The organism is Streptomyces sp. sk2.1 (assembly GCF_008120935.1).
Taxonomy (GTDB): Bacteria; Actinomycetota; Actinomycetes; order Streptomycetales; family Streptomycetaceae; genus Streptomyces.
This window is the reverse complement of record NZ_RDBO01000052.1, coordinates 1-48,359: the sequence shown is the minus strand read 5'-3', so window position 1 is coordinate 48,359 and position 48,359 is coordinate 1. Positions and strand designations below refer to the sequence as shown.

Sequence of the window (48,359 nt, the reverse complement as noted above, 5' to 3'; positions counted from 1 at the left end):
GGACTGTGGGGGGTGGGGGGATGTGCGCGCGACAGTTCCCCCAGCATCCTTGCGTGCCCATGACAGGCGCAAGGCCCGAAAGCCCAGACTTACCGCGCGGCGCCGGGCGGTGTCGGCCACCCCGCCGGTCCTGCCGCCTCCCCGCGCCCGCAACTGCGCAGCAGCGCACGCCCCTCCGCGGTCGCGACGTGCAACGACCGCCCGTCCCTGCGGACCGTGGTCACCAGACCGGCCGCGCGCAGCACCTTCATGTGCTGACTGATCGCCGGATGCGTCACCCCGAGGAGCCGGGCCAGGCCGACCGTGGAGGCGCCGGTGCGAACGGCCCGGAGGACCGCGGCGCGCGTGTGTCCGAGCAGCGCCCCCAGCGCGTCGCCGCCGGTCCGTTCCGGGGGCGCGGGCCGGACCCAGTCCATCGCGTGGTCGATCGGGTACACCAGGACGGGGGGAAGATCCCCGTCGGCGAGCGTGATGGGCGTGGGCCAGCAGAAGAACGAGGGCTGCAGAGTGAGCCCGCGGCCGTCGAGATGGAGGTGGTGGTCCACGGGATAGTCGGCCTCCAGCACCGGCGGCCGCCAGCGGAGCCGCGGTCCGAGAGCGGCCAGCAGGCCTTCCGTCCCGCCGTCCAGGAGGCTGTGCAGCCGGACGATGCGGTCCGCGTCGATGTGGGCGTGGATGCGCGGCCAGAACGGTGCCAGTGCCTCCTGGTGGTACGTGCGCAGGGCGTGCCCCAGCCGCAGGAGGGTGTCGCCGTCCCCGCCCGCCAGCGCGTCCGTCCAGCCGGGAAGGCGGCGCGAGGCGGCCACCCGCGCCAGATCCCTGCGCAGTCGCGGACCGGGGGTGCGCACCAGGGTGTCGACCGCCGCCTGGAACGTCTCGCCGTCGCCGCGGGTGGGCGTGAGGAAGTCCGGGGAACAGCCGTGGGGCGGCAGCAGCGGCGACAGGAATCTGCAACTGTCCGAGAGGCGCGGCCGCACCCACCGGCGCCATTCGCCGAACACCCCTTCCCCGTCGCGCCGTTGGAGGGTCTGCACGCTGTTGCTGATCTCCCACAGATGGTCCGGACCCGAGGCGACGCGCACCCGCCCCAGGTCCTCGGACGTGAAGTGCACCCGCAGCACGGCCAGTCGACCCCCGTTACCCGACTCCATGGACGAACTCCGTACCGGGACGGAGCGGAGCCCCAGCCGATCCCCGTCCGGCGGCCCCTGTCAAGACGCCCGACCGCCCCCGTCGGCGGGAGGCGACGGACGGGGGCGGCCGTCTCCTGCCAGTGGTGCACGGCAGACTTCCGGTCATGTTCACGGGGATCGACGACGTCGACCGGGCGTCCATGAACCATGCGTACGGCGATGCCTCCGACGTGCCGGAGCTGCCGCGGGGCCGGCGTCCGCCGATCCGGACGAACGGGAGGCCGCGCTCGACGGAATGCACGGCGCGGTGCACCACCAGGGGGACGTGTACGACAGCACGGTCGCGTGCATCCCGTTCCTGTTCGAGCCGGTCGCGACGGCCGGTCTGCCGGGGCGGGGCGGGATCGTCGACCTGCTCCGCAGTATCGACGGCGACGGCCGCGACGGCCCGGGAGGCACTGCCGGAGCTGCGGGAACCGGCCCGGGACGAGGACCCGGGCCACCGCGTCGACATGGCCGCGGCGCTGTGGTCGGCCGGGGGCGAGCAGGACCTCGTGCTGTCCGTGCTGTCCGAGGGCCTCGCGGGCGAGCGCCGGTTCCAGCGGTACGACGCGCTGCGGACGATCGCCCGCACGGGCACCGGGGCGGCCGGGCTGCTGCCCGCCCTGCGCGGGCTGCGCCAGTCGCCCGAGAAGAGCGGCGGCTGGGTCGCGGGCACCCTCACGGTGGCGCTGTGGCAGGTGGGAAGGGATCCGGACGAATCCGTGCCCGCACTGCTGCACGCGTGGTCGGAACACTGGGACAACCGCCCGGGGGCGGCCGAGGCGTGGGCGCGGACGGTGTCCGCCGCGGCCCCCGCCGTCCCGCTGCTCCGCCAGGAGCTCGCTTCCGTCCGGCGCCACGACAACACGCGCGGCCGGGGCCGGAACCGCTACCGCTGCGCCGACGACGAGCGACTGCTGCGGCACGGCCGTGCGGTGATCGCCGCGGTCGGGTCCTGAACGGGGCCGCACACGTTCCGCACGCGGCCCGTTCCCGTCCGTCACGCGGCGCGGCGGGCGCCACCACGGGCCGGAGCGGACCACCGGGCAGGAACAACCCCGGACATCGGGGCCCCGGCGACGACGCGGCGGGGCGGGGCACGGGTGGGGTAGCGGACCGGAGCACCGGGGAAGGGGGCCGGTCCCACGGAGGGACCGGGGCGCCACCGGACCACCGCCCGTGTTCCGATCCTCACGCGGGTGGGGCGTGATCGCACACGGAGACACGGCTTCGGCTGCGTACTTCTGCCCCGGCGGGGAAAAACCCTTCTACGAGAGGTCGCCAGAACCTCGTGACCGCACGGGCGACGCGCGTGGGCACCTCCTCGTACGCCATCTCCCGGGAGCCGGGCGCCGCGGCGACGGAACGGCTCCACGGAGTGACCCGAGGGTCCTGCCCGCCGCGGAGAGCCGCTCCTCGCAGGAGTACTCCGATGACCACACTCAAGATCACGTCTTTGCCACCCGCACGCCGTGAACACCTCCTGAGCCTCGCCGAGGATGTCCACTTCCCCGCGGCGCAGCGGCTCTTCGAGGAACACACCGCCGCCGATCGCTTCTGGGTACTGAAGACCGGGGCGGTGACCCTCGACTCACAGCTGCCCAACCGGCGCCGCGCGGAGATCGAGACCCTGGGGCCGGGCGAGCTGGTCGGGCTGTCCTGGCTCTTCCCGCCCTACGAGTGGGAACTGGGCGCCGAGACGCTGAGCCCCGTCCGGGCCCACGAATTCGACGCGGCCCGGGTACGGGCCCTGTGCCGGTCGGACCCCGAGTTCGGATTCGAGATCAGCCAGTGGGTCGGCATGGTGCTCACCCGGCGGCTGCACGCGACCCGCGGCAGACTGCTCGACCTCTACGAATCCGTCGCACGGACCTGAGACCGCCCACCGGGCCGCCCGCCCGCGCCCCGGTCGCAGGCCCCTCCCGGCGACCGGCGCGGCTCACGTCTGCCCGCCCGCGGCCGGGCGCGCTCCTGCCTGGCCGACGCGGGCGACACGGGTACGCTGGATGAGGCGGCTGCCGTCGGACGCCGGACACGGTGATTCAGACGCCGGACACGGTGAAGAGGGCGCCGTCGGAGTCGCGGATGACGCAGGCGTCCTCCGGGGTACCGGTGAGTGAGGGAACCGGTGATGACTCGCCCCCGGCCGCGACGGCGGCCGCTGCGGCCCGCCCGCTGTCCCGGACGTGGAAGTCGACGTTCCAGCGGGGCCGGACCTCCGGGTCGGGGGCGTCCTCGACGCCCCCGCCGCGCAGGGTGGCGACGGTGCGCCCCGAGGCCTGGACGACGATGTGGTCCTGGGCGTAGTCGACCGTGCAGCCGCCGGGCGGACGGGCCCAGTCGAAGATCTCCGCGTAGAAGATGGCGGCGTCGAACGCGTCGCGGGTCCGCAGGTCCAGCCGGACCGGGGCACCGCACCGCCCCACCGGCCAGGACAGGGCCGGGCCCTCCCAGAACCCGAACACGGCACCGTCCCGGTCGGCGGCGATCCCGGCCCGGCCGTCACCCAGCGGAAGGGGACCGACGGCGAGCGTGGCACCGCGCTCGTTGATCCGGCCCGCCGTCCGGTCCGCGTCCCCGACGGCGAAGTACGGGGTCCAGACGGCCGGATGGCTCCCACCCGGACAGCACCCGATCCCGGCGACCGGCTCGCCCCGCGCCAGCGCCACCGAGAAGTCGTCGCCCAGGGTGCTGTCCCTGAACTTCCACCCCATGACATCCGCGTAGAAGGCCTGCGCCGCCCGCAGGTCCTGCGTCAGCAGGTTCACCCAGCAGGGCGCGCCGATCACCGGCATGATCTTGTCGGAGGTCGTCATTCGGAACTCCTTCGGATGCGTGGAGGGACAGCCCCCGAACGTGCCGGACGACGGGGCCGCCCCGCGGCCGCCCCGGACCGCCGGTGCCGGTGTCGTACCGTGCGCGTGGGCCCACCTGGCGCCGGGACACGGACGCGGCGCCCCGACGACCGGGCCCTGGCCGGCCAGTGCCGGGCGTGGACGCGGCCACCGGGCCCCGCCCCGTGCGCACGGCTCATCCGGCTTGCCGCGGCGGACCGGAGGCGCCGCGACAGGGCCGCCGCCGCGCCGGGCCCATGCCCCCACCCTGGCGCCGATCGCACCCCACCGCACATCAACACCACGACGCCCGCGCCCGATCCCGCACCACCCCGGCCCGGACGGCCCTCGACCGCCCGGGCCCGTCCGTATCCGGTCCGGCTCCGGTCCTGGAGCCCCGAGGGCGATCCGGTCCGCCCGCCGGGCGGACAATGGAAGTGCGGACAATGGAAGTGAGGAAACGCCGCCGTGCGCCGGAGGACCGCACTCCCGCCGCTTCGGCGAAGGACCCCCCCGCGCGGCTGTGCCCTCCACCGGCCGCACTGCCGCGACCCGGACCCGGGACCCGCCCGGACCGGTCCGCGCCCGGCACGTCGGCGCGACGACGAGGAGCGGACATGGCACGGGTGGTGGTCGAGGGCGCCGACATCGTCGTGCGCCTGTCCTGGTGGGAGAAGGCGATGGCACGCCACCGCGACGTGCGCGTCCCGGTCACGGCACTGCGCCTCCCCAGGGTCGAGCCCGACTGGTGGCGGGCACTGCGCGGCGAGCGCGGCCGGGGCACCTGGATCCCCGGACGCCTGTACGCGGGTGTCCGCCCGCTCCAGGAGGGGCGGGACTTCGTGTTGATACGGGAGGGTCGGCCGGTGCTGTGCGTGGAACTGCGCCGGGGCGCCCCGTACAGCCGACTGGCGGTCTTCGTCCCCGACCCCGAGGAGGCGCTGGGCGCCCTGCTGCCACTGACCCCGCGGGACCGGCTGGGGGTGAAGTGACCGAACGCTTCCGCGCCCGGGACCGGAGCGGCGGAAGCACCGGCGACGGCACGACCGGGGCGCGGCCACCGGTGACGCCGAAGCCGTCCGCACGGAGATCGCCGACGAGGAGCGGAAGGGAGAGGCCGGATGAGTGAGAACCCGCACCCCGGCCGGCGGGGCGAGCGGTCGCTCGTGCCGGTGCGCGACTGGCGCGGGACCGCCCCGGCCGGGCTCCCGCCCCGGTACCGCCGGAACGCGGCGGGGACCGGCCGGACGGAGCCGAAGGCCGGGACGGAGCCGCGCGAGCGGATCGCGGAGCTGACCGACGACCTGCAACGGGTGAAGGCCGAGTACGACAACTACCGCAAGCAGGTGCGCCGCGACCGCCTGGCGATCCGGGAGATCGCGGTGGCCAACGTCCTCACCGGTCTGCTGCCGGTCCTGGACGTCGTGGAGGAGGTCCGCGGACGGGGCGACGACCGCGGCGCGGCGGCCCTCGCCGGGGTGATCGAGAACCGGCTGGCGGCACTCGGCCTGCGCACCGTCGGGGCGGTGGGCGAGCCCTTCGACCCCCATGACCACGAGGCGGTCGCCTTCCGTGCCTCCGGCGCGGCCCGTGCGGCCGTGTGCACCGAGGTGCTGCGGTACGGCTACCGGGTCGGCGACCATCTCCTGCGCCCCGCCCAGGTGGAGGTGACGGGGCCGGCCCCCACCCGGCGGACCGCCCGCGACACGGCCGACACGGCTCCCGGCCCCGAACGGGTGCGTACCCCACGGGACACCTGAACGCCGCCGGGTCCGGGAGCGGCGCCCGTACGACCGACCGAACGGGACCACCCCGGATCCCGTGCCCCCGTACGGCGACCGGGCGGGAGCCGTCCGGAAGCCTTCCGCGCGGCTCAGCCGCGGTAGAAGTCGGCGAGGGCGGTGAACGCGGCCTTGGGCTCCCACGGCATGTCGGGGTAAGTGGTCCCGGGACGGTCCTCGAAGACCTTCACGACGCCGTAGCTGGCCAGGTCCAGGTCCTCGCCGGGGCCGCAGTCGGGGCGGTGCGGGTAGTCGCGGAGCGCGAAGGTGAACACGAAGGCGCTGTCGACGCCTCCGGCGTCGAACGCTTCGAGCAACTCGCGTATGTACGCGGCCTGTCCGGCCTCGTCACGCTCGTACTCCCCGGTCAGCCGAAGCGGCGCACGGGTGTCCTTGTCGTGCTCGACGATCTCCAGGCCGCGGGCGCCGCTGTCACCGGCGCCCCGGTAGCAGGCCGAGCCGAACTCGGTGATCGCGACCGGCTTTCCCGGTGCGACGAGGCCGTGGACGCCCTCGGCGAACCGGTCGGCGGTCTCGGCCGACCGGTAGAGGTCCAGGGACACGATGTCGAAGAGGGACCAGTCGACGCCTTCGAGCGGCACGGCGGCGTAGGTGACCTTCCCGCCGAAGCGTTCGCGTACGAGGGGGACGGCCTCGGCGAGGAACTCGTCGACCCGGGCACCGGCCCCGGCGACGTGCTCGCGCACGTGCTGCGGGTCGGCCAGCAGCGCGACCCGCTCGTCCACCCCGTCGCCGGGCAGGAACCCCTTGTTCATCAGGCTCAGTTCGGCGCCGGTGACGAAGACGACCTCGGCCCCTCGGCGCCTGAGCCGCTCCGCGCGTTCGGCGCAGTCGGCGAACAGCGACAGCATCTGGTCGGTGGTCAGTTCGAGCGGGTAGGGGGAGAACCAGACCTCCAGGCCGAGATCGGCGGCGAGCCCCGCCGCGATCTCGATCCGGTCCGGATCGCCGCCCATGATCCGGACCGCGTTGCAGTGCAGGTCGTCGCGGATGACGCGCAGCTCGCGCCCGACCAGCTCCGGGTCGAAGGCGCTGTGCCCGACGGTTCCGCCGTGGACGAAGCCGGTGTCGTAACTGATGCCTCTGGCGCGCATGCGTCATGTCCTCTCCGCACGGAAACTTTTACGGTACGGACCGTACCTTATTTTTGGTGGGGCATGGGCTGCGACGAGAATGGGAGGGTACGGGCGGTATCGAGCGTGGGAAGGTGCCATGGCGGAGGAGTCGGAGGGGCGGGTGCGGTCGGACGCCGGACGGACACGGCGGCGCGGGGCCGCCCTGGAGGAGGCCATCCTGCGCGCCGCCGCGGACGAGCTCACCGGCTCCGGATACGCCGGGCTGACGATGGACAAGGTCGCCGCCCGCGCCGGCACCAACAAGAACGCCCTCTACCGCCGCTGGCCGAACCGCCTCGCGCTCGGCGTCGCCGCCTACAAGCACCTGGCCACGACGGTCCAGCCGCCCGACACCGGCACGCTCCGCGGCGACGTCCTGGAGTGGCTGCGCCAGGCGAACCGCTACTGGAGCTCCCCGCTCGGCGCGATCCTGCGCGAACTGCTCGCCGCCGCCGGCGGGACCCCGGAACTCCTGGCGCGGCTCCAGGAGAGCTCCGCGGACGCCACGGCCGCCGCCTGGCTGACCATCCTGGGCCGCGCCGTCGCCCGCGGCGAGGCTCCCCCCGAGGCGCTCCACCCCCGGGTCGCCACCGTGGCCATGGTCCTGCTGCGCAACGAATTCGTCGTACGCGCGGTGCCCGCCGCACCCGACGAGGTCCTCGTCGAGATCGTCGACGAGGTGTATCTGCCGCTGGTGCGCGGCCGGGGCGAACCACCGGCCTGAGCACCGCCGTTCGGACCGGGCGCGGTGTGCTCGGATGCCCTCCGGACGCCCTGTTCGGCCCGCTCCTTCCCGGCGCGGTCCTCGCCCGACGGGCACGGGCGGAGGGTTCGTCAGACGCGGACGAGCGGGGTGTCGACCAGATGCTCCGCCAGGAACCACGCCTGCAGTTCCCCCGTCCTGATCACCTGCGAGACCAGCAGGTCGTTGGTGCCGTCGTCACCCAGCTCACCGGTCCGGGCGGCGGCGTCGTGGGCCTCGACGAGGATGGTCTCGTGGGCCTCCAGCAGCCGCGACAGCATCGCCGGCACCTCCTCCACCCCGTCCGGAGGCCGCGGGACCGAGGTGATCTCCGCGACGTGCCGGGGGTCGCCCACCGCGACACCGCCCAGGGACTGGACACGTTCGGCGAGGGCGTCGACGAGTTCGAGCTGTTCCCCCGCGTGCTTGTCCAGGACCAGATGCAACTGGTAGAAGGTCGCGCCGCGCATCAGCCAGTGGTGCTTCTTGTAGAGGCCGTGGAGTATCTGGGTGTCCGCCAGAACCTTGTTCAGGCGTTGGCACGAATACGTCCGTGCCTCGTGGGACAGGCCGATCGGGAACTGCTTGACGGTGCCGAACTCCTGGACCACCTCGCCCTTGCGGTGCGACCGCGGCCGACTGCCGCTCAAGGGGCTGGAACTGCTGGTCATGGTGTGCCTCCTGCGGTACTGCGTCGTGCGTACGTGGATGACGCTAGGTCTTCGGGCACCGGGTGTGTTGACCGGTGGTGCACGCGGTGGTGCCTGCCGGTGCACTGTGCGCGCGTTCCGTACCGTCCGGTTCCGGCCCGCCCGCACCACGGACGGAAGCCGTGCGGCCGGACCCCGGGCGGGTGGTCCGGCCGCACGGCTTCCCGGCGGTCCGCGGTCCGGTCAGCCCGTCGCGCGCACCGCTTCGAGGATCAGCCCGGCCACCTCCACGGGCCGGGACACGGCCACGGCGTGCGAGGCGTCGTCGAGTTCGACGGTCTTCGCCCCGGCACGCTCGGCCCCGAACCGCTCGACCTCGGGGTTGATCGCCCGGTCCGCGCCGGCCACGAGCGCCCAGGAGGGCTTGGTGTGCCACGCGGCGGCCGAGGCCGCCTCCGTGAACACCGAGGTGGCCAGCGGGCGTTGCGCCACCGCGAGGACCTCGGTGACGGCGGTCGGCACGTCGGCGGCGAAGACGTCCCCGAACACCCCGGCCTCGATGGTGACCTCGACCGCGGGCTCCGACCCCCGCACGGGGTACGTCGCCTCCTTCAGGCTGCCGACGAGCGGCGAGAGGGGGAAGCGGCCCTGCAGTTCGCCCAGGCTCTCGCCCTCCTCGGGGACGTAGGCCGCGACGTAGACCAGCCCGACGACGTTCTCCGCGACACCCGCCACGGAGATGACCGCCCCGCCGTAGGAATGGCCGACGAGCACCACCGGACCGTCGATCCGGGCGGCCACGGACGCGATGTACGCGGCGTCGGACGCCAGACCGCGCAGCGGGTTCGGCGGCGCGACCACGGGGACGCCGTGGCTCTGCAGCTCCGCGATGACCCCGGACCAGCCGGCGGCGTCCGTGAAGGCGCCGTGCACGAGAACGGCCGTGGGTATGGGGCGTGTGGTCATGTTCGGGTTCTTCTCCTCGGTGCCGTGCGGTTCTCGGGGACGGGCGCGCGGCGCGGCGTCACCCGGTGTGGAGCGCGGTGCGCAGGGTGTCGACGGCCAGCGTGATGGCGGCCCGGGCGGCCTGGGTCCCGCGCAGGGCGTCGAGCATGACGAAGTCGTGGATGATGCCCTGGAAGCGCACGGCGGTGACGGGGACGCCGGCCCGGCGCAGCTTGTCGGCGTAGGCCTCGCCCTCGTCGCGCAGCACGTCGGCCTCGCCGGTGACGACCAGGGCCGGCGGCAGGCCGGTGAGCTGGTCGATGGTGGCCCGCAGCGGGGAGGCGGTGATCTGGGCGCGCTCGGCCTCGTCGGTGGTGTACTGGTCCCAGAACCACTGCATGCCGTCGCGGCGCAGGAAGTAGCCGGTGGCGAACCGGTGGTACGAGCCGGTGTCGAAGTTCGCGTCGGTGACCGGGTAGAAGAGGACCTGCTGGACGAGGGGGACGTCGCCGCGCTCCTTGGCCATCAGCGTCAGCGCGGCGGTCATGTTGCCGCCGACGGAGTCACCGACCACGGCCAGCCGCGAGCCGTCCAGCTCCTTGGCCGCGCCCTCCCGGACGATCCACCGCGCGACCGCGTAGTTCTGCTCGATGGCGACCGGGTAGCGGGCCTCGGGGGAGAGGTCGTACTCGGGGAAGACCACGGCGGCGTTCGCACCGACGGCGAGCTCGCGCACCAGACGGTCATGGGTGTGGGCGTTGCCGAACACCCAGCCAGCACCGTGGATGTAGAGGATCACCGGCAGGGGGCCGGTCGCCCCGGCGGGGCGCACGACGCGCGTGCGGACACCACCCGTCGGACCGCCCGGCACGGTGATCCACTCCTCGTCGATCCGCAGCTTGTCGACCTCCCCGGACTGCACCTCGTCGACCGCCTTGCGACCCTCGGCCGGCGGCAGGTCGAACAGATAGGGCGGATTGGCGGTCGCCTCGGCGAAAGCGGCTGCCGCCGGCTCCAGCACCGGCCGGGCCGGCTCCACGACGTCGGACATGTGGTTCTCCTGGGTTCCAGATGATGTGCCGGTTCCTCCGGCCGGGCGGCTCCGGGCCGGACACAGATCCGAGGGGCCGTCATTCACCAATCCAAAACCATGGGAACGGTGGAAATTGACCCCCAGCGCACAGGTAATGCCCCGACAGTGCACGGAAATGAAGGTGCACTTTCGGAACGAACACGGTGCACTGCCGGGAAACACCGCCGAGCCGGTCGGAAATAGCCTGAGGGCGAAGCAGTCGCGGGCCGTAGGGATTTCGATCCCGGGCACCTCACGGAAAAGCCGCCGGGAATCAGTTCCGGCCGGGCGCGGACGGATCGGTCCGAAACGCCCGAGTCCTCGTCCCGTCCGCCGCTGCCACCACGGCCGGACACCGGTGCGGAGGAAACGACGCAGCCGGAAACCGGCGCCGTCCACACCGCAGGAGGTTGTCGAAAGGTGTCCACGATGCCGGTCGGTGGGCTGGTCCCCAGCGCCACCGGCGATGCCGCGGATCTCGTCGTCCGCAACGCGAAGATCCACACCGGCGACCCGGGCCGTCCCGGGGCCGAGGCGATCGCCATACGCGACGGCGTCATCACGGCCGTCGGCGACGACGGGGACATGGCTTCCCGCGTCGGCCCGGCCACGAAGGTGGTCGACGCCCTCGGCCGCCGGATGATCCCCGGCCTCAACGACTCCCACCTGCATGTCATCCGGGGCGGCCTCAACTACGTGCTGGAGCTGCGCTGGGACGGCGTCCGCACACTGCGCCAGGCACTGGCGATGCTGCGCGAGCAGGCGGCCCGCACCCCCAAGGGGCAGTGGGTGCGGGTGGTGGGGGGCTGGTCGGTCGAGCAGTTCGCCGAACGGCGGCTGCCGACCGTCGCCGAGCTGAACGCCGCCGCCCCCGACACCCCGGTGTTCGTGCTGCACCTGTACCAGTCGGCGATACTCAACCGGGCCGCGCTCAGGGCCGCCGGATACACCGGGAACACCCCCGACCCGAAGGGCGGCCAGATCGTACGGGGCCGGCGCGGCGAACCCACCGGCATGCTGCTGGCCGCTCCGAGCGCCCTGGTCCTCTACTCGACCCTGGCCAAGGCCCCGGTTCTGGAGGGCGAGGACAGGAAGACCTCGACCCGTCACTTCCTGCGGGAGCTGAACAGGTTCGGGCTCACGTCGGCGATCGACGCCGCCGGCGGATTCCAGAACTTCCCCGACGACTACGGCACGGTCGTCGAACTCGCCGGGGCCGGACAGCTGTCGCTGCGCATCGCCTACCACCTCTTCCCGCAGACCGCCGGCCAGGAGATCGAGGACCTGACCCGCTGGGTCGGAACGGCCCGCCCCGAGGACGGCGACGAATGGCTGCGCCTCAACGGCGCCGGGGAGAACCTCACCTGGGCGGCGGCGGATTTCGAGAACTTCGCCCAGCCGCGCCCCGAACTCGACCCCGGATACGCGGTGGAATTCGAGAAGGCCGTGCGTCTGCTCATGGAGAACGGCTGGGGATTCCGGCTGCACGCCACCTACGACGAAACCATCCGGCGAGATCTCACGGTATTCGAGAAACTGGCCGCCGAAGGGCTCTTCCCGGCCGGGAACCGCTGGCTCTTCGACCACGCGGAGACCGTCTCCGCGGAAAGCCTCGACCGCGTCGCCGCCCTCGGTGGAGCCATGTCCGTACAGAACCGGCTGTCCTTCCAGGGCGAGGCGTTCGTACGCCGCTACGGCCCCGGCGCCGCCGCGGACGCCCCTCCGGTCCGGGCCATGCTGGAGCGCGGACTGCGGGTCGGCGCCGGCACCGACGCCACCCGGGTCTCCACCTACAACCCGTGGACGGCCCTGCACTGGCTGGTCACCGGCCGCACCGTCGGCGACCTGGTCGTCCGCCCGCCGCACAACCGCGTCGACCGGCGGACGGCACTGTCGATGTTCACCTCGGCGGGCGCCGCGCTGACCGGCGAGGAAGACGTCAAGGGCATTCTGCGACCGGGGTACTTCGGCGACCTCGCGGTCCTGTCCGACGACTACTTCACCGTGCCCGAACCGGACATCGCGCACATCGAGTCCCTGCTGACGGTCGTCGGCGGCCGGATCGTCCACGCCGCCGCCGAGTACGAGGGCCTCGACGAGGAACTGCCGCCGGTCAGCCCCGGGTGGAGCCCGGTCGCGCACTTCGGCGGTTACCGGGCCGCGCCCCGCACCGGCCCGTCGGGCGCCCGCCAGGCCGAACTGCTCGGCGAGGCCGTCGCGGAGTCGGAACAGCACCGGCAGTGGCGCGTACGGCGGGGCCTGCTCCCCGACGCGGGCGCCCCGGTCCTCGACCCCTGCTTCTCCCTCTGACCTCCCGGGCGGGGCCCGGCCACGGGCCGCCCCTCCCGGGACACCACTCCACTCCATCGCGCTCCGCCGAACGGCGGCCGTGCGCGGAAGCGGGCACCCGTCCGCACCCACCCACCCATGAAAGGCACTCCCATGTTCGACATCTCCGAGGTCACCGCGGCTCCCGGCCCCGACCTGCTGACCCCCGACAACTGCGCCGTGCTGTTCGTGGACCACCAGCCGCAGATGTTCTTCGGCACGGGGAGCGGCGACCGCACCGCCATCATCAACTCCACCCTGGGGCTGGCCGAGGCGGCCAAGGTGTTCGACGTCCCGGTGGTCCTGAGCACCGTGGCCGCCGAATCCTTCTCCGGCCCGATCCTGCCCGGCCTGGCCGAGGCGTTCCCCGACGAGAGGATCATCGACCGGACCACGATGAACGCCTGGGAGGACGCCGAGTTCGTCGAGGCCGTCCGGGCGACCGGCCGCAGGAAGCTCGTCATCGCGGGTCTGTGGACCGAGGTCTGCGTCGTACTGCCCACGCTGTCCGCCATCTCCCAGGGGTACGAGGTCTACGTCGTCACGGACGCGTCCGGCGGCGTCAGCCCGCAGGCCCACGAGCACGCCGTCCAGCGCATGATCCGGGGCGGTGCCGTCCCGGTGACCTGGGTGCAGGTGCTGCTCGAACTCCAGCGCGACTGGGCGCGGGAGGAGACGTACGTTCCCGTCACGGAGGTGGTGAAGGAGCACGGCGGTGCCTACGGTCTGGGCCTGGTCTACGCGCAGGCCGTCATCGGCGCCCACGCGGCCGGCTGACCATCGGCCGGGCACGGACGGAACGTCGGGAACGGGCGGGAACGCGATGGACATCGGACTGTTGGTCCTCCGGCTGGCGGTGGGGCTCCTCATCGCCGGACACGGGGTGCAGAAGGTCAGTTTCGGGCTGGGCGGCCACGGCCTGGCGGGCGGGACGGAGGAGTTCCGCCGCGACGGCTTCCGCGGCGGCGGGCTCACCGCGCTCGCCGCGGGCGGCAGCCAGATCGGCGCCGGCCTGTTCCTGGCGGCCGGTCTGCTCACCCCCGCGGCGGCGATGGCCGCCATGGGCGTGATGACGGTCGCCGGCACCGTCAAACGGCCCAACGGGCTCTGGGTGCAGAACGACGGCTACGAGTACCCGCTGGTCCTCGTCGTGGTCGCCGGGGCCCTCGCCCTCACCGGGCCGGGCCGCTGGTCGGCCGACCACGCCCTGGCGCTGACCCCCTGGCCCTGGTGGGTCCCGGTCGTGGCCCTCGTGGCCGGCCCGATGAGCGGACTGCTCACCCGGGTGCTGCTGCACCGCCCCCCGGCCGGAAGTCCCCCGGCCGGAAGTCCCCCGAGCGAGGGTTTCCCGGCCGGAAGGGGAAGGAGCCGGTATGCGCAAACTGCTGACTGACATGGCCCGTACGCTGGCCCCGCCCCGGGAGGACCGGCACGGCCCGCTGCCACCGCTCATGCTGGCGCTGACGGTGGTGACCGGCCTGGTCGACGCCGTCAGCTATCTGGCACTCGGGCGCGTCTTCGTCGCCAACATGACCGGCAACGTGGTGTTCCTGGGGTTCGCCCTGGCGGGCGCCGAGGGGCTGTCCGCGCCCGCCTCCGTCGTGTCGATGGCCGCGTTCCTCGCCGGCGCGCTGGCGGGCGGCCGGCTCGCCAATCGGTTCACGGCGCACCGCGGGCGGTTGCTGGCCCTCGCCACGGCGCTCCAGACGGTGCTCGTCGCGGCGGCGGCCGTCGTCGTCGGGCTCTCGCGCGACGGCGTGTCCGGGGAGGTCCGGTACGCCCTGATCGTGCTCCTCGGCCTCGCCATGGGGCTGCAGAACGCGGTCGCCAGGCGCCTCGGAGTCCCGGACCTCACGACGACGGTGCTGACCCTGACCCTGACGGGGCTGGCCGCGGACTCCGCCCCGGCGGGCGGGCCCGGCCCCCGCCCCGGGCGGCGGATCCTGTCCGTGCTGGCCATGTTCCTCGGAGCCCTCGGAGGTGCCGTGCTCCTGGCCCACGCAGGACTCCTCCCGGTCCTGGTCCTGGCGGCGGCGCTGCTCGTGGTGGTGTCCGCGGTCACCCGCCGGCTCTCGGCCCCCGGTGTTACCTGGGCCGGACCCGGGGCATGAGCCGGACCGCCGTCCCGCGGGAGGGCCGGGCACCCCGGCCCTCCCGGCAGCGGGGAGGACACCCCCGCTCAGCGCTGAGGGGCCTCGCGCACGGGGTGCTTGCTCAGGATGGAGACCCGGTTGAACGCGTTGATGGTGATCGCCACCCATATCACCGCGGAGATCTCGTCGTCGGTGAGGGTCCGGCGGGCCTCGGCGTAGGCGCTCTCCTGCGCGAGGGCGTTCGCGGGCTCGGTGGTCGCCTCCGCCAGCGCGAGCGCCGCGCGTTCACGTGCCGTGAACAGTTCGGTGTCGCGCCAGGCGGCCAGCACGCCCAGGCGCCGGGTGGTCTCACCCGCGCGCAGTGCGGCCCGGGTGTGCACATCGAGGCAGTAGGCGCAGTTGTTGATCTGCGACACGCGGAGGTTGACCAGCTCCACCAGCACCCGGTCCAGCCCCGCGTCGGCGGCGACCGCGCGGACCGCGCCGGACGTCTCGACCAGGGCGCGGTACGCGCTCGGACTCTGCTTGTCCACGAAGACCCGCTCGCTCACGGGGCCCGCCGCCGTGTCACTCAACCTGGACTCCTTCACCGGACCTGCCCGATCCTCGCTCGTTTCGCCGTGCGCCCGACGGAGCATCGGCCTACCATCGGGCATAATTATTGAACATGAAACCATTTTTGGGAGGGGCGTGTGATGAACGACGCCGAGAAGGGGCCCGCAGGACCGCCCCGGGCGGCCTTCGACCACGGTGAACACCCGCCGGTGATCGAGGTGCTCGGAGCTCGGGACGTCCCGCTGGGCGGCCCGAGGGCGATGACGGTACGGCGCACGCTGCCGCAGCGGGCCCGGACGACGATCGGCGCCTGGTGCTTCGCCGACCACTACGGCCCCGACGACGTCGCCGACACCGGCGGCATGGACGTCGCACCCCATCCCCACATCGGCCTGCAGACGGTCAGCTGGCTGTTCAGCGGGGAGATCGAGCACCGGGACAGCATGGGCAACCACGCCTTCGTGCGACCCGGCGAGCTGAACCTCATGACGGGCGGCCACGGCATCAGCCACTCGGAGGTCTCCACCGCCCGCACCACGACCCTGCACGGCGTCCAGCTGTGGGTGGTGCTCCCCGAGGAACACCGGAACACCGGACGTGACTTCCAGCACCACGTCCCGGCCCCGGTCCGGGTCGGCGGGGCCGAGATCAGGGTGTTCCTGGGGGCACTGGCGGGGGACACCTCCCCGGTGCGCACCTTCACCCCGCTGCTCGGCGCCGAACTCCTCCTCGACCCGCACTCGACGACCGAACTCGCCGTCGACACCGGCTTCGAGCACGGCGTCCTCGTCGACCACGGGGACGTGCACGTCGCCGGGACGACCCTGCGCCCGGCGGAGCTGGGATACCTCGGCACGGGGAACGACACGCTGACGCTGACGAACGGGACGGACTCCGTCGCGCGGGTCATCCTGCTCGGGGGAACACCGTTCGAGGAACGGATCGTCATGTGGTGGAACTTCATCGGCCGGAGCCACGAGGACATCGTCGAGGCCAGGGAGGCGTGGCAGAACGCGTCCGACCGCTTCGGCGAGGTCGACGGCTACGACGGCGACCGCCTGCCCGCACCCGTACTTCCCAACATCCGCATCGCACCGCGCCGCAACCCGGCGCACCACTGAGAGGCCCACGATGACACAGCCCGCCGCCGCTCCGGTCGTCCAGCGAGTGGACTCCGAGCACCGCTACGAGATCCTGGTCGACGGCGTGACCGCCGGCCTCACCGAGTACCGCGACCGCGACGAACAGCGCGTCTTCTACCACACCGAGACGGGCGAGGCCTTCGCCGGACAGGGCCTGGCCTCGGCACTCGTGCGGCAGGCGCTGGACGACGTACGCGCCTCGGGGAAGCGCGTCGTGCCGGTCTGCCCCTACGTGGCGAAGTTCCTCAAGAAGCACGAGGAGTTCGCCGACATCACCGCCCCGGTGACCCCCGAGGTCCTGAAGTGGCTGAAGGGCGTGCTGGCGCACTGACCGCTCCCGCCGTCCCGGCCCACCCGCCCCGCACGGGCGGGGTCCGGCCGGGACGGCGCCCCGGGGAGCCCGCCGCGGCCGTACGGGACCGGCGGCACGGCGGCTACCGGTGCCCGGCACCGGTGAGGGCGGCCGCGACCGGGCGCCCCGGCACGGCCCCGTCGCCGTCGGTGCGCAGGCTGCGCCATTCACGGGGGGAGAGGCCGTAAGCGGCGCGAAAGGCCCGGCTGAAGTGGGCGGGGTTCACGAAACCCCACCGCTGGGCCACCGCGGACACGGTCGGGGCCGTCCGGCCGCGGCGGGCCAGCTCGCGTGCGCACTCCTCCAGACGACGTTGCTGGATCAGCCGCCCGACCGTCACCCCCTCGCCCTCGAAGACCCGGTGCAGATACCGGACGGAGATGTGCTGGGCCCTCGCGATGCTCTCCGGCGACAGGGCCGGATCACCCAGATGGCGATCGATGTGCTCACGGACGCGCCGTACGAGGTGGCCGCGGGCGGTGTCCGTGTCCGCGGGGGCCCGCAGCGTCCGCTCGGCCACCAGGGTGTCGAGCAGATCGACGACGCCGCCCGCCAGCTTGCCGCCGACGACCGGGGAGTACGAGCGCGCCGAGGTGGCCAGTGCGCTCAGGAAGGGCAGCAGTGCCGCACCGAAACCGTCGGCGGGCCCGACGACGGTGCCGGTGACCTGGCGGATGTCGGCGTCCGGCGCGCTCAGGGCCTGGTGGGGCACCTGGAAGACGTGGGCGGAGAACCGTTCGGGGTAGTCGAAGGAGTAGGGCCGCGTCGTGTCGTACACCACGAGGTCGCCCTCGCCCACCTCGGCCCGCCGGCCGTCCTGGAGGAGGGTCGCCGTGCCCGACACCTGGATGCCGACCGCCACGAGCGCCTCGGACGACCGCGCGATGAGCGCCGGCGTACGGCTGACCCGCTTCGCGTCGGCCTCCATGGTGGACACCCGCAGGCACCCGATGCGGTCGGTCGTGAGCCGTCCGGAGAACGGGCCGTCGCCCCGCGGCGCGACGGCCATCGGTACCAGCGCCTTCCCCACCGCGTCACTCCAATAGGCGACCTTGTCCCGGTCGGGAACGGACGCGGTCGTCATCACCGGACTCAACTGTTTCTCCCTCCACCCGTGCGGTACGGCGAAGCCGAGGGGACCGCACGGACAGCCGACACCTTCCGGGAGCGGGCCGCCGTGGCGTCCCGTTCCCCGGTGAGAAGCCAAGCAGCCGGTCACCCGGGGCTCCAGGCACAACACAGGCAGAAAGAAACAGCGTGACGGGCGCGGCCCGGCGCGGTGCGCCACCGGAACAGCGAGGTGCGCCGGAAGGGAAGAAGCGGTGCGCCGGAAGGAAAGAGGTGGTGCGCAGGAAGGAAAGAAGGGCGATGGCCGTCGTGCCAGGGTGGGTGTGCGCGGGCCGGAAGCACGGGGCCCACCCTGCCGATGCCTTCGGCGGGTGGGCCCCGTGGTTCTTCAAGAGGTGCCGGGGTCAGTCGCTCCCGGACCCGGGGGCGTCGAGGGAATCGAGCTGCTCCCGGGCCTCGGCGACGCGCTGGGGGTCGGCGTCGGAACCGAGGGAGAGACAGTGGGTGAAGGCTTCCCGGGCACGGTCCCGGTCCCCGGCGGCCAGCAGGGCCTTGCCCAGGTCCACCAGCGCGTGGCTCCCCGTGGCCGCGTTGCCGCTCTCGCGGCTGAGGTCGACGGCGATCCGCAGATGGGCCACGGCCTGCGCCCAGCGCCCCACGAGGCCGTGGGCGCGGCCCATGCGCGCGTTCGCGCTGGTCCGGGTGAAGTGGGCGATGTGCGGTGCCAGCCGGTCCTCGTTCTCGTCGAGGAAGTCGATCGTGCGGAGGGACGCGGCGATCGTCTCCTCGGGCCGGCCCGCGTCCAGCAGCGCGACAGCGGCACTGGCCATGGACTGGAGGGCGCCGTGGAGGTCGCCCGCGGCCTCGAACAGCGCGGCGGCCCGGCCGTTGTGATCGGCGGCCGAGGTGTGGTCGTGGACGATCCGGAAGGCCCAGGCGGTGTAGAGGTGGGCCCACGCCTGCTGGGCCGGGTCGCCGGCGCGCTCCGCGACGGCGAGCGCCCGGGCCGCGCGGGCGAGACTGTCGTGGGGGCGGCCCTCGCACAGGAGGAGGGCCCAGGCGTGGTAGTTGAGCTGGGTGGCCTCGAGGAGCGGATCGTCCAGGGCACGTGCGGAGCGGGCCGCGGTACGGAAGACCTCCGACCAGTGCCCCCAGAAGATCCACTGGTCGGAGAACCAGTGCATGGCCTCGGCCACCTCGACCACGGTGGCGTGCTCGCCCTCGGCGGCGGCATGACGCAGCGCGGCCAGCCAGTTGGCGCTCTCGTCCTGGATCCACTCGCGGGCCCGGTCCGCGTCGGACAGGTCCACGATGCCCTGCCACGAGGCCGGCGGAGCACCCCGGTCGGGCTCGAACCAGCCGCCGGCCACCACCGCGGTCTCCAGCAGCCAGCGGTGCATCGCCCCGCGGGCCCGTGCGGCGTCCTCGGCGGACTCCTCGGCCTCCAGGCGGGTACGGGCGTACAGCCGCAGCAGGTCGTGGAGGCGGTAGCGGTCCCGGTCCGTGCCCAGCAGGCCGGTCTCCACCAGCTCCTCTAGGGCGTCCTCGGCGTCGAACAGCGGCTGCCCGGTCAGCCGGGCGGCACAGGCGGCGCCGGTGTCGGGACCCGGGACCAGGGCGAGCAGCCGGAACACCCGGGCCGCCCCGGGGGTGAGCTGACGGTAGGACAGGTCGAAGGCGGCCGACACCCGCACGTCACCGGCCGCCAACGTGTCCAGGCGCCGTTCCTCGAGGGCGAGGCGGTCGGCGAGACGGCGCACGCTCCAGCCACTGCGGGTGGCCAGCCAGCTGCCCGCCACCCGCAGGGCCAGCGGCAGGTGCCCGCAGCGCCGGGCGACCTCGGCCAGTGCCACCGGATCGCTCCCCGCGCGCTCCGTACCCACCATGGCGGTCAGGAAGGCGGCGGCCTCCTCCCCGCTCAGCTCGCCCAGCGGCAGGCGGTGCACGCTCTCCAGCCCGGTGAGCATCCGCCGGCTGGTCACCACGACCATCCCCGCCCCGGTGCCGGGCAGCAGCGGACGGACCTGGGCCTCGTCCCGGGCGTTGTCCAGCACCAGCAGGTACCGGCGGTCGGCCAGCACCTGCCGGTACAGCCCGGGATGCCCCTGCGGCCCGGCCTTCGCAAGGTCCCGGTCGGCCACGCCCAGGGCCTTGAGCACCCCCAGCATCAACTCGGCCGGTTCGGGCGGGACATCGTCCATGCCGCGCAGGTCCACCATCAGCTGCCCGTCGGGGAACCGGTCCGCGAGCTGCCGGGCGGCGTGCAGGGCGAGCGTGGTCTTGCCCGTGCCCGGTGGACCGGACACCGCCGCCACCATCTGTCCGGAATCCGACGTTCCGGGTCCGGCCCGGTCGGCGAGTCCCGCCAGCCGTACCAACTCCCGCTCCCGGCCCACGAAGTCGTCGATGCCGCGCGGGAAGGCGCGCACCCCCAGCGGGCTGTACCCCGGCCTGCGTCCGGCCCGGGCGGCGGCCAGCAACCGCTCCCGGTCCTCCTCGCCCAGCCCCAGGCCGTCGGCGAGCGCGGCCACGGTCCGCCGCTGCGGAGCCGCCCGCCGGTTCCGTTCCAGATCGCCGATGCCCCGCACGCTCACCCCCGACGCCTCGGCCAGGCCCTCCAGCGTCAGCGATGCCCCCAGCCGCAACTCCCGCAGCAACGCCCCGAACACCGCGTCCCCATCGACCACCACGTCCCCTTGCTCCCCGCATTCGAACCGAACGGCCGAACGTAATCACGATCATCGCAGGTCAGCCATGGTATTGGCTCGGTGGGCGGAGTGCTTCGACCATCCCGGCGCCACCGCGCAGGGCGTCAGTGCTGCCGCCGCAACCAGGCGTCGAGAGCCGCGTAGTCGCCGTCGGCCAGACCGCGGCGGGGGTCGACCCGGTGGAGCAGGGCGCGGCCCGGATGGTGGGCGGCGACCCAGGACCGGTCGGTATCGGTGATCTCGTCGTCGACCCAGGCGAACGGGCGTCCCGCCGCGCGATCGACGAGGGTCCGGGTCTTCCAGTGCAGTCCGTCGCGCTCGTCCCGGGCATCGACATCGGACGGCTCCGGCCAGACCACCACGGCCAGCGGCGGCAGACCGAGCAGGGGAGCGACGCACTCGTTCGCGTCGCCCATCCACGTCGTGGCCCAGACGATCTCGCAGGGGAGCGCGGCCAACCGGGGGCCGTGCCCGGGATCGATCCTGGTCAGGAGCGGGTTCGCGGCGGCACCGAGGAGCGCGGGATCCACCGCGTGGGTCGGATGGTGGTGCGCCGGCGCACCGAACGGGATGAGCGGTCCGTCGACGTCGAGGAACAGCAGCGGACGCTGCGCGGGGTCAATCACGGCAGCACGACAGCGACCGGCCCCGGGCCCGGCGCCGCCTCCCGGACCCCGCCACCTGCGGGCGCTCTTGTCCCGGGGGCCATGATCGGTGAGCATCATCGGTATGCGCGGGGTCCATGACGACGAGCGGCTGGCGGGCGTCTACCAGAGCGGCAACGAGATGCCCGAGGAATCACTGAGGGACTGGACACGACTGATCGGCTCCTTCACGGACCGTCCGTCGCCCGCCGTGGTGGAGATCGGCGCGGGCACCGGCATGTTCTGCTCGGCGATGGCCCGTTGGCTGGACCCGTCGGTGGTGATCGGGATCGATGCCTCCCTGCCCATGCTCACCCGGGCCCGGAGCCTCGACCCGTACCCCGCGGTCCACTACCTGGCAGGCACCGCGGAAGCCGTCCCCACCGGCTCCGACCTGTTCGACCTGGCCCTGCTGTCCCGGGTGATCCACCATCTGCCCGACCGCGTCGGGGCGGCGCGTGAACTGGCCCGTGTCCTGCGGCCCGGCGGAACGGTCGTCGTCCGGACGACGTTCCGGGAACGGCTGGACGCGCTGGTCTACGACTACTGGCCGCGCCTGCGCGAGTCGGACGAACAGCGCTTTCCGTCCAGGGCCGAGGTACTCGACGACTTTGCCGCGGCGGGCTTCGCGGTCCGGACCGTCATCTCCTTCGCCCGCCCCGTCACCGCCGGCCTGCGCGACTACCACGCCCGCATGACGTCCCGGCCCCAGTCGAAGTTCACCCGGCTCACCGCCGAGGAGTTCGAGGACGGGCTGCGGCGTCTGGCGGCCGACGCCCGCAACGAGCCGGCGACGCGCCCGGTTCCCGTGACGGAGCGGTACGACGTGGCCGTGCTGTCCCTCCCCTGAGCGGCGGCTTGCCCCCGGGGACGGTGCCGCCGGTACGGGAGGGGACGGGGAATGCGATGATGGCGGCTCCGACGATCCCGAGGGGCGATCCCGCGTGCACACGCCCGCCGATCATCTCGAACTGGCGCGTACCGAGAACGACGGCCGGGTCCTGCACCGGCTCGTGCGAAGCCCGTACCCCTTCGTATGGCAGGCGTTGGCGGCCAACCCCCACACCCCGCCCGCGGCCCTCCTGGAGCTGAGCGCGGCCCGGGACAGCGCCTGGAACGACAACCGGCTCCTGCGGCTGCTGGCGGAACACCCCCGCGCGGACCGCACCGTGCTGCGAGCGGTCCTCGACGCCACGGCGGCCGTGCTCGCGGAGGGCGAGCGGCCCTACGCCGCCGTGCTCGCCCTGGCGGGGCGCGAAGAGCTGGAGGCGGGCGAGGTGGAACGGCTCGGAACCCTTCGCGGCGCCTCGGCCCGGCTGCGCGGCCTGCTCGCCCGGCGGCTGGACTCCCGTGCCCCGGACCGCGCGTGATCCTCCGCGGGGGCGGACGCCGTCATGCCTCCAGCAGCCGTGCGGCACGCCGCTCGTCGAGGCCGCCGCGCCAGCCCGCCAGCGGCAGGGTGATGTCCGAACGCGGTGCGCCGCGCAGCGTGCGGGACGCGGCGTGCCGCTCGGCGGTGGGGACGAACCGGTCCCACATCGGCGGCAGGACCGGGCAGGGAAGCACCCCGGTCTCGGCGAGTCCGATGAGGATGCCGTAGCGCTGGTACTTGTCGGTGCCGGGCACGATCCTCGCCCGGGCGACCGCCTTCTCCAGTTCGCCCGGGCGCGTACCCGCCGGTACCGAGCGGATCACGTCGAGCAGCGCGCGCAGCCGTTCGCGGTCCTCCTCCTGCGGTCGGGGCAGCCCCTGCGCCACCGCGGCCTCCAGGTCCGGCAGGTAATGCTCCGGGATCTCGTTCCACGCCCAGCCGAGCGCGAGGCGCAACAGCTGCTCGGTGACGTCGACCTCGGCCTCCGGGCCCAGGCCGCAGTCGGGAACCCCGTCCCCGTCCCGCGGAGCGGTGCCGAGGAACCGTGCCCAGCCGTGGGAGATCACCGTCTGCCGGCCGCGCGGGGCGCTGCCCAGCCCGGCGACGAACGCCGCGAGCACCGCGTCCTCGTGCAGCGCGGCGGCCGCGGCGACGGCGCGTTCGACGATCTCGGACGCGCTCCACCGCTCGGGCTCGCGCACCGGCCACCCCGCGCGACGGGCCGCGGCGGCGTCCGAGGGGTCGCCGGACGGTTCGGCTCCCTTGACCGTCCCGGTCCGGGTGAAGCGGTACCCGTAGCAGCGCATCAGCGGCTCCAGGTCGTCCTCGCCCGGAATCCGGCGCGGGGCGGGGCCCGGGGGAGTGGAGCCGCCGGTCATGAGAGCGCCTCCCAGGACCAGGCCGCGATGCCCACGCGGTTGCGCACCTTCAACTTGGCCTGGATGTTGGCGATGTGGGTCTTCGCCGTGCCGGGGGAGATGAACAGGCGCGCGCCTATCTCGGCGTTCGTCAGGCCCTCCGCGACGAGGCGGGTGATCTCCTCCTCGCGGGGGGTGAGGGGCGAGGGTTCGCGCGGTGCCGGAGGAACGGGAGCCGCCACGGACCGGAGGAGGCGGACCGTGATCTGGGGGCTGATGAGGACGTCGCCGGCCATGGCGGCCCGCACCCCCTCGATCAGCAGGCCGGGGCCCGAGCGCTTGAGGAGGAAGCCGCAGGCGCCGTCCCGCAGGGCCGTACGGACGTAGTCGTCGTGGTCGAAAGTGGTCACCACGAGGACGCGGAGCGGGTCGGGCACGCCCGGGCCCGCCAGCCGCCGGGTCACCTCCAGGCCGTCGAGGACCGGCATGCGGATGTCCGCGACGACCAGGTCGGGGCGGAGCTCGCGGGCCAACTCGACGGCTGCGCCACCGTCGGCCGCCTCGCCCACGACCGTCATGTCCGGCTGGGAGTCGAGGATCAGCCGGAATCCGCCGCGGATGTCCTCCTGGTCGTCGGCCAGGAGGATGCGGGTGGGCGCGGACGCGCCCGTCGGGGGAATGGTCACTTCGGTTCCTTCGCAGGGGTCGTGCGGGTCGTTCGCAGCGGCAGGACCACCACGAGGCGCCAGCCGTCCTTCTCGTACGGGCCCGCGGTGAGTGTGCCGCCCAGCGCCTCGGCGCGTTCGGCGAGCGCGGGGAGGCCGCGCCCGCCGCCGCCCCGGCGCAGCGGATCGCTGCGGGGGCCGGGAGACGTGCGCGACGCCTCGTTGGTCACGTGCAGTTCCACGCCCCCGGGGACGGGGACGAAGCGGACTTCCGCGCGGGGAGCCCGGGGAGCGTGCCTGCGGACGTTCGTGAGCGCCTCGACCACGATGCGGTACGCCACCGCGCTCGCCTCCCGCGCGTGGGTGAAGGACTCCAGAACGTCCGGTGGCAGGAGGAGCCGGGTCGTGGTGCCGCTCGATTCCGTGAAGTCGCTCACCAGGGCGGCGAGTTGGGGAACCCCCGGCGGCTGGGGCGATGCGTCCGGCACCTCCTCCTCGTCCAGCATGCGTATCGTCCGGTCCATCGTCTCCAGGGCGTTCAGGCCCGCCTTCTCGATCCGCTCCAGGGCCAGGACCGCCTGGCTCGGATCGGCCGCCGCCACGAAGCGGGCCGCCTGGGCCTGCACGACGATGCCGCTGACGTCGTGCGCCACGAAGTCGTGCAGATCGCGCGAGAGTTGGAGCCGCTGGGCGCGCCGCGCCTCCCCGACCGCGGCGCGCCGGCGCAGGTCCATGCGGCGCGGATAGGCCCCGATCGCCGCCGCGCCGAGCGCGGGGAGCAACCAGAACGCCGCCGCGCCCGTACGTTCCAGGAAACCGCCGTCGATCAGCGGCGCGGGCCAGACGGCCACCGCGAGGACCGCGAGGGGGACCGCCACGCGCAGCTCCCGCACGGGCGACCAGCGCGTCACCGCCGCGATGAGGAGCAGCAGCAGGGCGGCCTCCGGGAGCTTCCAGAAGGAACCGGGGCCCGTGGTGGCGGTCGCGGTGGTCGTCAGGGACAGCAGGGCGCAGACCGCCGTGGGGCGGGCCAGGCCGGAGGGCCGACGGCGGATCAGGGCCCGGGCGACGGTCGCCGCCGCCGCGAGCGCCGGAAGGCCGCCGAGTATCACGCTTGTCATGGCCGGTGTCGTTTCCCCCGTGGTCGTTCCGTCCGTCGGTGAGGGCGGGGCCGTCCGGTGCGGGCCCGCCCCGCCGTCGCGCTCATCGGCCCCGGCGCCTTTGCGCAACCCCCGCCGACGAGAGGGGCGCTCACCCGAAGGACGCTACCCGGCGGCCGTCGCGAGGACGTGCCCGGGTCCGTTCCGGTGCCGCGGGCTCCGCGCGGTCACACGCTCATGCCGTAGCCCAGTTCCTCGGCGGCGACGCACCAGAAGGAGTTCTCGTCGGCGACGGCGTCGGCGTCGAGCGCCTCGAACCGTTCCAGCAGCGCGTCGGTGAGCGCGTCGGCGGCCTCCTCGGCCAGGTCCACGGCCTCGTCGTCGTCGACCTCCTCGCCGGGTCCCCCGTACGCGGCGGCCTCGTCGGCGGCCTCCTCGTAGGCGCGGTTGAAGGCGACGAACGCCGCCGCCCCGGAGTTCACCAGGTGGGGATCGGCGCCCTCGGGCAAGCTCCACAGCGACCCGTCGTCGCGGCGCAGGCCGAGCGCGCCCGCTCCCGGATCGACCGCGACCAGGGCGTACCGCGCACCGTCGACCGTGCGTTCCGCGAAAGGAGGTTCCTGCCAGGCGCCGGGGTGGGGAAAGCGGGTGCATCCGGCCAGGAGCGAGGCGAGTTCGGTGTCGTTCATGCCGAGAACCTAGCCCGTGCCACCGACACCCGGCCCGCCCGGCGAACCTCCGCGGGCCCGGCGCCGACGGGCGCTTCAGGAACGGGGCGACCGGGCCGGGGCGCCGTCGGCGCCCGCGCGACCGTCGGCGACCGGTGCCTTCGGCTCCCTCTGCCGGATCAGCAGCACGGCGGGGAGCAGGACCAGGACCATCGGCGTCGGCTCGACGACGACGGCGCCGACGACGCTCCACGCGGCCAGGCCCCAGCCGATGGCCGGCGGTACGCGCACGCCCTGCCGGCCGAGGTGCGAGATGAGCAGGCCGAGCAGCAGCAGCGGTACGGCGAAGCTTCCGAGCGAGATCCAGAACGCGCCGGCCGCGCCGCTCGGCTCGACGAACTCCTCGCGCGGCAGGCCCCACAGATCACCGCCGAACCAGGCCCCCAGATGCCCGGTGTTCTGCGCACCGAGGGCGAGGAGGTGCAGGGCGCCCAGAAAGGTCAGGACGCGTCCCGCGCGCACGGCTGTGTTCCTCATGACGACCCCCGCAGAGTTTTCGAAACCATCAGTTCCGGAACTAGGGTTACCGTAATATGACGGTCATGGCAACCACGGGACGACCACGGGACGCGCGGGTGGACGCGGCGATCCTCGACGCCACGCGCGAGCTCCTCGCCCGGGACGGCTACGCCGGGCTGACGATGGACGCGGTGGCCGTGCGGGCGGGGATCGGCAAGGCGGCGATCTACCGGCGCCACGCGAGCAAGCAGGAGATGGTGTTCGCCGCGGCGATCTACGGACCGGAGCTGCCGGTCCGGCCCGACACGGGGAGCCTCGCCGGGGACCTCACGGCGCTCGTCCGGGAGATCGTCGGCCATCTGACCAGTCCCGCGGCCTCCGCCGCGGTGCTCGGTCTCCTGGCGGACCTGGGGCCCGACAGCGACCTGGGAGCCCGCTTCCGGGAGCGGTTCGTCAGCCGTGAACTCGTCGACGTCGAGAGCCTGCTCGACCGCGCGGTCGCCCGGGGCGAACTGCCGCCCCCGCCGTCCCGCCCGGACGCCTCGATCGTCCACGCCCTGGCGACCGGCCCGGTCTTCGCCCTGCTGTACCTCCAGCACGCCCCGCCGGACGGGCTGCCCGAGCGGCTGGGACCGATGGTCGCGGCAGCCCTCGCCGCAACCCGGTCGCCGTCCGACTCCCCGGACGCGTCCGGCGGCTGATCCGGTGCCGGCCCGGCGGGTCGGTGCCGGGTCCGCCCGGCCACGTCCCGACGGGGCCGTACCGCACCGACGTCCTGGTATACCATCTGCCGAATGCTGGATGGACGGACCAACGATGCGCGAGGCCGCGCCGACGGCGCCCCGTCGGTCTGGCGGGCGCCGGGCATGCCGGCCCTGCTCGGTTCGACCGCGCTCGGTTTCGCGGGCGTCGCCCTGCTGATGCCGGTCGCTCCGCTCCGGGTGCTCGACGGCGGCGCCGACGAACTGGGCGCGGGCGCGGTCAACGCCGTGATGATGCTCTGCACGGTGATCGCCCAACTGCTCGTGGGGAGAACGCTCGGACGCCTCGGCTGGCGCCGGACGCTCATGCTCGGGGCGTGCCTGCTCGGGGCCCCCGCGCCGGTGCACCTCCTCACCGACGACGTGTGGGCGGTGACGGCGCTCGCGGCGGTGCGCGGCCTCGGCTTCGGGATCATCACCGTCTGCGGAGCCATGGGAGTCGCCGTGCTCGTCGAGCCCGCGCGCCGCGGCCGCGCGATCGGGGCCTACGGACTGGCGATCGCCGCCCCGCAGTTCCTGCTCGTCCCCGTCGCCCCCTGGCTCGCCGAACGGGCCGGGTACTGGCCGGTGTTCACGCTCGCCGCCGTCCCCCTGCTCGCGATCCCGCTCGCCCCGCCCGTGGCCCGCGCCCTGCGCGCCTTCGACCGGCCCGCCGAAGACTCCGTCCGGTCCGCCGGGCGGCGCGACACCGCCGCACTCCGCCGCGCCCTGACCGGGCCGATCGCCGCGCTGCTCGCGATCACCTCGGCCGGCGGCGCCGTGCTCACGTTCACACCGGGCCTGGACCCCGACCCGACCACGGTGTACCTGGCGCTCCTGGTGTTCACCGGGACCTCGGCGCTGTGCCGTTGGGCCTTCGGGGGCTTCGCGGACCGCAGGGGCGCCGCCCCGGCGATCCCACCGCTCCTCCTCCTCGGCGCCGCCGGACTCGCCGCCATCGGCGCGGGGGTGGCCGACGGCCCCGGCCCGACCGGCAGGACCCTGCTGATCGGCGGCATGCTCGTCGTGGGCGTCGCGTACGGCGGCCTGCAGAACCTGACCCTCGTGCACGCCTTCGCCGCCGCGGGGGAGGAGGAGCGACCGGCCGTCGGCACGGCGTGGAACGTCGGCTTCGACGCGGGTACGGGGCTCGGCGCCCTCGCGGCCGGCGCGGTCGCCGCCGCCTCCTCCTACACGGTCGCGTACGCCGTCCTCGCCCTGGTCACCGCGCTCGTGGGCATCGCCTGGGCGATCCCCCGCCGCCGTACCGGCACCGGCCGGACCGGAACGCGTTCTAGCGCAGGCGGAACACCGGGCCCCGGGGAGTGAAGGGGAGCGGGGCGCCCTCGGGGACGAGATAGGCGTGTTCGGTACGGACGCGGAGCACGTCGCAGGCGCCGTCCGTGATGATGAGGACGGGCGCCGTCGGCGGGAAGTCCTCCGCGCGCCGCAGCAGGTCGATCCCCGGCTGGAGGACGGTTCCGCCGCGTCCGCGGACCCGGACCCGGCCGGCGATCTCCGACGGCGGGAGATAACCCGCGTCGTACGCTGCGGCGTCGCAGAACACCACCCGGGCGGCCGGGACGTCGCGGGCCTCGGCGTAGGAGGCGATGGCACCGAGCGCCTTGCCGAGCAGGCGCGCGTTCATGGAGCCGGAGGTGTCCAGGACGACGCCGAAGGTGCAGCGGGCGACCTCCTCGGGAGGGAAGTACCGCCCGGCCCGCGGGATGTCGGGAGTGGACGCCTGCCGGCGGGCGGGCCGCGCGTAGCTGCGCACGGGTTCCGGCCGGGGGACGAACTCGTCGAACCAGCGGGCCAGCCTGGCGTCCCACGGCACCGGGGGATGGGTCAGCGCCCGGATCTCCTGGACGAGTCCGGCGGGCAGCAGCCCCCGTTCGCCGGCGGAGTGCAGATCGAGCCCCTGGGACAGGCCCCGCCGGTAGAACTCGTCGAGATCGACCCAGTCGCGGCAGGAGCCGTCGAGCGGTTCGCCGAGGACGTCGCCGACCCCCTTGCCCCGCAAGGTCGCCAACCGCCGCATGCGGCGCGTGTCGGTGACGATCCGGTCGTACACCTCCTCCGTCGACAGCCCCCTCAACTCCGGGTCGTGCAGCAGACCTTCGGGCATGGTGCCGACGTCCATCTCGACGAGCCAGCCGTTGATCACGTAATCGGCGGCGACGTTGAAGAGATACGGGTCGCGGCCCCCGCACCGGTCGCCGTGGCGCAGGGCGGCGTGCAGCATCTCGTGCGCGAGGACGAACCGCCATTCCTCGTCGTCGTACCGGCGCAGCGGGTTGACGTAGATCTCCCCGAGCGAGGCGTCCACGGCGGCGACCGCGATGCCGTGGGCACGGGCGAGTTCGGCGTCGGCGACGACCTTCATGCCCGCCGCGATGCCGCCGAGCAGCGGATAGGAGGAGATGAACCAGCTGAACGCCCGGTCCCAGGGCCGCGCGGGCAGCCGTTCGCCGGTGAGCGTGTCGCGCCGGCCGCCCGCGACGTCCATGGCGGCGGACATGGTGCGGGTCAGGGCGTGGGCGAAGGCGAGCTGCCAGTCCGGCTCGGTGTGCCATCGCGACCACGGCACGAGGACCTGGTCGGACGAGTCCCCTCCTGTACCGCAGTGCTCGTACGCGGCGGGAATGCCGTCGCGGCGCCACCGGGCGGCGATCTGTTCCTCGTCGCCGTCGGGATAGGAGTCCGGCAGGTGGTCGGGGGTGCGGCCGACGGGAAAGGTGAGCAGGAAGCGGTTGACGACGACGCAGCGGGCGGCGAGGTCGAACCGGTCGGGCTGCGGGCGGAGCTTCTTGTCCGCGGGGACGTGACCGAAGCCGAGATGGACGACGCTGTGGGCGACGGCCCAGGCCCACTCGGCCGGCTCGGCACGGCGGTCGGGGTGGGCATGGATCCTGCCGTTGGAGTCGACGCGGGTCAGGCCGTGGCGCGGACCCAGGTCGCAGTCGCGGCTGCGGCAGACGTCGGCCTCCAGCGAGGCGAGGGCCGGGTTGCGCCGGACGATGGCCATGCCGGCGAGGAACGCCTCGGTCGCCGCGTCGTTGCGGGCCTTCTTCCCGTGCGACGCACGGCTCACCGGCGGGCCTCGACCAGGCGCGGCATGTCGCGGGCGGCCTCGACGAGGAACCAGGCGGGCAGCACGGGCTGTCCGTCCTCGTCGTCCCGGATCACGGTCTGGGCGACCTCGACGGAGATCTCGGCGAGCTGGACGAGCAGCGACTTGGCCCGGTGGGCCGTCTGCCGCAGCACGGGCGAGATCTGCTCCTTGGCGGCGGGCAGCTCCTTGACCAGCCGGCCCCGGAACGCGTCGGCCAGGTAGTAGAGCAGGTCGCGGTCCTCGATCCGGCGGGGCCAGGACGCGTCGCCCTTGATGATCGCGTCGATGCCGTGGGCGTGCCGCACGATCTTGACGTAGCCGCAGAACGCGACGGCGTGCGCCGGAGTGAGCGTGCCGTGCGCGACGACCTTGAGCGTCTCCTCGTCCAGCGTCGGCCCGAAGGAGTGCAGGGCGTCGGAGAGCATGTGCCAGGAACGCGGGGTGGAGAACGGCTCCTCGGTCTTGGGCGGCTGCGACCAGAGGTGGTCGGGCCGGTCGGTGAGGTGGTCGACGACCCACGGGTGGATGCCGTTCTCACCCGCCCACACGAGCCAGTCCGTGGCGGAGGCGCGCAGATGGACATGGGTGAGGCGGTTCACCAGCGCGGAGGCGATCGGCCGGGCCAGCGCGTTGTCGGTCGCGCGGTTCCCGGCGCCGATGACGATCGACCCGGCCGGAAGCTCGTACGAACCGATGCGCCGGTCGAGGATCAGGGAGTAGAACGCCTTCTGCACATCGGGCGTCGCGGCGTTCAGTTCGTCGAGGAAGAGGCAGTACGGCTCGTCTCTCGCGATGGCCTCGGGCGGGCAGAACACGGACCTGCCGTCACGGATCTGCGGCACCCCGATGAGGTCCTCGGGCGCCAGCTGCGTACCGAGCAGACTGACGCATTCGAGTCCCAGCGACTCGGCGAAGTTCCGGACCAGCGACGACTTGCCGATTCCGGGAGCACCCCACAGGAAGACGGGGCGCACGGTGGCGAGGCCGAGCAGCAGTTCGGGGACACGGGCGGGCGTGACGGTGACGGCTGCCTGCAAACTGAACACTCCCGGGGCGGGCATGGCCCGGTGCGTCCGGACCGTTCGACGTACTCGCACAGTGTGGGCGCCGCGAGCCGGACGACGCATCCGAATAACCGTCCCACCCGCGTTCCGGCGGTACGCCGGGCGGCCGCCCCGGCACCCGAACGGCCCGAACCGCCGCCCGAACGGGCCCGGATCGCCGTTCGCGCGTACCGGGCGGGTCCGTGGGGCGGGCGGGCGGCGCGGGGCCGCCGGACGCGGGCCGGCCGGTCCTTTGACGCGATGCCCGGCCCGGCCGCCGACCCTACGGTGGTGGCATGGCGGTGGTGATCAGCGGATGGCGGCGACGGGACCGGGGCCGCAACGGCGCGCTGGACGTGCTGGGCGTGACGGTGCTGTTCGTGCTGTCGGTCGTGGCCGCGTCCATCGTCCCGCACGAGCGCCATTTCTCCCTGCGCTGGTCCGCCGTCGTGCTCGCGGGAGTGGGCTGCTCGGCACTGCTGTGGCGGTACCGTCACCCGGTCGGCGTACTTGCCGTCGCGGTCGGCTGCGGAGTGGCCTTCCAGGTGCTCGGCTTCCGCGAGAGCCCACTGGTTATCAACTCCGTCCTGGTGTCGGTCTACACCGTCGGCGTGCTCACCGACCGGCGCGTCACCTGGACCGCGGCGTCGGTCTCGGCCGCCGTCCTGGTGGGCGCGGCCGTGCTCTGCGACCCCCACTCGTGGCTGGCCCCCGACAACGCGGCGATGCTGGCGTGGACCGCCCTGCCGGCGGCCGTCGGGGACGGCGTGCGCTCGCGCCGCGCCTACGTCGCGGCGGTGGAGGAACGGGCGGAACACGCGGAGCGGACGCGCGAGCAGGAGGCACAGCAGCGGGTGGCGGCCGAACGGGTACGGATCGCCCGCGAACTGCACGACATCGTCGCCCACCACATCGCCCTGATCAACGCCCAGGCCGGGGTCGCCGCCCACCTGGTGGAACGGCACCCGGAACGGATCCTGGCCGCGCTGGAGGACATCCGGGACACCAGCCGCTCGGCCCTGGACGAATTACGGGTGACCGTGGGGCTGCTGCGGCAGTCCGGCGATCCGGTGGCGCCGCGCGATCCGATGCCGGGCCTCGCCCGGGTGCCGGAGCTCCTGGCCTCGTTCGAGTACGCCGGTCTGTCCGTGAGCCACACCCGGCTGGGCACCGCGGAACCACTGGCCCCGGCCATCGACCTGGCCGCGTACCGCATCGTGCAGGAGGCCCTGACCAACGTGCACAAGCACGCCGGGGCCGACCACGCCCGGCTGTTCCTGCACTACCACCCCGAACGGCTGACGATCACCGTCGAGGACGACGGACGCGGCGGACGGCACGCCCGACCCGGGACGGGGCACGGGCTGATCGGGATGCGCGAAAGGGCCTCCACGGTCGGCGGCCGGCTGTACGCGGGAGCACGTCCGGAGGGCGGCTTCACCGTGACGGCCGAACTGCCCCTGCGCCCCGGCCTGGCCATGGGCGAACCACCGAGGAGGGACGGGCATGACGATCCGCGTACTGCTTGCCGATGACCAGGCCCTGCTGCGGGGCACCTTCAGGATGCTGTTCGACTCCACGGACGACATGGAGACGGTGGGGGAGGCGGCCGACGGGCGCGAAGCGCTGGAACTGGCCCGCGAGCAGCACCCCGACGTGGTCCTGATGGACATCCGGATGCCGGGGATGGACGGTCTGGACGCCACCCGGCACATCAGCGAGTCCGGGGACCTCGCCGGGGTGAGGGTGCTCGTCCTGACCACCTTCGAGGACGACGAGCACGTCGCCGAGGCCCTGCGCGCCGGGGCGAGCGGATTCCTGGGCAAGGGGGCCCGGCCCGATGAGCTCCTGGACGCGGTACGCACCGTCGCGGCCGGTGAGGCACTGCTGTCCCCGTCGGCGACCCGGGTGCTGATCGAACGCTTCCTCTCGCAGCCGGAACCGTGCCCGGCGGGCGTGCACGAGCGGCTGGAGTGCCTGACGCCGAGGGAACACGACGTGGTGGGGCTGGTGGCGCTCGGACTGTCGAACGACGAGATCGCGGAGCGGCTGGTCGTCAGCCCGCTGACCGCCAAGACCCACGTCAACCGGGCCATGACCAAGCTGGCGGCCCGCGACCGGGCCCAGCTCGTCGTCATCGCCTACCAGTGCGGCCTGGTCAGCCCGGCGGCCGAGCCGGGGCCGTCGCGGACCCCCGTGTAGCCGCCGGGTCGCAGGGGGCGGGAGCGGATACCGCAGCCGTGGTAGCCGGAAAACGCTGCGGAGGGACGACGTGCGAGGGGCCGTGCCGGGGAAAACTGATGTCGAACCCCCGAAAGCGCCCGGTGGGAGGAACGGCGCCGCACATGGACCCGTAAGGCCCCGCCCCACCGGCACGGCGCCCCGCGACCGGCCCCGCAGCACAGGAAGGACCCGCCCCATGCTCACCGCGACCACGCAGCGCAGCACGACCGGTGCACGACCGGCCGACGACCACGCCCGCACGTCCCCCGCAGCCGAGGAGGCGGTCACGATGGGAACCCACCTGACGACGCAACCCGCCCACCGCCCCCGACACCCTCGCCCCACGCCGTCCCGTCCGCATCCGACGAGAACGCCCTGCACCGCCCGTCCCCCGACAACCCCTGCTGACGCGAGAACTCCACGAACATCCCCGGCGACGCCATCACCGTCGCCCCACCCGCAAGAGCAAGCCCGCACTCACCACTGCGCAACGACTGCGCCGCCAGATGCAACGCCACCAACGACGCCGAACACGCCGTGTCCACCGTCACCGCCGGACCCTCAAGACCCAACGCATAAGCAACCCGACCCGACGCCACACTCGCCGTCGTCCCCGTCAGGAGATAGCCTCCGGCGTCCTTCGCGGGTTCGTGGAGGCGGGGCCCGTACTCCTGGGTCATCGCCCCGACGAACACACCCGTACGGCTGCCCTTGAGGGTGCGGGGAACGATGCCTGCGGTCTCAAGGGATTCCCAGGCCGTTTCCAGCAGCAGCCGCTGCTGGGGGTCCATCGCCTGGGCCTCGCGCGGGCTGATCCCGAAGAACTCGGCGTCGAAGGTGTCGGCGTCGTACACGAAACCGCCGTGCCGGGTGTACGTCGTGTCGGGGGTGCCGCGCTCGGGGTCGTAGAGCGCGTCGAGGTCCCAGCCCCGGCCGTCGGGCAGCGGGCCGATGGCGTCGATGCCGGAGGCGACCAGCTGCCACAGGTCCTCCGGCGAGGTCACGCCGCCCGGGTAGCGGCAGGCCATGCCCACGACGGCCAGGGGCTCGTCGTGGGCGGCGGTCGCAGCCGTGGGAAGGTCGGCCGGGCCGGCGGTCCCGAGCAGCGCCGCCACGATGTGACCGGCCAGCACCTCGGGGGTGGGGTGGTCGTAGACGAGGGAGGACGGCAGGGCGATGCCGAGGTCGGCGGCCAGCCGGCTGCGCAGCTCCACCGACGTCAGCGAGTTGTAGCCCAACTCCTTGAACGGGAGCGCCCGATCGACCTCGTCCTCGGTGTCGTACTCCAGGATCTCGGCGGTGTGACGGCGGATCAGGTCGGCGATCAGCGTGATGCGCTGCCCGTCGGTCAGCCCACGCAGCTGTCCGACCCAGCTCTCGCCGTCCTCCTCGGATTCCACGGACTCGGCGTCGGTCGGGGCGTCGGTGACGGTGCCGGTGCCGGTGCCGGTGGTCGGGGCTGTGAGGTCGGGGACGTCGATCCAGTACCGCTTGCGCTGGAAGGCATAGGTCGGCAGGGCGATCCGCCGACCGGCGCCCAGCAGCGGGGCCCAGTCGGTCTCGGCACCGGAGGCAAACGCCACGGCCAGAGCACGCGGCATCGTCCGGGTCTCGTCCTTCCCCTTCTGGAGCACACACGCCGCCGCCACGGCGGCGCCCTGACCATCCAGGGCGTCAAGGGTGTCACGGACCATGGAGGTCAGGACCGGGTCCGGGCCCAGCTCCAGGTAGGTGGTGATGCCACGGGTACGGAGGGTGGTGATGCCGTCGTGGAAACGGACCGCCGCCCGGATGTGCCGTGCCCAGTAGGCGGGGGTGGTCAGCTCCCCCTCACCGGCCGTCTCGCCGGTGATGTTCGAGACCACGGCCAGGGACGGTTCGTGGAAGACGACCCCGGCCAGGGCCTGCTCGAACGCTTCGGCGGCCGTGTCCATGTGCGAGGAATGAAAGGCGTGGGAGACGGTCAGGCGCTTGGTGCGGGTGTCCTGTTCGCGGAAGTGGTCGGCGATCTCGGTCACGGCGTCGGTGTCGCCGGAGACCACCACGGCGGCGGGCCCGTTGACCGCCGCCACCGACACCCGCCCCTCATACGCGGCCAGGTGCTCGGTGACCTCGCTCTCGGGGGCGGCGATCGCGACCATCGCACCACCCGAACGGGCCGCCTGCATCAGCCCACCGCGCGCCGCGACCAGGACACAGGCGTCCTCCAGGGAGAACACCCCCGCCGCCCAGGCCGCCGTGATCTCGCCCACCGAGTGCCCCATCACCGCATCCGGACGCACCCCCAGCCAGGACACCAGGGCGAACAGGGCCGACTCCACCGCGAACAGACCGGCCTGCGTGAACACCGTCTCGTCCAGCAYCRTCGCGGCCTCACCGCCCGGCTCCGCGAACACCACATCCCGCAACGACCGGACCGAGCCCACACGAAGCTCCGGAGCCAGCTCCCGGTCCAGGAAGACACACGCCGCGTCGAACGCCTCCGCGAACACCGGATACGTCTCATAGAGCTCGCGCCCCATCCCGGTGCGCTGGCTGCCCTGACCGGAGAACAGCAGGGCCACACCACCAGCCCCGGCCGCCTTCCCRCGCACCACGTCCCCGGCAGACCTGCCCTCGGCCAGGGCCCGCAGCCCGGTCAGCAGCTCGTCACGGTCACCGCCCAGGACCACCGCCCGGTGCTCGAACACCGTGCGCGCCGTGGCCAGCGAGAACCCCACATCCACGGATTCACTCTCCGGCCGCCCCGTGACAAACCCGGCAAGATTCTCCGCCTGCTCCCGCAACGCACCCGCCGACCTGGCCGACAACACCCACGGCACCACACCCGACACCGGCCCCGAAAACGGCTCCAGGGACACCGGCACCGGCACCGGCACCGGCTTCGGCTCCGGGGATGCCTCCGCCGCCCCGGGCGCGGCCGTCAGCACCAGATGGCAGTTCGTACCGCCCATCCCGAACGACGACACCCCCACCACCGGCACCCGACCACCACGACCACCACCGTCGTCGTTGTCCGGCCACTCCCCCAGCTCCGTCTGCACCCGCAGATTCAGCCCCTCCAGATCGATCCCCGGATTCGGCGAAACGAAGTTCAGACTCGCCGGCAACCGCCGGTACCGCACCGCCAACGCCGCCTTGACCAGACCGACAACCCCCGCAGCACCCTCCAGATGCCCCACATTCGTCTTCGCCGACCCCACCCGCAACACACCGGAACGACCCTCCGCCCGCCCCAGCACACGACCCAGCGCAGCCGCCTCCACCGGATCACCCACCCGGGTACCCGTACCGTGCAACTCCACGTAATCCACATCAGCCGGGGACACGCCGGCCTGCTCGTACGCCAGTCGCAGGACCTCTTCCTGGCCGTCGGCGCTCGGTGCGGTCAGCCCTTCTCCGCCGCCGTCGTTGGTGACCGCGCCGCCCGCGATCACACACACCACGTCGTCCCCGTCCGCGACCGCGTCCACCAGCCGCTTCAGCACGACGAGGCCGCCGCCCTCACCCCGCACATAACCATTCGCCCGCTCGTCGAACACATACGCCCGACCGTCCGGCGAAAGCCCACCGAACTTCGACACCACCACCGACGACTCCGGCACAAGGATCAGGTTCACACCACCCGCCAGTGCCCAGGTCACCTCGCCGCGGGCCAGCGCCTGGCATGCCTGGTGGATCGCCACCAGGGAGGACGACTGGCCCGAGTCCACCACCAGCGAGGGACCCGTCAGGCCCAGCAGATACGACACCCGGTTGGCGATCACACTCCGGGCCAGACCCGTCGAGGTGAACGCCCCGATCCCCTCCATGCCGGCACGCCGCGACAGCATCGCGTAATCGTCGGCCATCGCTCCCACGAACACACCGGCCCGGCTGCCCCGCAGTCGGCCGGGTACCGCCCCGGCGTTCTCCAGCGCCTCCCAGGCCAGTTCGAGCACCAGTCGTTGCTGCGGGTCCATCGCCGTCGCCTCGCGCGGCGAGATCCCGAAGAAACGCGCGTCGAACCCGTCGACCCGATCCAGGAATCCGGCACGCCGCGCCACCGTCCTCCCGGCCGCCGACGGGTCCACGTCATGGAACGCCGCCACGTCCCAGCGGTCGGCCGGTACCTCACCGATCGCGTCCGTGCCCTGGACGAGCAGGTTCCAGAACGACTCGGGGCCGTCCACTCCTCCCGGCAGGCGGCACGACATACCGACCACGGCGATGGCGTTGTCCCCGTACGACTGGTTCGACATGAAAGGCAGCCTCATTCCGTGTTCATGAGCGAGTGCACATGGCTCGTTATCGCTTCGAAGGTCGGGTGGTCGTAGGCGACCGTGGCCGGCAGGTCGACTCCGGTCGCCGCCATCACCTTGTTGCGCAGGTCGACCGCCATGAGGGAGGTGAATCCCAGTTCGAGCAGCGGGACCCGGGGGTCGATGCCGTCCGCCGCGTCGAGTCCCATGACTTCCGCGGCGGCCTCCAGCACGGCGGTGAGGATCAGCGGTTGCCGGTCCTCGGGGGCGGCCGCGGCAAGGCGCGCAGCCGGGGTTTCCGTGAGTTCCTCGTCCTCGCCGCGCGGGTCCGTCGCGGCGGTCGGCGCGCGGGTGGGCCGCGGCGCGGCCGGGGCCACCTCGTCGAGCCAGTAGCGGCGGCGCTGGAAGGGGTAGGTGGGCAGTTCGGCCGGGCGCACCGCCATGCCGTCGCACTGTGCGGACCAGTCGACGGTGCCGCCGCGCACATGGATCCCGGCCATGGCGGTCAGGAACGCGGTGGGTTCGTCCTGGTCGCGCCGGGACAGGGGGATCGCCTCGCCCTTCGCCCCGGCGAGGCATTCGGTGACCATCGGGGTCAGGACGCTGTCGGGTCCGGCCTCGATGAAGGTGCCGACGCCGTGTTCCGCGAGTCGGCGGACGCCCGCGGCGAAGCGGACCGGCTCGCGCACGTGGCGTACCCAGTACTCGGGGGTGAGCAGGTCGTCGGTGGCCGTCTCCCCGGTGAGGTGGGACATGATCCGCAGGTGCGGCCGGTGGTAGGTCAGTTCCTTGGCGACCGTGTGGAAGGTGTCGAGCATGCCGTCCATGTGCGGCGAGTGGAAGGCATGGCTGACCTTCAGCCGCTTCGTGCGCCGGCCGCGCCCGTGCCAGAACTCGCCGATCTCGCGGACGGCCTCGGGGTCGCCGGAGATCACCACCGAGGTGGGGCCGTTCTCCGCGGCGAGGGCGATCTCGTGTTCGCGTCCCACCAGTTGGGGTTCGATCTCGGCTGCGGCGGCCTGCACCGCCAGCATCGCCCCGCCTTCGGGGAGTTCCTGCATCAGCCGTCCCCTGGCCGCCACGAGGCGTGCCGCGTCCTCCAGTGTCCAGACGCCGGCGACGTGTGCGGCGACGAGTTCGCCGATGGAGTGTCCGGCGACGAACTCCGGTGTGATGCCGAAGCGTTCGAGGAGCCGGTACTGGGCGACCCCGACGGCGAAGATTCCGGCCTGGGTGCAGGCGGTGCGGTCGAGCGGGCTCCGTCCCGGTGCCCCGGCGGTGTCCTGGGCGTCGGCGAACAGCACGTCGCGCAGAGGTGTTTCGAGGTGGGGGTCCAGCGCCGCGCACGCGTCGTCGAGTGCTTCGGCGAAGACCGGGAAACGGCGGTGGAGGTCCAGGCCCATGCGGGGGCGCTGCGATCCCTGGCCGGAGAACAGCACCGCGCAGGGGGCCTTGGACAGGGGGTCGGGGGTGCCGCGCACGAGGCGCGGTGCGCCGGAGCCGCGGGCCAGCCTGTCCAGGGTTTCGAGCAGTTCGTCCCGGCCCGCACCGATGAGAACGGCCCGGTGCTCGAAGGGAGTGCGGCCGGTGGCCAGGGCGTGGGCGACGTCGGCGGGGGCCGCTTCGTGGTGGGCCGATCCGTGGTGGCGCCTCAGGTGGGTGCCGAGCCGTTTTCCCTGTTCGCGCAGTGCCTTGGGCGTACGGGCGTGGACGGGCCACGCGACGATGGGCGCACCGCCCGCGGCACCGGAAAGCGTCGCATCGGGAAGCACGGTATCGGAAAGTGCGGCATCGGGAAGCGAGCCGGAGTTCCCCTCCAGGGCTTCGGCCGGGGCCTCGGTCAGGGTCTCGGCCGGGGCCTCTTCGACGATGACGTGGGCGTTGGTGCCGCTGATGCCGAAGGAGGAGACGCCCGCGCGGCGGGGGCGCCGGGTGCGCGGCCAGTCGGCGGGTTCCCGCAGCAGTCGTACGGTGCCGTCGGTCCAGTCGATGTGCGGGGTCGGGTTCTCGACGTGCAGGGTCCTGGGGAGGACGCCGTTGCGCAGCGCCATCACCGTCTTGATGACGCCTCCGACACCGGCGGCGGCCTGGCTGTGCCCGATGTTGGACTTCAACGAGCCCAGCAGCAGTGGCTTTCCGGGGGCGCGGCCGGTTCCGTACACCGCCTGGATGGCCTGGCCCTCGATGGGGTCGCCGAGGGTGGTGCCGGTGCCGTGGGCCTCCACGGCGTCGATGTCCGGGGCGGTGAGGCGGGCGTCGGCCAGTGCGTCGCGGATGACCCGTTCCTGGGACGGTCCGTTGGGGGCGGTCAGGCCGTTGCTGGCGCCGTCCTGGTTGACGGCGCTGCCGCGGATGACGGCGAGTACGGGACGGTGGGCGCGCAGCGCGTCGCCGAGGCGTTCCAGGTAGAGGACGCCGACGCCCTCGGCCCAGCCCGTGCCGTCGGCGTCGCCGGAGAACGACCGGCAGCGCCCGTCGGGGCTGAGGCCGCGCTGCCGGGCGAACTCGGTGAACACGGTGGGGGTGGCCATGACGGTGACGCCACCGGCCAGTGCGGCGGTGCACTCGCCGCGGCGCAGGGCCTGGCAGGCCAGGTGCAGGGACACCAGTGACGACGAGCAGGCGGTGTCGATCGTGAGGGCGGGGCCCTGGAGTCCGAGGCAGTACGAGATCCGGCCGGAGGCGACGCCGGCCGCGCTGCCGCTGCCGATGTAGCCCTCGAAGCCGTCGGGGACGGGGCGCAGCCGGGAGCCGTAGTCGTTGTACATGACGCCGACGAAGACGCCGGTGCGGCTGCCGCGCAGGGTCCGCGGGTCGATGCCGGCACGTTCGACCGCTTCCCAGCTGTGTTCGAGCAGGAGCCGCTGCTGGGGGTCGACGGTGAGGGCCTCCTTGGGGGTGATGCCGAACAGTCCGGCGTCGAAGGAGGCGGCGTCGGGCAGGAATCCGCCCCTGCGGGTGTAGCAGGTGCCCGGTGTGTCGGGGTCGGGGTCGTACAGGGCGTCGAGGTCCCAGCCCCGGTCGGTGGGGAAGTCCCCGATGGCGTCGGTGCCGGCCGCGACGAGGTCCCAGAGGTCCTCGGGCGAGCGGACCCCTCCGGGGTAGGAGCAGCCCATGCCGACGATGGCGATCGGTTCGTGCGACGCGTCCTCCAGTTCCTGGACGCGTCGGCGTGCCTCGCGCAGATCGATGGTCATCCGCTTGAGGTAGTCGAGAAGCCTGGCCTCTTCTCCGGTGTTTTCGCTCGTCACGGGGTCCGTTCCTCTCCTCGCGCCCTGCGGATGCGGGCGGCGAGCCGGGCGGGTGTCGGGTCGGCGTACAGATCGGCCATGGCCAGGGGGGTGCCGACGGTTTCCTCGACGCGTTGGACGAGCTGGGCCCCCAGGAGCGAGTGGCCCCCGTGGGCGAAGAAGTTGGTGTCGCCGTCGACGTCGCTCCGGTCGAGCAGTTCCTGCCACAGGGCGACCAGGTCGGCGACGAGGGCGTCGCCCTCGTGGGCGGTGGTGCCGGCGGCGGCCGAGCGTGCGGCGCGGTGCTGCCGTGCCATGCGCTTGAGCTCCAGGTAGTCGGTCTTGTGGCTGACTGTGGCGGGGAAGGAGTCGACGACGATGAACTCCTGCGGTACGGACGAGCCGGGCAGGGTGGCCCGGGCGTGTGCCCAGAGCCGGTCCGCGAGGCCGTCGGCCGGTATGTCCGTGCCGCACTGCACGAAGGCGACCAGGAGCGGTCCGCCGCCCGCCTCGTCGTCGACGACGACGGCGACGCCCTGGACCTGCGGGTGTTCGAGCAGTACGGCCTCGACCTCGCCCAGTTCGATGCGGTTGCCCCGCAGCTTCACCTGCCGGTCGATGCGGCCCTGGAGTTCGACGGTGCCGTCCGGCCGCCAGCAGGCCAGGTCGCCGGTGCGGTAGAAGGGGCCCAGTTTCAGGTGGCTGCCGAAGCGGTCCATGGTCAGTTCGGGCCTGTTGTGGTAGCCGAGGGCGACGCCGCTGCCCGCGATGCACAGTTCGCCGCGCACGCCCACGGGTCGTTCCCGGCCTTCGGCGTCGGTGACGAAGAGCTGGGTGTTGTCCATGGGGGTGCCGATGTCGACGGTGATGGCTCCTGGCGGGATGGTTCCGCAGGTGGAGTAGATCGACGTCTCGGTGGGGCCGTACATGTTGATCAGGCGGCAGCCGGCTGCGGTGATCTGCCGGGCGAGGGCCGGCGGCATGGGTTCGCCGCCGGTGAGGCCGCACAGTCCGTCGAGCCGGTGGCCCGCCTTGTCGACGATGAGGTTCCAGGTGGTGGGGGTGGCCTGGATGATGCCGACGCGGTGGCGTTCGAGCACGTCGAGGAGGACCTGCCCGTCCCTGCGTGCCGTGTCCGGTGCCACCGCGATGCGGCCTCCGGAGATGAGCGGCACGAACAGTTCCAGGCCGGAGATGTCGAAGGTGAAGGTGGTCAGCCACAGCATCACGTCGTCGGCGGTGGCGCCGATCTCGTGCCGGAAGTGGGTGATGGCGTTGGCCAGGCCGCGGTGGGTGATGATCGTGCCCTTGGGCTTGCCCGTCGAGCCCGAGGTGTAGATCAGGTAGGCCGTGTCGCCGGGCTCGGCGGTCACGGCGAGTTCGTCACCCATGAGGCCGGTGTCCGGGAGACCGGTGTCCGGGAGACCGGTGTCCGGGAGACCGGTGCCTGCGGGGCCGATGCCTGCGGGGCCGGTGCCTGCGGAGCCGTTCCCGAGGTCGGCGACGGCCGCCATGGGACGTACCCGGACTCCGTCCCGGGGGGTGTGGTCGAAGTCCGGGGCGGCGAGAACGATCCCGGCGCCCGAGTCCTCCAGGAGGTACGCGGTGCGCTGGGCGGGGTGGTCGGGGTCGAGGGGCAGGTAGGCGGCGCCGGTCAGCCAGGTGCCCAGTACGGCGGCGGCCAGTTCGGGGCTGCGCCGGCCGCCCAGGGCCACGACGTCGCCGGGGCGGGTGCCCGCCTCGCGCAGCCGGTCGCGGTTGGCGAGCGCGGTGCGCCACAACTGGGCGTAGGTGAACGTGCGTTCGCCGTCCTCGAAGGCGACGGCGTGCGGGGCGTGCGCGACGGTGCCGGCGATCGCCTCGACGAGGGTGGGGGGCGTGACCTCCACTGCGGTGTCGTTGGCCGCGTCGATGATCGCGCGGTCACGGGGGCCGAGGGCGGACAGCTCACCCATCGGCCGGTCCGGGTTCCGGCCGAGGTCGACGAGGAGGGCGTCGTACCGTTCCAGCAGGAACTCGGTGTCGGACCGGCTGAGGACGGCGGTGTAGAAGACGCCGCGGATCGTGATCTCCTCGGGCGAGGCCAGGAAGAAGAACTCCAGGTCGAACTTGCTGTACCCGTTCTCGACGAGGAGCCGGGTGGCGGTGGTGCCGTCGATGTCGAAGGTCGGCGGGCCCGCGTTCGGCACGTAGTTGAACAGGTGCCGGAAGAGGGTGTTGCGCCAGGTGCTGCCGGTGTGGCGGATCTCGGGGAGGAGGACGTCCACAGGTACGTCGGCGTGGGTGATCGCCCCGAAGAACGCCTCGCGCGCCTGGGCCGCCAGGTCCCGGAAGCCGGTGTCGAGGTTCACCCGGGCCCGCAGCGGCAGGGTGTTGACGTGGTACCCGATGGCGTCGGGGGCGTCGGCGGGGCGGATGTTGGCGGGTGAGCCGACGACGAGGTCGGGGCCGGCGCCGTGCCGGGCGAGCAGCAGGTAGTAGGCGGCGAGCAGGACGACCGCCTCGGGGGCGCGCAGTTCCTGCTGGAGGCGGCGGACCGCGTCCCGGGCGTCGTCGGACAGGGTGTGCAGGACGGAATCGCCGATGAGCGTCGGATCGGGCAGGTCGTCCGTGCCGCAGTCCAGGCCGAGCGCGGAGGGGTCGAAGTCCCGCAGGTGGTCGCGCCAGTAGGTGAGGCTTTCCTGCGAGTAGGGCGAGGAGTTGAGCGCGGGCCGCGGTTCACGCAGTTCCTCGGGTATGTCGATGCCCGCGGCGACCGCCTCGTAGATGCCGGTCAGTTCCGTGAGGAGGATCCCGGCCGACACGGTGTCGAAGACGATGTGGTGGATCACCAGGCAGAACACGTCGCCGTCGGGGCCCTGGAAGTGACCGGCCCGTACCAGGGGCCGGCCGTCGAAGGCGAAGGGCGTGGCGACGAGTTCGGCCACCGCGGCCCGTGCGTCGTCCTTGCTCATCGGCCGGGTGTCCACGGGAACGGTGAACCGGTCGGCGGGCACGGTCTGCTTGACGAGTGCGCCGTCGGCCCCGTGGAACACCGTGCGCAGTGTTTCGTGCCGGGCGAGCAGGGCGTCGAGGGTCTCCTGGAGTTCCCACTCCCCCAGCGGTTCGTCGGTGGAGAACACGACGGACAGGTTGTTGACGGCGCCGGACGGGACGAGTTTCTCCAGCAGCCACAGCGCCTGTTCCTTGCGGGAGGCCGCGGTCAGGACCGCGGGGGCCGGACCGTTCGCTTGAGTGTGCGTCGTGGTGATGGTCATTCCGGTTTCCTTCTGTGGCCTGGGGAGGGGTGGGCTCGTGTCCGTCGCGTACGTCCGGCGGGCCCGCTCAGCCGGCGAGGAGGCCCGAGACGGTCCGGGCGATGTCGGGCGTCGAGAGGATCTCCACGTGCGGCACGTCGAAGTGGATCTCCTCGGCCACCAGGTCGGCGTCGTGGCCGGGGTTGAGGGTCCGGAAGCCGTTGAGGCCGCTGGTCGGGGTGTTGGAGGTGATGGCCGTGCACTTCTTCCAGACCGCCGTGGGATCGATCTGCTCGGCGGTCGACAGGTAGGAGAGGAAGCCGCCCGCGGTCTCGGTCATCTCGGCGCGGCGGCGCTCGTCCAGGCCGAGCTTCTCGCAGGCCGTGGTGGCGAGGGAGTGGTAGAGGAGCAGCAGCCTGCGGGCCAGGTCGGTGAGGCTCTCGCACTCCTCGGTGGCGCGCTGCGCGGCGTCCTGGACGCGTCCCACCTCGGCCGCGCCGAGGACCGCCTCCATCTGGCCGACCGCCTTGTGGAACTGCCAGTACATGGGGGCGGAGGCGGCCCGCTCCGGGTCGAAGAGAATGGTCTGCGGGAAGGTGCCCTGCATCTTCTCGATCTCCTCGGCCATGGCGGCGGCGTACGTCGCCCCGGCGCAGAACGCGAGGATCGCCCTGACCCGCTTGCCGCTCGCCGCGATCTCGTCGGCCCACTGCTTTATGTAGGCCCCGGCGGGCGTGTCGGGGCTGGAGGCGACGGCCTGCGGCAGCGTCTCCAGCACCGTGTGGCCGGGGTCCATGAGCTTCACGAAGTCGCTGAAGCGGGCCTCGTGACGACCGGTGGCGTCGAAGTCCACGGCCAGAACGACCTCGTCGTCGTCGCCCTTGCTGAGCTCTTTCCAGGTGGTGAACGTGTTCATGGTCTTCCGTTCTGTCGAGGTGTCCGGTCCTGCGAGACGGGCGGAATCAGTGGGACGGGCTGGATCGGTGGGACGGGCGGAATCAGTGGGACGGGCAGCGGCGGCGGAACAGGCGGGGTCGGCGGAACGGGCGAGGTCAGGAGGACAGGCACGTTCAGTGGGACAGGCCGCCGAACTCCTTGTCGATCAGGTCGAAGAGGTCGGTGGCGGAGGCGGATTCGATGCCGGAGGTGCCGAGGTGCGAGGTGTCGTCCCCGGCGCCCCCTGCCGTCCCCCGTGCCGGTGCCGCCACCGGCGCCGCGCACGCGGCGAGCAGGCTCTCCATCCGTCCCGCGACGGTGCGGCGCAGCTCCTCGTCGTCGGCCAGGGCCGCCAACGCGGTTTCCAGCCGGTCCAGTTCGGCGAGTACGGGTGGCTGCGCCGCGGCCGGTTCGAGCCTGCGGAGCAGGTACGCGACGAGCGCGGCCGGTGTGGGGTGGTCGAAGGCGAGCGTCACCGGCAGGGCGAGGCCGGTGGCCGCGCAGAGCCGGTTGCGCAGTTCGCCGGCGGTGAGGGAGTCGAAGCCCGCCGACTTGAACGCGAGGTCGTCCTCGACGCGGGAGGTGTCCGGGTGGCCGAGCACGGCGGCGACCGTGGTGCGGACCAGGTCCCGTACGAGGTTCTCCTGCTGGGGCCGGTCGAGTCCCCTCAGCCGGTCGGTCAGCGCGTCCCGGTTCGGGGCGGCGGCGCGCCGCGCGGTCGTGCGCACCAGGCCGCGCAGCCGGGGGGCGAGGACGCCCTCCTCGGCGCGGGCGCGCAGCGCCGTGGCGTCGAAACGCGCCGCGACCAGCAGGGGCCTGCCCGTCGCGAGTGCGGCGTCGAGGAGCGCGAGGCCGTCGGCGGCCGCCAGGGGCAGCAGTCCACCGTGACCGGCGCGGGCCAGGGCCGTCTCGTCCAGCCGGGTGGCCAGGCCGGTGCCGCCCGTGTTGTCGATGCCGTTCGCCTTGCCGGTGCCGCCCGTGTTGTCGGTCTCGCCCCACAGGCCCCAGGCGATGGAGGTGGCCGGGAGGCCCTGTGCGTGCCGGTGATGGGCGAGGGCGTCGAGGAAGGTGTTGGCCGCCGCGTAGTTGGCCTGTCCCGCGTTGCCCGCCTGGCCCGCGAGGGAGGAGAACAGGACGAACGCGTCCAGGTCCAGGTGCCCGGTGAGCTCGTGCAGGTACCGGGCGCCGTCGGCCTTGGGCCGCCACACCGTGTCGAAGCGGTCCCGGTCCAGGGACTGCACGACGCCGTCGTCGAGGACGCCCGCGGCGTGGATGACGGCGGTGAGCGGGCGGTCGGCGGGGACGGTGTCGATGAGGCGGGCGAGGGCGTCCCGGTCGGCGGTGTCGCAGGCGGTGAGGGTGACGGCGGCACCGAGCTCGGTGAGTTCCGCGGCGAGTTCGGCCGCGCCCGGGGCATCGGGGCCTCGGCGTCCGGTCAGCAGCAGGTGGCGTACGCCGTGCTCGGCGACCAGGTGCCGGGCGACGAGGCCGCCCAGTGCCCCGGTGCCCCCGGTGACGAGGACCGTGCCGTCGGGCGAGATCCCGGCCGGCCGGGGTTCGTCGTCCGCACGGACGACGGCCAGCCTCGGGATGTGGGCGGTACCGCGGCGCAGCAGCAGTTCCGGCTCACCGGCAAGGAGCGCGGCGGGCAGCGCCCGGACCGATGCCGCGTCGTCGTCCGTGTCGACGGCGACCACCCGGCCGGGGTTCTCGGAGCACACCACGCGCAGCAGGCCCCGGAGCGGCGCCACCCGCAGGAGGTCGCCCCCGTCGTCGGGCTTCTCACCGGGCGCGAGTTCCCCGCCGCCGGTGAGGACGACGAGGGTGCTCTCCGCCAACCGGTCCTCGGCCAGCAGGGACTGTACGAGTTCCAGCGTCCGGTACGTCACGGCAGCGGGGTCGTACGTCGCGGCAGCGGGCCGCGCCCCGTCGGATTCGTACGTCGCGGTGGCGGGCCGCGCCTCGTCGGGGTCGTCCGCCGGGCTCACCAGTACGGTACGGGGCACGGGGCGGCCCGCGGCCACGGCCTCGCCGAGGGCGGCGATGTCCGGGTAGGGCTCTTCGGTGATGCCCAGCGCGGTGCGCCGTCCCGAACGGTCGGCGCCGACCCAGACGGCGTTCTCCGCGAACGTGCCTTCGGCGGCGGGGAGTTCGGTCGTGTTCCACCGGATCTCATGCAGGGGGAGCCGGTCCGTACGCAGTGCCGCGATCCTGGCCGGGTCGATCTCGCGGACGGTGAGGGTCTCGACCGCGGCCAGGGGGACGCCGTCGGAGTCGGCGAGGAGGAGCCGCACCGTGTCCTCGCCGCCGGGGGTCAGCGCGACCCGCAGCCGTGAGGGCGCGGCGGCCGGTACGGACACGCCGTCCCACGAGTACGGGATGCGCAGCCGCGGCCCTTCCGCCGAACCGGGGTCGAGCGCCGAGACGACGAGGGGGTGCAGGGCGGCATCGAGGAGAGCCGGGTGCAGCACGTGTCCCGAGGTGTCCGTGTCCTGGGCCAACTCGACTTCCGCGTAGAGCCGTTCGCCGTCCCGCCACAGGGCCGTCATGCCCTGGAAGGCGGCACCGTACTGGTAGCCGTGGGCGGCGAGCCGGTCGTACGCGTCGGTGAGGTCGACGGGTTCCGCCCCGGCCGGGGGCCAGGCGGTGAGCGCTTCGGGGGTGGTTCCGAGGGGGGCTCCGGAGGTGGTTCCGAGGAGGGGTGCGTCGGGACTGAGGGTGCCGGTCGCGTGCAGGGTCCATTCGGCTCCGCCGCCCGTGTCGCCGGACACGACGGACGCGTCGGCCCGCTCGGGGCGGGCGTGGACGGCGATCCCACGGTGACCTGCGGCATCGGGGGCCTCGACGGTGACCTGGAGGTGCACGGCGCCCTTCTCGGAAAGCGCCAGCGGTGCGTGCAGGACGAGTCCGTCGACACGGGCCGCCCCGACGGTGCCGGCCGCGTGGAGGGCGAGGTCGACGAAGGCGGTGCCGGGCAGCAGGACCGTCCCGGCGACCGCGTGGTCCGCGAGCCACGGATGGGTCTGCAGGGACAACCGCCCCGAGAGCACCACACCGTCCGCACCCGCCAGATCCACCACCGCACCCAGCAACGCATGCCCGGCCGCGACCAACCCCGCAGCCGAAACATCCCCACCCACCACACCCACCGACTCCAGCCAGTAACGACCGCGCTGGAAGGCATACGTC

At 73.3% G+C, this 48,359-nt stretch carries 39 protein-coding genes and 1 pseudogene; 18 read left to right on the top strand and 22 right to left on the bottom strand.

Annotation, left to right across the window (positions count from 1 at the left end):
* Positions 1 to 89: 89 nt before the first annotated feature.
* Positions 90 to 1,121, bottom strand: coding sequence for a helix-turn-helix transcriptional regulator (locus EAO76_RS17175; protein ID WP_148836845.1), 1,032 nt, complete (start codon positions 1,119 to 1,121; stop codon positions 90 to 92).
* A 176-nt stretch (positions 1,122 to 1,297) separates the two neighbouring features.
* Here EAO76_RS17175 and EAO76_RS46300 point away from each other — a divergent pair.
* The 3 genes and pseudogenes from EAO76_RS46300 to EAO76_RS17160 all read left to right on the top strand — a co-directional run.
* A pseudogene (locus EAO76_RS46300) lies at positions 1,298 to 1,566 on the top strand (hypothetical protein); the annotation flags it as partial.
* Between the two features lie 79 nt (positions 1,567 to 1,645).
* Positions 1,646 to 2,134, top strand: a complete 489-nt coding sequence (locus EAO76_RS17165; RefSeq protein WP_148836836.1) for a hypothetical protein — start codon at positions 1,646 to 1,648, stop codon at positions 2,132 to 2,134.
* A gap of 473 nt (positions 2,135 to 2,607) precedes the next feature.
* Positions 2,608 to 3,051, top strand: a complete 444-nt coding sequence (locus EAO76_RS17160; protein ID WP_148836835.1) for a Crp/Fnr family transcriptional regulator — start codon at positions 2,608 to 2,610, stop codon at positions 3,049 to 3,051.
* 166 nt (positions 3,052 to 3,217) lie between these two features.
* On the opposite strand, the gene EAO76_RS17155 is transcribed toward EAO76_RS17160, so the two are convergent.
* Positions 3,218 to 3,991 (bottom strand): VOC family protein, encoded by a 774-nt coding sequence (locus tag EAO76_RS17155; RefSeq protein WP_148836834.1) that lies wholly within the window; start codon positions 3,989 to 3,991, stop codon positions 3,218 to 3,220.
* 635 nt (positions 3,992 to 4,626) lie between these two features.
* On the opposite strand from EAO76_RS17155, the gene EAO76_RS17150 reads away from it, so the two are divergent.
* Positions 4,627 to 5,001 carry a hypothetical protein gene (locus EAO76_RS17150; protein ID WP_148836833.1) on the top strand — a complete coding sequence of 125 codons (375 nt, stop codon included), beginning with the start codon at positions 4,627 to 4,629 and terminating at the stop codon, positions 4,999 to 5,001.
* 129 nt (positions 5,002 to 5,130) lie between these two features.
* On the top strand, positions 5,131 to 5,769 hold the full coding sequence (gene grpE / locus EAO76_RS17145) for a nucleotide exchange factor GrpE (RefSeq protein WP_148836832.1): 639 nt from the start codon (positions 5,131 to 5,133) through the stop codon (positions 5,767 to 5,769).
* A gap of 113 nt (positions 5,770 to 5,882) precedes the next feature.
* Here grpE and EAO76_RS17140 read toward each other — a convergent pair whose 3' ends face one another.
* A complete protein-coding gene (locus EAO76_RS17140) occupies positions 5,883 to 6,905 on the bottom strand; it encodes a hypothetical protein (protein ID WP_148836831.1) in 1,023 nt (340 codons plus the stop codon).
* Between the two features lie 118 nt (positions 6,906 to 7,023).
* On the opposite strand from EAO76_RS17140, the gene EAO76_RS17135 reads away from it, so the two are divergent.
* Complete coding sequence (locus EAO76_RS17135; RefSeq protein ID WP_148836830.1) at positions 7,024 to 7,650, top strand: TetR/AcrR family transcriptional regulator; 627 nt, start codon at positions 7,024 to 7,026, stop codon at positions 7,648 to 7,650.
* A 110-nt stretch (positions 7,651 to 7,760) separates the two neighbouring features.
* Here EAO76_RS17135 and EAO76_RS17130 read toward each other — a convergent pair whose 3' ends face one another.
* From EAO76_RS17130 to EAO76_RS17120, 3 genes are all read right to left on the bottom strand, one after another.
* On the bottom strand, positions 7,761 to 8,339 hold the full coding sequence (locus EAO76_RS17130; protein ID WP_148836829.1) for a Dps family protein: 579 nt from the start codon (positions 8,337 to 8,339) through the stop codon (positions 7,761 to 7,763).
* Positions 8,340 to 8,561: 222 nt separating this feature from the next.
* Positions 8,562 to 9,284: an alpha/beta fold hydrolase gene (locus tag EAO76_RS17125; RefSeq protein WP_148836828.1), complete on the bottom strand. Its 723-nt coding sequence runs from the start codon at positions 9,282 to 9,284 to the stop codon at positions 8,562 to 8,564.
* Positions 9,285 to 9,342: 58 nt separating this feature from the next.
* Positions 9,343 to 10,314 carry an alpha/beta hydrolase gene (locus EAO76_RS17120; RefSeq protein WP_148836827.1) on the bottom strand — a complete coding sequence of 324 codons (972 nt, stop codon included), beginning with the start codon at positions 10,312 to 10,314 and terminating at the stop codon, positions 9,343 to 9,345.
* A gap of 450 nt (positions 10,315 to 10,764) precedes the next feature.
* Here EAO76_RS17120 and EAO76_RS17115 point away from each other — a divergent pair, with 450 nt between their 5' ends.
* The 4 genes from EAO76_RS17115 (at position 10,765) to EAO76_RS17100 (ending at position 14,774) form a co-directional block, all read left to right on the top strand.
* Positions 10,765 to 12,645 (top strand): amidohydrolase, encoded by a 1,881-nt coding sequence (locus EAO76_RS17115; protein WP_187438672.1) that lies wholly within the window; start codon positions 10,765 to 10,767, stop codon positions 12,643 to 12,645.
* Positions 12,646 to 12,777: 132 nt separating this feature from the next.
* Positions 12,778 to 13,440 (top strand): hydrolase, encoded by a 663-nt coding sequence (locus EAO76_RS17110; RefSeq protein WP_148836844.1) that lies wholly within the window; start codon positions 12,778 to 12,780, stop codon positions 13,438 to 13,440.
* 46 nt (positions 13,441 to 13,486) lie between these two features.
* On the top strand, positions 13,487 to 14,056 hold the full coding sequence (locus tag EAO76_RS17105) for a DoxX family protein (protein ID WP_148836825.1): 570 nt from the start codon (positions 13,487 to 13,489) through the stop codon (positions 14,054 to 14,056).
* Positions 14,037 to 14,774, top strand: coding sequence for a DUF1275 family protein (locus EAO76_RS17100; protein WP_148836824.1), 738 nt, complete (start codon positions 14,037 to 14,039; stop codon positions 14,772 to 14,774). Before EAO76_RS17105 ends, EAO76_RS17100 begins: the two co-directional genes overlap by 20 nt.
* 68 nt (positions 14,775 to 14,842) lie before the next feature.
* Here EAO76_RS17100 and EAO76_RS17095 read toward each other — a convergent pair whose 3' ends face one another.
* Entirely contained in the window at positions 14,843 to 15,331 is a 489-nt protein-coding gene (locus tag EAO76_RS17095; protein WP_262375549.1) for a carboxymuconolactone decarboxylase family protein, read from the bottom strand.
* 120 nt (positions 15,332 to 15,451) lie between these two features.
* Here EAO76_RS17095 and EAO76_RS17090 point away from each other — a divergent pair, with 120 nt between their 5' ends.
* Positions 15,452 to 16,432 carry a pirin family protein gene (locus EAO76_RS17090; RefSeq protein WP_148836822.1) on the top strand — a complete coding sequence of 327 codons (981 nt, stop codon included), beginning with the start codon at positions 15,452 to 15,454 and terminating at the stop codon, positions 16,430 to 16,432.
* A gap of 10 nt (positions 16,433 to 16,442) precedes the next feature.
* A complete protein-coding gene (locus tag EAO76_RS17085; protein ID WP_148836821.1) occupies positions 16,443 to 16,784 on the top strand; it encodes a GNAT family N-acetyltransferase in 342 nt (113 codons plus the stop codon).
* A 103-nt stretch (positions 16,785 to 16,887) separates the two neighbouring features.
* Here the strand turns inward: EAO76_RS17085 and EAO76_RS17080 are convergent, their stop codons facing one another.
* The 3 genes from EAO76_RS17080 to EAO76_RS17070 all read right to left on the bottom strand — a co-directional run bounded on the left by EAO76_RS17080 (position 16,888) and on the right by EAO76_RS17070 (position 21,207).
* Positions 16,888 to 17,901 (bottom strand): helix-turn-helix domain-containing protein, encoded by a 1,014-nt coding sequence (locus EAO76_RS17080; protein WP_148836820.1) that lies wholly within the window; start codon positions 17,899 to 17,901, stop codon positions 16,888 to 16,890.
* A gap of 376 nt (positions 17,902 to 18,277) precedes the next feature.
* Positions 18,278 to 20,563: a helix-turn-helix domain-containing protein gene (locus EAO76_RS17075; RefSeq protein WP_262375547.1), complete on the bottom strand. Its 2,286-nt coding sequence runs from the start codon at positions 20,561 to 20,563 to the stop codon at positions 18,278 to 18,280.
* A 122-nt stretch (positions 20,564 to 20,685) separates the two neighbouring features.
* A complete protein-coding gene (locus EAO76_RS17070) occupies positions 20,686 to 21,207 on the bottom strand; it encodes an HAD domain-containing protein (RefSeq protein ID WP_148836819.1) in 522 nt (173 codons plus the stop codon).
* Positions 21,208 to 21,310: 103 nt separating this feature from the next.
* Here EAO76_RS17070 and EAO76_RS17065 point away from each other — a divergent pair, with 103 nt between their 5' ends.
* Both EAO76_RS17065 and EAO76_RS17060 read left to right on the top strand, forming a co-directional pair.
* Positions 21,311 to 22,075: a class I SAM-dependent methyltransferase gene (locus EAO76_RS17065; protein WP_148836818.1), complete on the top strand. Its 765-nt coding sequence runs from the start codon at positions 21,311 to 21,313 to the stop codon at positions 22,073 to 22,075.
* Positions 22,076 to 22,169: 94 nt separating this feature from the next.
* The gene (locus tag EAO76_RS17060; protein WP_148836817.1) at positions 22,170 to 22,595 is read left to right on the top strand and encodes a hypothetical protein; all 426 of its coding nucleotides are present in this window, start codon (positions 22,170 to 22,172) and stop codon (positions 22,593 to 22,595) included.
* 22 nt (positions 22,596 to 22,617) lie between these two features.
* Here the strand turns inward: EAO76_RS17060 and EAO76_RS17055 are convergent, their stop codons facing one another.
* The 5 genes from EAO76_RS17055 to EAO76_RS17035 all read right to left on the bottom strand — a co-directional run bounded on the left by EAO76_RS17055 (position 22,618) and on the right by EAO76_RS17035 (position 26,424).
* Positions 22,618 to 23,475, bottom strand: coding sequence for a hypothetical protein (locus EAO76_RS17055; protein WP_148836816.1), 858 nt, complete (start codon positions 23,473 to 23,475; stop codon positions 22,618 to 22,620).
* Positions 23,472 to 24,140 (bottom strand): response regulator, encoded by a 669-nt coding sequence (locus tag EAO76_RS17050; RefSeq protein WP_376448194.1) that lies wholly within the window; start codon positions 24,138 to 24,140, stop codon positions 23,472 to 23,474. The genes EAO76_RS17055 and EAO76_RS17050 overlap by 4 nt, the downstream gene beginning before the upstream one ends.
* The gene (locus tag EAO76_RS17045; RefSeq protein ID WP_148836815.1) at positions 24,137 to 25,240 is read right to left on the bottom strand and encodes a sensor histidine kinase; all 1,104 of its coding nucleotides are present in this window, start codon (positions 25,238 to 25,240) and stop codon (positions 24,137 to 24,139) included. The genes EAO76_RS17050 and EAO76_RS17045 overlap by 4 nt, the downstream gene beginning before the upstream one ends.
* Before the next feature lie 206 nt (positions 25,241 to 25,446).
* The gene (locus EAO76_RS17040; RefSeq protein WP_148836814.1) at positions 25,447 to 25,908 is read right to left on the bottom strand and encodes an SUKH-4 family immunity protein; all 462 of its coding nucleotides are present in this window, start codon (positions 25,906 to 25,908) and stop codon (positions 25,447 to 25,449) included.
* Between the two features lie 75 nt (positions 25,909 to 25,983).
* The gene (locus EAO76_RS17035; RefSeq protein ID WP_148836813.1) at positions 25,984 to 26,424 is read right to left on the bottom strand and encodes a DUF6463 family protein; all 441 of its coding nucleotides are present in this window, start codon (positions 26,422 to 26,424) and stop codon (positions 25,984 to 25,986) included.
* A 65-nt stretch (positions 26,425 to 26,489) separates the two neighbouring features.
* On the opposite strand from EAO76_RS17035, the gene EAO76_RS17030 reads away from it, so the two are divergent.
* Together EAO76_RS17030 and EAO76_RS17025 are read left to right on the top strand one after the other, a co-directional pair.
* The gene (locus tag EAO76_RS17030) at positions 26,490 to 27,107 is read left to right on the top strand and encodes a TetR/AcrR family transcriptional regulator (RefSeq protein WP_262375546.1); all 618 of its coding nucleotides are present in this window, start codon (positions 26,490 to 26,492) and stop codon (positions 27,105 to 27,107) included.
* Between the two features lie 93 nt (positions 27,108 to 27,200).
* Positions 27,201 to 28,475 carry an MFS transporter gene (locus tag EAO76_RS17025; RefSeq protein ID WP_222872177.1) on the top strand — a complete coding sequence of 425 codons (1,275 nt, stop codon included), beginning with the start codon at positions 27,201 to 27,203 and terminating at the stop codon, positions 28,473 to 28,475.
* On the opposite strand, the gene EAO76_RS17020 is transcribed toward EAO76_RS17025, so the two are convergent.
* Both EAO76_RS17020 and EAO76_RS17015 read right to left on the bottom strand, forming a co-directional pair.
* Complete coding sequence (locus tag EAO76_RS17020; protein ID WP_148836839.1) at positions 28,441 to 30,174, bottom strand: DUF2201 family putative metallopeptidase; 1,734 nt, start codon at positions 30,172 to 30,174, stop codon at positions 28,441 to 28,443. The genes EAO76_RS17025 and EAO76_RS17020 overlap by 35 nt on opposite strands.
* 62 nt (positions 30,175 to 30,236) lie before the next feature.
* A complete protein-coding gene (locus EAO76_RS17015; RefSeq protein WP_148836812.1) occupies positions 30,237 to 31,298 on the bottom strand; it encodes an ATP-binding protein in 1,062 nt (353 codons plus the stop codon).
* 302 nt (positions 31,299 to 31,600) lie between these two features.
* On the opposite strand from EAO76_RS17015, the gene EAO76_RS17010 reads away from it, so the two are divergent.
* Together EAO76_RS17010 and EAO76_RS17005 are read left to right on the top strand one after the other, a co-directional pair.
* Complete coding sequence (locus tag EAO76_RS17010; protein ID WP_262375545.1) at positions 31,601 to 32,839, top strand: sensor histidine kinase; 1,239 nt, start codon at positions 31,601 to 31,603, stop codon at positions 32,837 to 32,839.
* Complete coding sequence (locus EAO76_RS17005) at positions 32,811 to 33,506, top strand: response regulator transcription factor (protein WP_148836811.1); 696 nt, start codon at positions 32,811 to 32,813, stop codon at positions 33,504 to 33,506. The genes EAO76_RS17010 and EAO76_RS17005 overlap by 29 nt, the downstream gene beginning before the upstream one ends.
* A gap of 305 nt (positions 33,507 to 33,811) precedes the next feature.
* On the opposite strand, the gene EAO76_RS17000 is transcribed toward EAO76_RS17005, so the two are convergent.
* The 5 genes from EAO76_RS17000 to EAO76_RS16980 form a co-directional block, all read right to left on the bottom strand.
* On the bottom strand, positions 33,812 to 37,768 hold the full coding sequence (locus EAO76_RS17000) for a type I polyketide synthase (RefSeq protein ID WP_187438670.1): 3,957 nt from the start codon (positions 37,766 to 37,768) through the stop codon (positions 33,812 to 33,814).
* An 11-nt stretch (positions 37,769 to 37,779) separates the two neighbouring features.
* Positions 37,780 to 41,019, bottom strand: coding sequence for a type I polyketide synthase (locus EAO76_RS16995; RefSeq protein ID WP_262375544.1), 3,240 nt, complete (start codon positions 41,017 to 41,019; stop codon positions 37,780 to 37,782).
* Positions 41,016 to 44,255 carry a non-ribosomal peptide synthetase gene (locus EAO76_RS16990; protein ID WP_148836809.1) on the bottom strand — a complete coding sequence of 1,080 codons (3,240 nt, stop codon included), beginning with the start codon at positions 44,253 to 44,255 and terminating at the stop codon, positions 41,016 to 41,018. Before EAO76_RS16990 ends, EAO76_RS16995 begins: the two co-directional genes overlap by 4 nt.
* Positions 44,256 to 44,322: 67 nt before the next feature.
* Complete coding sequence (locus EAO76_RS16985) at positions 44,323 to 45,150, bottom strand: hypothetical protein (RefSeq protein ID WP_148836808.1); 828 nt, start codon at positions 45,148 to 45,150, stop codon at positions 44,323 to 44,325.
* Between the two features lie 154 nt (positions 45,151 to 45,304).
* Positions 45,305 to 48,359, bottom strand: a 3,055-nt coding sequence (locus tag EAO76_RS16980) for a type I polyketide synthase (RefSeq protein WP_148836807.1), incomplete at its 5' end; no start/stop codon positions are given.

Excerpts from the sequence above, each read along its gene's own strand:
- EAO76_RS17010 (WP_262375545.1), top strand. The coding sequence starts at position 31,601 with ATGGCGGTGGTGATCAGCGGATGGCGGCGACGGGACCGGGGCCGCAAC.
- EAO76_RS17150 (WP_148836833.1), top strand. The coding sequence starts at position 4,627 with ATGGCACGGGTGGTGGTCGAGGGCGCCGACATCGTCGTGCGCCTGTCC.
- EAO76_RS17105 (WP_148836825.1), top strand. The coding sequence starts at position 13,487 with ATGGACATCGGACTGTTGGTCCTCCGGCTGGCGGTGGGGCTCCTCATC.
- EAO76_RS17125 (WP_148836828.1), bottom strand. The coding sequence starts at position 9,284 with ATGACCACACGCCCCATACCCACGGCCGTTCTCGTGCACGGCGCCTTC.
- EAO76_RS17135 (WP_148836830.1), top strand. The coding sequence starts at position 7,024 with ATGGCGGAGGAGTCGGAGGGGCGGGTGCGGTCGGACGCCGGACGGACA.
- EAO76_RS17160 (WP_148836835.1), top strand. The coding sequence starts at position 2,608 with ATGACCACACTCAAGATCACGTCTTTGCCACCCGCACGCCGTGAACAC.
- EAO76_RS17155 (WP_148836834.1), bottom strand. The coding sequence starts at position 3,991 with ATGACGACCTCCGACAAGATCATGCCGGTGATCGGCGCGCCCTGCTGG.
- EAO76_RS17110 (WP_148836844.1), top strand. The coding sequence starts at position 12,778 with ATGTTCGACATCTCCGAGGTCACCGCGGCTCCCGGCCCCGACCTGCTG.
- EAO76_RS17045 (WP_148836815.1), bottom strand. The coding sequence starts at position 25,240 with ATGACAAGCGTGATACTCGGCGGCCTTCCGGCGCTCGCGGCGGCGGCG.
- EAO76_RS17030 (WP_262375546.1), top strand. The coding sequence starts at position 26,490 with ATGGCAACCACGGGACGACCACGGGACGCGCGGGTGGACGCGGCGATC.
- EAO76_RS17120 (WP_148836827.1), bottom strand. The coding sequence starts at position 10,314 with ATGTCCGACGTCGTGGAGCCGGCCCGGCCGGTGCTGGAGCCGGCGGCA.
- EAO76_RS16985 (WP_148836808.1), bottom strand. The coding sequence starts at position 45,150 with ATGAACACGTTCACCACCTGGAAAGAGCTCAGCAAGGGCGACGACGAC.
- EAO76_RS17130 (WP_148836829.1), bottom strand. The coding sequence starts at position 8,339 with ATGACCAGCAGTTCCAGCCCCTTGAGCGGCAGTCGGCCGCGGTCGCAC.
- EAO76_RS17025 (WP_222872177.1), top strand. The coding sequence starts at position 27,201 with ATGCTGGATGGACGGACCAACGATGCGCGAGGCCGCGCCGACGGCGCC.
- EAO76_RS17005 (WP_148836811.1), top strand. The coding sequence starts at position 32,811 with ATGACGATCCGCGTACTGCTTGCCGATGACCAGGCCCTGCTGCGGGGC.
- EAO76_RS17085 (WP_148836821.1), top strand. The coding sequence starts at position 16,443 with ATGACACAGCCCGCCGCCGCTCCGGTCGTCCAGCGAGTGGACTCCGAG.
- EAO76_RS17055 (WP_148836816.1), bottom strand. The coding sequence starts at position 23,475 with ATGACCGGCGGCTCCACTCCCCCGGGCCCCGCCCCGCGCCGGATTCCG.
- EAO76_RS16990 (WP_148836809.1), bottom strand. The coding sequence starts at position 44,255 with ATGACCATCACCACGACGCACACTCAAGCGAACGGTCCGGCCCCCGCG.
- EAO76_RS17140 (WP_148836831.1), bottom strand. The coding sequence starts at position 6,905 with ATGCGCGCCAGAGGCATCAGTTACGACACCGGCTTCGTCCACGGCGGA.
- EAO76_RS17035 (WP_148836813.1), bottom strand. The coding sequence starts at position 26,424 with ATGAGGAACACAGCCGTGCGCGCGGGACGCGTCCTGACCTTTCTGGGC.
- EAO76_RS17065 (WP_148836818.1), top strand. The coding sequence starts at position 21,311 with ATGCGCGGGGTCCATGACGACGAGCGGCTGGCGGGCGTCTACCAGAGC.
- EAO76_RS17100 (WP_148836824.1), top strand. The coding sequence starts at position 14,037 with ATGCGCAAACTGCTGACTGACATGGCCCGTACGCTGGCCCCGCCCCGG.
- EAO76_RS17040 (WP_148836814.1), bottom strand. The coding sequence starts at position 25,908 with ATGAACGACACCGAACTCGCCTCGCTCCTGGCCGGATGCACCCGCTTT.
- EAO76_RS17115 (WP_187438672.1), top strand. The coding sequence starts at position 10,765 with ATGCCGGTCGGTGGGCTGGTCCCCAGCGCCACCGGCGATGCCGCGGAT.
- EAO76_RS17020 (WP_148836839.1), bottom strand. The coding sequence starts at position 30,174 with ATGGCCATCGTCCGGCGCAACCCGGCCCTCGCCTCGCTGGAGGCCGAC.
- EAO76_RS17090 (WP_148836822.1), top strand. The coding sequence starts at position 15,452 with ATGAACGACGCCGAGAAGGGGCCCGCAGGACCGCCCCGGGCGGCCTTC.
- EAO76_RS17165 (WP_148836836.1), top strand. The coding sequence starts at position 1,646 with ATGGCCGCGGCGCTGTGGTCGGCCGGGGGCGAGCAGGACCTCGTGCTG.
- grpE (WP_148836832.1), top strand. The coding sequence starts at position 5,131 with ATGAGTGAGAACCCGCACCCCGGCCGGCGGGGCGAGCGGTCGCTCGTG.